Origin of the sequence: Halorhodospira abdelmalekii, from assembly GCF_016583625.1 — a bacterium.
GTDB classification, from domain to species: Bacteria; Pseudomonadota; Gammaproteobacteria; order Nitrococcales; family Halorhodospiraceae; genus Halorhodospira; species Halorhodospira abdelmalekii.
The window spans coordinates 1-57,671 of the sequence record NZ_NRRN01000004.1; the positions used below are offsets into that span (position 1 = coordinate 1).

Consider the following 57,671-nt stretch of genomic DNA (forward strand, 5'->3'; position numbering starts at 1 on the left):
GAAGGGGTGGCGGTTTGAGGCAGCGTGAGAAGGATACACGGCCCTACGCAGAGAGGATTATGACCGTGACAACCAGATTCGAGCGTTTCACACTCAAGGCGCGCGAAGAGCCGCGCACGCGGTTCACGTCCCTGATGGGGCTTCTATGGGAGCCGGAGGGGCTGCGCGAAAGTTTCCGGCGCCAGGCTGGAGGCAAGGCGCCGGGAGTGGATGGGGTTAGGAAAGAGGACTACGCCGAGGGCGTGGAGACACGCCTGGAAGACCTATCGGCGCGGGTACGCCGATTGGGCTATGTGCCTCAGCCGGTGCGGCGCACCTACATTCCGAAGGGGGATGGCCGCATGCGGCCGCTGGGTGTGCCGGCTTTTGAAGATCGGTTGGTGCAGGATCGGCTCAGCCTTATTCTGCAGGCTATTTGGGAGCCGGAGTTTAGGGACTGCTCCTATGGTTTTCGCCCGGGTCGCAGTGCGCACGACGCGCTGCGCCGAGTGGCGGAGGTCATCACTAATGAACGGACGCAATGGGTGGTAGAAGCCGACATCAAGGGCTTCTACGATCACGTCTCCCATGCCCACCTGTTACGTTTCCTGGAGCATCGCATTGGGGATCCGAACCTGTTGAGGATCGTCCAGCGGTTCCTGAAGGCGGGCATCATGGAAGATGGGGTGTTCACGGCGAGCGAGGAAGGGACGCCACAAGGCGGGCTGGTCTCACCTGTGCTCAGCAATATCTACCTGCACTACGTGCTCGATCTGTGGTTCGAGAAGCGTTTTGTGCAGGGTTGTGCTGGCAAGGCTTTTCTGATCCGCTACGCTGATGATTATGTGGCCTGTTTTGAGTACGAGTCCGATGCCCGAGCCTTTCTGGAGGCGATGCGTGAGCGGCTGGCCGAGTTTGACCTGGAGACGGAGCCGAGCAAGACCGCGTTGTTGGCGTTTGGCAGCACCCAGCTGGGGTGCGACCGGACACCACGCAAGGGGTCGCGCACGTTCAGTTTCCTGGGTTTTACTCACTACGTAGGCCGTAGCCGGCGGGGGCGCTTTGTCGTAGGGCGTAAGAGTGACGGCAAGCGTATGGCCAAGAAGCTCAAGGCCCTTAACGTCCGCCTACAGGCACTGCGCACGCAGGGTGGAAGCGCGATGGTGGCGTTTCTTGCCCGGCACTTGCGTGGTCACATTCAGTACTACGGGGTCAGTGGTAACAGCCGCGAGGTATCCACCTACGTGCACTTTGCGCAACGGATGCTCTTCAAGTGGCTGAACCGGCGGAGCCAGAAACGCTCGCTGAACTGGAAGACGTTCGCCGAGTACATCGGCCCGCAGCTACCCACTGCACGTATTGTCCATGATCTCTACCCCGTTCCTTGGTGGAGGACTCAAACTGGGAGCCGGATGGTGTAACGCTCCAAGTCCGGTTCTGCGAGGAGCCGGGAGCCGAGCCGACGCATGGCGGAGATATTGTGGCACCGCCGGGAAACCAGGCGGCAAACAGAGAAAACCAACTTCTGCCTAAACGCCGGTGAGGCCCCGGCTTACTCTCCGATTTATTTTCTATTGGTCCACCTGCCTGCTACTTAGCGGAGGGCAGCGGGAAGCCTCGAAAAAAACCCGCCGTCAGCCTGCTAACCCATTGATTGTGCACGCTGAAACTGGGGTTTTTAGAGGCTCCCAGCGGTCGCCGCCTGGAAGCGCCGGCGTCCTCGCCGGCAAGCATGAGAAGAATGCCGGCGAGGACGCCGGCGCTTCCAGGAAAAGCGCTCGACCATCGCAACGCTTCAGCATGTGTAACAGAGGAGCAGAGGACAGATGTTGCCTTGCCGTTTGTGCCTGGTCGTTTGTGCCTTCGAAAGCGCAACGCCTGTCGGCAGAAAGCGGACGGGCATGCGGGAGCTTGCGGGAGGAGGGGAGCGGGTCGGGCCGTTGGCCGGTTTTGGGCACGCTACCGCCACAACGGTGTCGCCTGGAGGGGCCCGCTGAGCGGCTTGTTCAGATTGTGAGCTGTAGGTTAGCACAGTCGGAGAGGGATCGAAACGGAAACGGCTCTCCAAGCAGTTGCCAATCCGTGCTGGGCGTAGGCCCTGCGCACCATCCGAGACGCTCGAGCCGAAGAGGCGCACATCCGCTGTGGCCCCTGCCACTCGCGTGATGACCCGGCGAACGGCAGCGATCTGCTCTCTGTCCTTGCAGCAGCTGCACGGCCGCATCCTAACAGCTTCCCGCTGAACGGTTTCTGAACGGTTTCCTGCTTTATTCCCGTGTCGGTAAACTGTCCTTGTAGTCGTCATTCATGACATAGTCCTCCCGATAGGAGCCCCACCAGAGGGTGGCATCCTCTTCGGTGTAATATAGCGACACTTCGTCATTCTCGGCGTTCTCGCCAAACCGGAATTCGAGTTTCATGCCTCCACCTTCAACGGCGGTTACTCCACTCAACGGAGCCTCAAAAGTAGACCCAAAATAGTTGTAGTCGCGTGGCTGGACATCGCGGACGGAGATATAACCGCCAAGTTCGGTGGAGCCGACGCGTGCGTCTACTTCACCTTCATGGCCGGGTGGGGGGCGCAAATCTGCCCCCGATTTCCAATCAGCGCGGTGAGTGGGTCTTGAGCCAATCCTTTGTTGCGCGAGAAACCCTGTCCTTCAGGGCGGGGAGGGATTGCGCTCGATTAAGACCCGAGCGGTCTCTACCTCAGCCCGCAGCGCTTCGATTTCTTCCATCAGGCGTTGGTGCTCTGCGCGCTTGCGCTGCAGGAGCCGATAGGCCAGCTGCGCCTTCTCGCTGACTCCGGCTGGGGTGAGCTTGTAGAGGTAGCTGCGCTTGTTCTGAGAGCTGGAGAAGTTCTGCGCCTTCACCCAGCCCCGGTCGATGACAGCGCGCACGGCGTAGTTGGTCTTGCCAACGGAGAAGCCAAGCGCGCTGGCGATCTGGCGCTGGGAGATGTGAGGGTTTTCGGCGATCAGGCGCAGGATCTGCAGGTGGCGTTCTTCGCTATCCATGGTGAGAGAGTGCTCTGGTGCGGGAGGAGGGGGGGGGGGCGGAGCGGCCGGTTTAGGCACGCTACCGCCACGACGGTGTCGCCTGATGAGGCCCGCCGGGCGGTCTGTTCAGCTTGTGAGCTCCAGGCTAACACGGTCGGAGAGGGAGCGTGAAGCATACGCTCTAGCAGGCCCGCGGCGCGCTGCTCTGCAGCCGGGTCGGTGCGGGTCCTTGGGCAGCCTTATCGGGCAGCCCTGAGGCTGCCTGAATAGGGATATATTATCTTGACTATAAAGAGATTTGGGACCTGATAAGGCGGTAGTGTAAACTTTCAGCCGATTTGTGCCAGACCGCCGCTGCCGCAGCCACTGCCGCAAGGCGGGAGCCGGTTGTCGGCATTCCCGACGGAAGAGGGGGCGTTAAGCCTCGCGAGATAGGCCCTTTACCGGGCAGAGCCTAGCGGCCCAGTGGGTGGAAGGCCCGCGATACAGATCAACCCACAGCAACTAAGGAGGACGCGAGCAGGGCCGCGTGATCGTGTTGCGCACGATGCGCCATCCCTCCCTGCCTTGAAGGGCGGGGTTTCTCGCGCAAGATTATGAGTGATCAGCCATCCGCCGGACGTCGGTTCCGGGAGGCCGTTGCGGCGGAGTGTCCGCTCCAGGTCGTCGGTACCATCAATGCATACTCAGCGCTGCTCGCCGAGCGCGCCGGTTTTCAAGCGCTCTACGTCTCCGGGGCCGGGGTGGCCAACGCCTCGTTCGGCCTGCCCGATCTGGGCATCACGCAGCTCGGCGATGTGGCCGAGGATGTCCGCCGGATCACCGACGTTACCGCGCTGCCTGTGCTGGTCGATATCGACACCGGCTTCGGTGGTGCGTTCAATATCGCGCGCACCATTCGCGAGCTCACCCGCGCCGGTGCCGGGGCGGTCCATATCGAGGATCAGGTGCAGGCGAAGCGCTGCGGGCATCGCCCCGGGAAAGAGCTGGTCTCGACGGCAGAGATGGTCGATCGGCTAAAGGCCGCGCTCGATGCCCGCACCGATGAGCAGTTGGTCATCATGGCGCGGACCGATGCACGGGCCTCGGAGGGTCTGGAGGCGGCGATTGAGCGCGCCGAGGCCTACGTCGAGGCGGGCGCCGATATGGTCTTTGCTGAGGCGATGCACACCCTGGAGGATCTGCAGGCCTTTTCGCAGCGGCTGCCGGTGCCGATCTTGGCCAATATCACCGAGTTCGGTCAGACGCCTTACTTCACCGTCGCTGAGTTGCAATCGGCCGGGGTCGGTCTGGTGCTCTATCCGCTGTCGGCCTTCCGCGCCATGAGTCGGGCGGCTGAGACGGTCTACGCTGCGATTCGCCAGGACGGTACGCAGCAGGGCGTGCTCGAGCAGATGCAGCGGCGCGATGAGCTCTACGAGGTGCTCGGCTATCACGACTACGAGCGGAAGCTCGATGAGCTCTTCGGCAATCGCTAGTCGCGATCGCTAGTCGCGCGACCGCCGCCGAGGCTATGCCGGCCGACTGGGCGGCTGGCGGCTGGCCGGTTAGCGGCTGGCCGATGGCGGGTGATACGCCTTTGCCACACTTTCCAAGAGGTTGGTTACGCGGTGCAATAGAGCCGCAAACGGAGGATCGAGACGATGACCGAAAAGAAGATTGGTGGCGCAGGTCTGCGCGGGCAGTCGGCCGGTGAGACGGCGCTCTGCACGGTAGGCCAAGAGGGCACCGGCCTGACCTATCGGGGCTACGATGTGCGCGATTTGGCCGAGAAGTGTCAGTTTGAGGAGGTCGCCTACCTGCTCCTCTATGGCGAGCTGCCCAATCAAGCCCAGCTCGATGCCTATAAGCAGCGGTTGATGGGGTTGCGTGAGCTGCCGGCACCGCTCAAGGCCGTGCTGGAGCAGATCCCGCGCGATGCCCACCCGATGGATGTCATGCGCACCGGCTGCTCGATGCTGGGGACGCTCGAGACCGAACAAGACTTCTCGCAGCAGATGGATGTCGCCGATCGGCTGCTGGCGGTCTTCCCCTCGATCATCACCTACTGGTACCGCTACAGCCACGAAGGCGTGCGGATCGACACGGCGAGCGACAGCGATTCGATCGGCTCGCACTTTTTGCACCTGCTGCGTGGTGAGAAGCCGAACGCGCTGCACGAGAACGTCATGCACGTCTCGCTGATCCTCTACGCCGAGCACGAGTTTAACGCCTCGACCTTCAACGCTCGGGTCTGTGCCTCGACCCTCTCCGATATGCACTCGGCAATCACCGGTGCCATCGGCACGCTGCGCGGTCCGCTGCACGGGGGCGCGAACGAGGCGGCGATGGAGATGATCGAGCAGTGGTCGAGCCCGGAGGAGGCGAAGCGCGAGCTCAAGGCGATGCTCGATCGCAAAGAGAAGGTGATGGGCTTTGGCCACGCCGTCTACCGCGAGGTCGATCCGCGCAACGCCGTGATCAAGGAGTGGTCGCGGAAGTTGGCGCAGGAGGTCGGTGACACCACGCTCTTCCCGGTCTCAGAGGCGGTAGAGCAGCTGATGTGGGATGAGAAGCGGCTCTTTGCCAACGCCGACTTCTTCCACGCCTCGGCCTACCGCTTTATGGGCATTCCGACCAAGCTCTTTACCCCGATCTTCGTCATGTCACGCCACAGCGGTTGGGCGGCTCACGTCATGGAGCAGCGGGCGAAGAACCGGATCATCCGTCCGAGCGCCGACTACACCGGCCATGGGCTGCGTGAAGTGCCGCCGATAGAGACGCGCTGAAACGCGCTGGCGGACGCCCCAGGTGGTCGCTAGCGGTCGCGCAGTGGCGGGCGGCGGCCCAGCGTTGCGCTATGCAGCGCTGCACACAGCGTTGCACGCAGACCTCAACGGTCCAGTTAACAAGCAAGAGAGAGTGGAGCACTTATAACCATGGGAACTGATATTCGTGATGCCAAGCGCCCGGATCCGGATGCCGAGCTGGTCGCTATTGCAGACTACGTGACCGGGCGCAGCATCGATTCGAGCGAGGCGTATGAGACGGCCCGCTACTGCCTGATGGACAGTTTGGCGTGCGCCATGATGGCGCTCGAGTACCCGGCCTGCACCAAGCTGCTCGGTCCGGTCGTCCCCGGCGCGCAGATGGCCGATGGTGTGGTCGTCCCGGGCACGTCGTATCGGCTCGATCCGGTGATGGGCGCATTCAACATCGGTGCCCTGATCCGCTGGCTCGATTTTAACGACACCTGGCTGGCGGCGGAGTGGGGCCACCCCTCCGATAACCTCGGTGCGATTCTGGCTGCGGCCGATTACGAGAGCCGGCGTCGTCTGGCGCTCGGTAAGGCACCGCTGACCATGAAAGAGGTGCTGACGGCGGCGATCAAGGCGCACGAGATCCAGGGTGTGTTGGCCTTGGAGAATAGCTTCAACCGCGTCGGCCTCGACCACGTGCTGCTGGTGCGCCTCGCCTCGACGGCGGTGGCAACCCACCTGCTCGGTGGCTCGCGTGAGGATGTGATCAATGCCGTCTCGAACGCCTGGATCGACGGCGGTGCGCTGCGCACCTATCGCCATGCGCCGAACACCGGATCTCGCAAGAGCTGGGCGGCGGGCGATGCCTCGGCGCGCGGCGTGCGTTTGGCGTTGATGAGCCTGACCGGCGAGATGGGCTACCCATCGGCCCTCAGTGCCAAGGGCTGGGGCTTCCAGGACGTCCTCTTTAAGGGCGAGGCGATTAAGCGCTCGCAAGAGTACGCCAGCTACGTCATGGAGCACGTGCTCTTCAAGATCTCCTTCCCGGCCGAGTTCCACGCACAGACGGCGGTCGAGGCGGCGATGAGCCTGCACGAGCAGGTCGCACCGAAGCTCGATCAGATCGATAAGATCGTGATCGAGACGCAGGAGGCCGGGGTGCGCATCATCGATAAGACCGGGCCGCTCGATAACCCGGCCGATCGTGATCACTGCATCCAGTACATGGTCGCCATCCCCTTGCTCTTTGGGCGTCTGACGGCCGCCGACTACGAGGACGCCATCGCCGCCGACCCGCGCATCGATGCGCTGCGCGACAAGATGCAGGTGACCGAAAACGAAAGCTTCACGAAGGACTATTTCGATCCGCAGAAGCGTTCGATCGGTAACGCAGTGCAGGTCTTCTTCCAAGACGGCACCCAGACCGATCGGATTGCCGTCGAGTATCCGATCGGCCACCGGCGCCGGCGCGACGAAGGGATTCCGGTGCTCAAGCAGAAGTTCCACGCAGCACTTGCCGATCGTTTTGCACCGCGGCAGGCTGGTGCCATTGCTGCAGCTGTGGCCGATCAGCAGACGCTGGAGGCGCTGCCGGTCCATGAGTTTATGGATCTGTGGCGGATGTGATCTGTGATCTGACCTGATTGATCGGATGTGATTTGATCAGGGGCCTCTCCTGTGCCCGTAGCGATCCTGCTCTCCAGGGCGCCCCGGGTGCGGAGAGGCCTTTTTCAGTGCCGAGTGGTACTCGGCACATATTGAACTCCTTCCTCTGACCGATCACCGACTCACTGTGCTCGATTGACCCGAGGCCGTTCTCCGGCGTACTGTCACTGCAGTTCGTGTCAGCGGCGCAACGTCAGCCGGCACGGCACGAAGAAGAGACACAACGGCTGAACGCGACAACAATAAAGCGACAGAGGAGAGCGAGCGATGCAGATCCAGAAGAATCTTGGCGGGGCCGATCGTATGGGTCGTGCCGGCGTGGGTATCGTTCTGATTTGTTTGGTCTTTATCGGGCCGCAAACGGCGTGGGGGTGGCTTGGCCTGATCCCGTTAGCGACGGCGTTTTCCGGCATCTGCCCGGCCTACTTCCCACTCGGACTCAACACCTGTAAGCGCTGATCCGATCTTGGGGAGGGGTGGAAGGGGTAAGTGCGCGCGGGGCAGGGAGATCGGTTTCAGCACCTTGAAACAGTCACAAAGCGGAGCGATGAGCAGCGGTATGGATCAACTCGCGGCAACCTTGGAGCGCATCGACGGCCGTGGCTACAAGGCCTATCGCGACATCGAGGGCCGACACCCCTTCCCCGGCTTTACCCTCGCGATCGATAAGGCGCAGGCCGACCCCTTTGCGGCACCTTCGCGGGCGCGTGTGGTGGTGCCGTGGGAGGTCGCCGATCTGCCGGACTCGGCCGTGAACAATCCGGTACGCCGGCGGGCGACGCGCGACTACCTCGCCCGCGCCTTTCAGCAGGCGGCGGCCTCGGTGCGGGCGCTGCAGATTGATGCCGGGGCACAGACGGTCCTCGATCGCAGCGCTGTGCTCCTGACCGATGCTGGGGTCGAGGTTCGCTTTACCGTGGCGCTGCCGGCGCGCGGGCGCACCATCCTCGGTCGGCAGGCGGCCGAGATCTTATGCCGGCACCTGCCACAGGTCGTTCGGGCGGCGGTGCACGCCGAGTCTCTCGATCTTGCCGAGCTGGAGCGCCACTGCGCAGTGGTCGAGGATCAGGTCGCACTGCGCAAGGCGTTGGAGGACCACGGCCTAGTCGCCTTTGTCGGCGATGGGGCGATCTTACCGCGGCGCTCTGGGGTCGACGAACGTCCCCTTGAGGCGGCGCTGCCGCTGCACGCGCCGGAGTCGCTGCGGGTGACGCTAACGGCACCGAATGCCGGCGCGGTCACCGGGATGGGGATTCGGCAAGGCATTACACTCGTCGTCGGTGGCGGATTCCACGGCAAGTCGACACTCCTCAACGCACTGCAGTTCGGGGTCTACGACCACATCCCGGGGGATGGTCGAGAGCAGGTGGTGACGACGACATCAGCGGTCAAGATTCGCGCCGAGGATGGCCGCGCCGTCCACCAGGTCGATCTGTCGCCGTATATCCGGGAGCTGCCGTTCGGCAAGCGGACCGACGCCTTTACGACCGAGCTCGCCTCGGGCTCGACGAGTCAAGCCGCCGCCCTGCAGGAGTCGCTGGAGGCCGGGGCGCAGGTGCTGTTGGTCGACGAGGACACCTCAGCGACCAACTTCATGATTCGCGATCGGCGGATGCAGGCGCTGGTGGCCCATAGCGCCGAGCCCATCACGCCCTTCGTCGATCGGATCCGTGAGCTGCGCGATCGGCTCGGCATCTCGACGTTGCTCGTCATGGGCGGTTCGGGGGACTACCTTGATGCTGCCGATACGGTCATCCAGATGCACGACTACGCCGCCTACGATGTAACCACGCGCGCCCACGAAGTCGCTGCTCAGTACCACACCGGGCGACAAGCGGAGCACCAGGAGCCGTTGACGTTGCCGGCTGGCCGGCGCCTCAAAGCCGCCAGCCTCTGCCCAGAGAATCGATCCGGGAAGCGCAAGCTGCAAGCGCGCGGCCGTGAGACCCTGCTCTTTGGCCAAGAGACGATCGATCTGCGCGCTGTGGAACAGCTTGTCGATGTTTCGCAGACGCGCGCTATCGGTCTGCTGCTGGCCCACCTGAGTGGGTCCTCGGATGCCCCGCTGACCGATCCACCGGAGCGTCTAGCGGCGCTCCTTGAGCAGCCGTGGTCACAGCTGCTAGCACGTCCCGACGGCGACTTGGCGCGCCCGCGCCACTTTGAGGCGATGGCGGCGCTCAATCGTCTACGCAGTGCTCGTCTGGTTCGTTAATGGATTCCCCCGTGGTTGCCCGTGGTTGCCCGTGGCTGATTGCCGAGCCTGCCACGGCCACCCTTACCTGAATTAGAAAAAACGGTCTATAAAATCATGCGCATACTCATTGTGGGGGCTCACGGCCAGATCGGCCAAAGGCTCGTCGAACGTCTGGCAGCGAGCCGTCACGAAGTGCGAGCGATGGTGCGCGATCCGGAGCAACAACCCGCCTTGGCGGCGCTGGGAGCGAGCGAGACGGTGCTGGCCGATCTCGAACGCGATTGTCGCGAGGCCGTGCGTGGGGTGCATGGGGTGATCTTCACCGCCGGCTCTGGGCCGCATACCGGGCCGGAGAAGACCGACAGCGTCGATCGTCTTGGCGCTCGGCGGTTGGTCGAGCTGGCGGAGGCCACGCCCGGTGTTGAGCGTTTCATTATGGTCTCGGCGATGCGCACCGAGGCCCCGGAGCAGGCCCCAGAGAAGCTGCGCCACTACTTGGATGCCAAGCGCGAAGTCGATGAGCACCTGCGTGCCAGTACCTTGCGCTGGACGATCCTACGTCCGGGACGGCTGCTCAACGATCCGGGCAGTGGACGCATCGAGCTCGGCGAGGGACTCGAGTACGGCACCATCCCCCGTGCCGATGTCGCCTTGCTTCTGGCCGCGTTGATTGAGGCGCCGGGCAGCGAGCGGCGCACCTTGGATGCGGTGAGCGGCACCACGCCGATCAGGCAGGCGGTACAGCAGCTCAGCTAGCGCTCTTCTTTGCTCTCTGCTTTGCTCACTCTTTGCTCTCTGTGAGTTTGGCCTCGGCCCAGTCGAGCACCTCACGAACCCGTGGGGAGGCGAGCTGATACGCCTCGGCGAAGGGTGTCCAGCGGTGCTCGTGGTGCTCCGGGCGGCCCAGTTCGGGGTTGATGCCGAAGACGACGCGGCGCGTCGTGGTGTGTGCTAGGTAGTAGCGGGCGACCTTGCCGTGGGCGTAGGGACCGGTCTCGAAGAAGTCATAGCCCCAGCGAAAGTCGAGTTCGGTGATGCCGGTCTCCTCCTCGACCTCGCGGTGAGCGGCCGTCAACGGCTCCTCGCCCGGTTCCACCTTGCCCTTGGGAAAGTCCCAGTATTGAAAGGCGCGAAGCATCAAGTACAGATGCGCGCCCCCCTCGGTGAAGCGGATTGGAACCACACCAGCCGAGAGGGTGCGCCGCTTGCTGCGCTTACGCCGTGGACGTGGCGGCCGCGCGGCCATGGTAGCCAGGCGAGAGCTCATGGACCGCCTCGACGAAGGCCGCGACGTGCTCCGGCGGGGTTTCGGGTTGAATCCCGTGCCCGAGGTTGAAGATGTGGCCGGGGCCGTGGCCGAACTCTTCTAGGCAACGAGCCACCTCGCGTCGGATGACGTCGGGTTTGGCGTGCAGCATGCAGGGATCGAGGTTGCCTTGCAGTGCCACCCGGTCGCCGATGCGTCGGCGCGCGTCGGCCAGAGAGGTGGTCCAATCGAGACCGACTGCATCGCAGCCACACTCGGCAATCGCCTCAAGCCACTGCCCGCCGCCCTTGGTGAAGACGGTGACCGGTACGCGGCGGCCCTCGGCCTCGCGCGGCAGCGCCTCAATGATCCGGGCCATGTAGGCGAGGGAGAAGTCGCGATAGCGCTCGGGGTCGAGTGTGCCGCCCCAAGTATCGAAGATCATCAGTGCTTGGGCACCCGCCTCGACCTGGCCGGTCAGATAGTCGGCGACGGTGTCGGCGAGCTTCGCCAGCAGGCGATGGGCGGCCTCAGGTTGATCGTAGACCAGGGTCTTGCTGGCCGCGAAGGTCTTGCTCGAACCGCCCTCAATCATGTAGGTGGCAAGCGTCCACGGGCTGCCGGTGAAGCCGATCAACGGCACTTGCCCGGCGAGCTCCTGGCGGCAGGCGCGGACGGCATCCATGACGTACTTGAGTTCGTTGTTGGCGCCCGGTTGCGGCAGTGCGTCGATATCGGCAGCGCTCTGGATGCGCTTGGCGAAGACCGGCCCTTCACCGGTGGCAAAGGAGAGACCCAGCCCCATGGCGTCTGGAACGGTTAAGATGTCGGAGAAGAGGATCGCCGCATCCAGGTCGTAGCGCTCAAGCGGCTGTAAGGTTACGCGCGCGGCCAGCTCAGGGCTGCGGCACAGGTCCATGAAACTGCCGGCTTGGGCGCGTACCTCGCGGTATTCGGCCAAGTAGCGGCCCGCCTGGCGCATCATCCACAGTGGCGTGCGGTCCACCTCCTGGCGCAGGAAGGCCCTGAGAATACGGTCGTTTTTGAGCTCGCGGCTACTCAATGCGTTGACTCCTATGCCGAGTAAGGTAGTCGGGAATGCGTGTTTGCTGCGTGTTTGCTGCGTAGCTAGAGTGATCGCTGATCGCCGGCGTGTCGTGCTGCGCACGGCGTAAGAGTGATCAAGATGACTGTGGCAACTGATCATCTACCGGTAAAATCGGCAGGCTAGTATAGACAGGGTGGTGCGGGTGGCGCAATTTTCTAGAGCCGCTCGCGCCATACAATCATTGTTCATCGATAGGGAGCGGGTATGCCGCACGAGTTACAGGGGTATTGTCTGGAGGATCTGGAGTGCGGTATGGCGGCGGCCTATACGCGTACGGTGACGGAGGCCGATCTGGTCCTCTTCGCCGGCCTCTCCGGGGATAACAACCCGGTGCATATCAACGAGGAGTTCGCCTCGACGACCTTTGCCAAGGGGCGCATCGCCCACGGCATCTTCCTCGGCGGCTTGATTTCGTGTGTGCTTGGAACGCGGCTGCCGGGGCCAGGGGCGATCTATCTCGGGCAAGACTTGCGCTTCCGGGCGCCGGTGCGTATCGGTGACACCGTGCGCGCCGAGGTCACGGTCAAAGAGATCCTGGAGGAGAAGCGCCAGGTTGTTCTCGATACCAGCTGCTATGTTCGCAAGCATGCCGTGGTCACCGGTGAGGCGCGTGTGCTCGTCGGGTCACACGAGGATTGATTGCTCATTGATCGGCGCCATCCAGTGCCGCTGTGCTCCAGCGGCACAGCGAGTCGCTGTGTCAACGCAGCGGCGCAGCGGGATGGCCGGTTAGGCCTCTCCACGGCGCAGCGCCGCGATCACCGGTGCCGTCGGCGGGCGTACACCGCGCCAGACGAAAAAGGCCTCGGCCGCTTGTTCGACGAGCATGCCGAGGCCGTCGCTGGTCGTAGTCGCGCCGTGTGTCCGTGCCCAGCGGATAAAGGGCGTCTCTGTATCGGCGTAGACCAAATCGTAGGCGGTACCACCGGGGGCCAATACGTCGTCGGGGAGTTCGAGGTTTTCGCCCTGCAGGCCGGCGGCGGTGGTATTGACGATCAACTCGAAGCCGCGCTCGGGGATGGCGCTCAGGGGGCAGGGGTGGAGCGTCCCAAAACGCTCGGCAAGCGCCTCGGCACGGGCTGCGGTGCGGTTGGCTAAAAAGAGTGCGGCTGGGTCGGCAGCAAGCAGCGCCGGTAAGACGCCGCGCGCTGCGCCACCGGCTCCGAGGACCAGCACGCGGCGGCCGGCGATCGTGATGCCGAGGTTATCCTGCAAATCGCGCAACAGCCCGACACCGTCGGTGTTATCGCCGAAGCGTTGCCCGTCGCTGTCAAAGCGCAGGGTGTTGACCGCGCCAGCGGCGGCAGCCCGCTCACTGAGCCGATCGGCGAAGGCGTAAGCCTCCTCCTTGAATGGGACGGTGACGTTTAGGCCGTGCCCACCGCCGCAGCAAAAGGCCTCGGCGACGGCGCGGAAGTGTTCGTGGGGCGCCCACAGCCGTCGGTAGGTCATGGCCTCGCCGGTCGCCGCAGCGAAGCGGCGGTGGATCTCCGGGGATTTGCTGTGTTCGATCGGGTTGCCGATGACGGCGTAGCAATCGGTCATGGCCGCGCCTCCTTGATCCGGCATGGCTGCATCGATACGGCCCCTAAGTGGCGGGCCACGGCAGCGTCCAATAGAAGAGGTAGAAAAAGAGTACGGCGAGGATGGCGCCGGCGGGCAGGGTGACGAGCCACGACATAAAGACCGTGCCGACGACGCGCAGGTCGATCGCGGCCAAACCACGGGCCAAACCGACGCCGAGGACTGCACCGACTAAGGTGTGGGTCGTCGAGATCGGCATGCCGATGCTCGATGCGGTGACGACGGTGCCGGCAGTCGCTAGGTTACAGGCGAAGCCGCGACTCGGGGTCAGCTGCGTGATGTTGCGCCCTACCGTGGCGATGACGTGGCGTCCGAGCATAAGCAGCCCGGCCACTATGCCGGCTGCACCCAGCACCAGCAGCCACAACGGAACCGGTGCTTCGGGCTGGAGCTCACCGCTGCTGACGGTGGCCACGACCGCCGCAACGGGGCCGATCGCGTTGGCTACATCGTTGGAGCCGTGAGCAAAGGCCATGGCGCAGGCGGTGATGATCATCAACACGGCAAAGACGCGCTCGACGTTGCGGTACTGATAGCGGCGGTGGCTGCGCGTATCGAGCTTCATACGCTCGATGAACCACTTGCTCGGCAGGGCCAGCGCAAGACCGATGAGGAGCGAGAGCAACACCCCCTCAGACGGTTCGATTTCTAGGCCGACGTAGCGCAGACCGCGCAGCAGTGTGATCAGCGAGATAAAGAAGCCGGTTAAGAAGATGTAGTACGGGATCCAGCGTTTAGCGGCCTCAAGCGGCGAGCGGTGGTCGAGCACCAAGAGCTGCACCGAGCGAAAGAGGGCGAAGCTGACCACGCCGGCAATCAGCGGAGAGGTGATCCAGCTCAGGGCCACGTGGCCGACCGTCGTCCAGTGGATCGCCCCCCAGCCGAGTCCGGCGATCCCAAACCCCACCAGGGCGCCGATGATCGAGTGGGTCGTCGAGACCGGCCAGCCACGCCAGGAGGCGACCAGCAGCCAGACCCCGGCAGCGGCCAGGGCGGCGAGCATGCCGCAGACCAGGAGTTGCTCTGCACCGACCAGTTCGCTGGCATCAATGATGCCGCCGCGGACGGTACTGGCAACGGCGCCGCCGGCGAGTACTGCACCGGCAAACTCGAAGATGGCGGCGACGACGACCGCTTGTCGGATGGTGAGCACGCGCGCACCGACCGACGTTGCCATGGCGTTGGCCACATCGTTGGCGCCGATCCCCCAGGCCATAAAGAGGCCGAGGGCGGCTGCCATCACGATGTAGATGAGCGCGTACTCCATCAGGTTCTAATTCTAATGGGCCAGTAAGATTTGAAAGCGTGCGCCGGTCTGTTGGGCACGGTCGGCGAGGGTGCCGATGGACTCAATGATCTGGTAGAGGAACATGACATCGACGGCGTAGAGGTTGCGTTCAATCTGAAAGAGCTCGGAGCGCAGTTCGACTTGGCGCCGGTCGGTCTCGGCTTCGACATCGTCGAGCTTATTAAGGAGTGTTTCGACGACCTCCAGTTCGGCACCGCGAAACCCGGTCTCGACCAGCTCCTCCAGCTCGCGCACTGCGGCCATGGCCTGCTGGGTCGCGTCAATGGCTTGATCGAGCAGCCCTAGCGTCGGTTCGACGAGCGGCTGAGGCCACTGCATCTGACGTCCGATCATCAGCCCGGCGATGTCTTTGCTCTTATTGGCGATGCGATCTTGTGCTCGCAGCAGCTCTAGGAAGTCGCGGCGATCCCACGGCATGAAGAGATCGGGCGGCAGCTGGGCACGGATCTCTTTCTTCATGCGGTCGGCACGGTGCTCACGGCCAACAATCTGGCGATGGGCATCGCGCATCCGTTGCAACTCGGCGGCCGCCGAGGCGCGGAAGAGCTCCGGTAGGATCTCGACGCACTCAACAACCTCCTCCATGTGGCGCTGTAAGGGCGCCACAGGGGAGGAGCCAAAGATTCGGGCAAAGTAGCTCTTCAGCAAGTCAGTTCTCTTCTTGGAGCCAGGTGGCTGCCGCTTCGGCGTGATAGGTCAGGATGGCATCGGCACCGGCACGACGCAGCGAGACCAACGCCTCGAGGACGCAGGCGCGCTCATCGAGCCAACCGCGTTCGCCGGCCGCTTTGAGCATCGCATACTCGCCGCTGACCTGGTAAGCGAAGGTCGGTACACCGAACTCCTCTTTGATGCGCCGGATGATATCAAGGTAGGGCAGGCCGGGTTTAACCATGAACATATCGGCCCCCTCTTGGAGATCGAGCGCGACCTCGTGCAGCGCCTCATCGCTGTTCGCCGGGTCCATCTGATAGCTGTCCTTGCCGGGGCCGGCTGGGCCGCTGCCGAGATTGCCGGCCGAGCCGACGGCATCGCGGAAGGGGCCGTAGTAGCTTGAGGCGTACTTGGCACTGTAGGAGAGGATACGGACGTTGCGGAAATCGTGCGCCTCCAGGGCGTTGCGAATGGCGCCGATGCGCCCATCCATCATATCCGACGGGGCGACGACGTCGGCGCCGGCCTCAGCGTGCGAGAGTGCCTGCCGGACCAAAACCTCGACGGTCTCATCGTTGAGCACGTAGCCGGTCTCATCGATCAGGCCGTCTTGACCGTGGCTGGTGAAGGGGTCGAGGGCGACATCGGTGATCACCCCGAGTTCAGGGTGCGCCTCTTTGAGGGCGCGCACGGCGCGCTGGGCGATCCCGGTCGGGTTGTAAGCCTCGCGGGCATCGTCGGTCTTGGCCTCGGCGGGAGTGACCGGGAAGATGGCGACCGCCGGAATGCCGAGGCGAACAAGCTGTTCGGCCTTGTCGATCAGTCGATCGATCGAGAGGCGTTCGATGCCGGGCATGGAGGGGACCGGCTCGCTGCGCTCTTCGCCGTCGAGCACGAAGAGCGGCTGGATCAGATCGTCGGCTGAGACCCGAGTCTCGCGCATCAGGCGACGCGAAAAGACGTCCCGGCGCATGCGCCGCGGGCGCCGGGCCGGATAGCCGCCGATGGGGTGGGGATTGGTGTGCCGTGTCACGACTTCCTCCTCTGCTCGCGCTATCAAAGGTTCGCCCGATTATGCCCCGTTGGGCGTGGATGCCCAAGAGGGGGGAGGGCGGAACTCTTAGCCTACCAGCATTGTCGCAGCCGTGAGTGGGGCGTTACGGTCTCCGGAGCGTCATGTGGATCGGTGTCTCACTACAGCAAACCCATGAAGGAGAAAGAATATGCGTAAGATGTCGATCTGGTTCGGTGCGTTTGTGATCACTTCAGCGCTGCTGCTTGCCGGGTGTCCGGGTGAGAACGACTTCGAGGATATGGAGGATCTTGAAGGTTTCGAGCAGCAGGATCCGGGTGAAGGGTTTGACGACGGCTTCGATAACGATTTCGAGGACGATTTCGACGACGACTTTGGCGATGCCTTTGACGACGACTTCGAAGACGACTTTGACGATGAAGAGCTCGGGGACTTTTAACGCCGGTTAGCAGCTAAGCGCTGGCTCTCTGCGCTGTGGCGCCTCCGCGTGGCCTCGTGGAGTGTAGGGGGCGGCGCTGGAGGCGCCTGCACCCTCAAGACCCGCGCTCGGCGGGATCGAGGGTGTAGGCGCAGTCATTGAGCCCTGCCTTCAGGTGCGGCCGCCGCCGAGTTCGCGGCTCTTCTCGACGAGCTCGTGGATGATCGGCGTCACGATCAGCTCCATCGCGAACCCCGTCTTGCCGCCAGGGACGACGATGCTGTTGCGGCGCGACATGAACGAGTTCGGGATCATGCTCAGCAGATAGGGGAAGTCGATCTTGAGCCGTTCCGGGTTGCGGAAGCGGATGACCGTGAACGATTCATCGAGTGTTGGGATATCGCGCGCGATAAAGGGGTTCGAGGTGTCGACCGTCGGTACGCGCTGGAAGTTAATGTCGCTGCGCGAGAACTGCGGAGTGATGTAGTTGACGTAGTCGGGCATGCGCCGCAGGATCGTATCGACGATGGTCTCGGCGGTGTAGCCCCGCTTAGCGCCGTCGCGGTGGATCTTCTGGATCCACTCGAGGTTGACAATCGGTGTGACCCCGACGAGCAGGTCGACGTGCTGCGCGACGTTGTGCTCCTCGGTGACGACGCCACCGTGCAGCCCCTCGTAAAAGAGCAGATCGCTCCCCTGACCAGCCTCTTCCCACGCCGTGAACTCGCCTGGCCCTAGGCCCTCGTAGGGGGCGGCCTCCTCTTCGTTGTGGAGGTAGCGGCGGCGGTTGCAGATGCCGCTTTCGGCGTAGCGCCGGAACGACTCCTCGAGCTCACCGAAGAGGTTGGCCTCTGGGCCGAAGTGACTCAAGTTGCGTCCCTCGGCGACCGCCTTGGCGAGTTGTTCGCGCATCTCTTGACGATTGAAACGGTGGAAGGCGTCGCCTTCGATGATGGCCGGAGCGATCTGCTCACGCCGGAAGATGTGTTCGAATGCGACCTTGACCGTGCTGGTTCCGGCGCCGGAAGAGCCGGTCACCGCGATAATCGGATGCTTCGCAGACATAGATCACCTCGTAAGTTTGCAGTGTGGACGTGGAGACGGTTGGCCGCTCGGCGGGTTGGGTTTGGGGTGGATCAGGCCGCGCGCGCAGCCTCGATCTCGGTGCGCATGCGCTGAATGGCCGCAGCGTAGTCGTCGGCACCGAAGATCGCCGAACCAGCGACAAAGGTATCGGCACCGGCGGCTGCGATCTCGCCGATATTCTCTGCCTTGACCCCGCCGTCGATCTCCAGGCGGATATCGGCGCCGAGTTCGTCGATGAGGCGCCGCGCCTCGCGCAACTTGGCGAGCGCGGAAGGGATGAACTTCTGGGCGGGGAACCCGGGGTTGACCGACATCAGCAGCACCATGTCGACCTTGTCGGCGACGTGGCGCAGGCAGTCGAGCGGGGTGGCCGGATTAAAGACCAGCCCGGCCTTAGCACCGTGTTCGCGGATCAGGCCCAGTGAGCGGTCGATGTGCTCACTCGCCTCCGGGTGGAAGGTGATCCAGTTGGCCCCGGCGGCGGCAAAATCAGGGATCAGCCGGTCGACCGGCTTGACCATCAGGTGGACGTCGATGGGGGCGCGGATGCCGTAATCACGCAGCGCTTGGCAGACCAGCGGGCCGATCGTCAGATTCGGCACGTAGTGATTGTCCATGACGTCGAAGTGGATGATATCGGCACCGGCGTCGAGCACGGCCTGTACCTCCTCGCCCAGGCGGGCAAAATCGGCCGATAGAATCGATGGTGCGATCAGTGCGTCTTTCATAGGTTTAGGTCCTCGCAGGGATGGTTGCGGCACCCCGAAGCCGCGCACAGCCAAGCTGAAAGCTACGAGTGCGGCAGGGGCGACGAAAATTAATGATTGGTGATGATTCGTATAAGAGCCCGGTGTCGCCGGCGGTCGGCGGTTGCCACATCCTGAATGGGCTCGCTCCCGGCGGCCCGCTCTCGGCCTGCTCTCGGCCTGCTCTCGGCCTGCAAGGCGATCGTGCTGATCGCCTGCAGACGCCGAGACGCCCGAGCGAGCCGTTTCGGCACTCAGGCCCTACTAGGCCCTCGTCTCAGGTGGTGGTCGTAGCCAGGCCGGCCGCCCTCTTTGTGGCAGTGAGCTCGCTGGAGGCAGCGAGTGCTGCAGGCCGCTCCGGGGATTGAACGCTTGCGGTTGCAGGCGGCTGTCTGCCGGCCGTCGGCCCCTGGCTCCGCTCGCCGGCCGGTCCAAAGTCCGGCGGCGTGGTCTGCGTTGTCGGAGCGCAGTGCCAATGGGCGTGTGCTTCCTCCACGACGAAGCGGCGAAAAGCCTCAGCCGCGGGCGAGAGTCGTTTGCCGGAGCGGTGCACCAGGTACCAGTGACGTTCCAGCGGGAAGCCCTCAACGTTGAGCACGCAGAGACGGCCCAGCTCCAACTCCAGCGCAACGGTGTGGATAGAGACCACACCGAGGCCAAGGCCGGCTTGCACCGACTGCTTGATCGCCTCGTTGGAGCTCATCTCCAGTCCCCCGTGCAGGCGCAAACCGCGTTGCTCAAGAAAGCGTTCGACGGTGTTGCGGGTTCCGGAGCCGGCCTCGCGCAACACGAAGAGCTCGTCTTGCAGCCGCTCCAGGGGGATCTGCGCACCGGTAGCCAGTGGGTGCTCAGGTGCGGCAATTACCACCAAGGGGTTGGGCATGAAAGTCTCTGCGGCGACATCAAGACCCTCCGGGGGTTCGCCCATGATGGCGAGATCCATCTCATTGTCCTGAATGCGTCGCAGTAACCCCTCGCGGTTGGTCACCTCGAGCTGAAAGGTGATTCCGGGCTGGCGGCGGGTGAAGGTCGCTAGCAGATCAGTAGCGAAGTAGTTCGCCGTTGATGCGACGGTAAGACGCAGGCGGCCGCTGTTTAAGCCGCGCAGGGCTTCGAGCCCATCGCTGAGTTCGCGCAATTCAGCGGCGATGCGCTGGGCGTAGCGTCGCACCTCGCCGCCGGCCTCGGTGAGGAAGATGCGCTTGCCGATCTGCTCAAAGAGCGGTAGACCGACCTGCTGTTCGAGTTGTTTGATCTGCATCGATACCGCGGGCTGGGTGAGGTAGAGCTCCTCTGCAGCGCGTGTGAAGCTCAGGTGTCGGGCAACCGACTCAAAGACTTTCAACTGCCGTAGCGTAATGTTCATCCTCCTGCCTCCTCTCCTCGTCGACCAAGCTATAAGCTAATATTTATAGGTCAAGCAAAAACTATTTCTTTTTCTTTTGTATCTGCAAGGCTATGCTCATCTCGTCGATAGCGCAAGGGGCGATTGGTTGGAGTCGGTTCGCGGACTAGCGGTCCGGCCGCTAAGCCAAATCTCCCCCTACAGACCCCCCAAGCACCCTTTATAGAGTGCATAAAAACGCATTGGTAGCAACGTTTGAGGAGTCGATGATGGCGAGCAGAACCTATAACGCAGGTGTCAAGACGTACCGTGACGAGTACTGGGAGCCGGACTACCAGATCAAGGACAGCGATCTGCGGGCCTGCTTCAAGGTCGTACCGCAGCCCGGTGTCGATCGCGAAGAGGCGGCCGCGGCGGTAGCGGCGGAGTCGTCGACGGCGACCTGGACGTATGTCTGGACCGACCTGATGACCGACATTGAGTACTACAAGGGGCGGGCCTACAAGATCGAAGACGTCCCCGGTGACGATGAGGCCTTCTACGCCTTCATTGCTTATCCGATCGACCTCTTCGAAGAGGGCTCCATCGTTAACGTCTTCACCTCGCTCGTCGGTAACGTCTTTGGCTTTAAGGCGGTGCGGATGCTGCGCCTCGAAGATGTGCACTTCCCGCTGGCCTTCGTCATGACCTGCCAAGGGCCGCCACACGGCATCAAGTCCGAGCGCGATAAGCTCAGCAAGTACGGCCGGCCGCTGCTCGGTGGCACCCTCAAGCCGAAGCTGGGTCTGTCGCCGAAGAACTACGGCCGCGCCTGTTACGAGGCGCTGCGCGGTGGTCTCGACTTCACCAAGGACGATGAGAACGTCAACTCCCAGCCCTTCTTGCGCTGGCGTGAGCGTTTCGACTACATCATGGAGGCGATCGATAAGGCCGAGGCCGAGACCGGCGAGCGCAAGGGCCACTACCTCAACGTCACGGCGGCGACCCCCGAGGAGATGTACAAGCGGGCCGAGTACGCCAAGGAACTCGGCGCGCCGATCATCATGCACGACTACATCACGGCCGGTTTCTGTGCCCACCAGGGGCTGTCGCACTGGTGCCGCGATAACGGCATGTTGCTGCATATTCACCGCGCTATGCACGCCGTTCTCGACCGTAATCCCAAGCACGGCATCCACTTCCGCGTGTTGACCAAGATCTTGCGCCTGATGGGTGGTGATCAGCTCCATACTGGCACGGTCGTTGGCAAGCTTGAGGGCGATCGCGAGGCGACGCTCGGCTGGGTCGATCTGCTGCGCGAGCGCTACATCAAAGAGGACCGCTCGCGCGGGCTCTTCTTCGATCAAGATTTCGGCGCCATGCCGGGCGCCTTTGCGGTCGCCTCCGGTGGTATCCACGTCTGGCACATGCCGGCGCTGCTGTCGATCTTCGGCGACGACGCCGTCTTCCAGTTCGGTGGCGGTACGCTCGGCCACCCGTGGGGCAACGCCGCCGGCGCTTGCGCCAACCGCGTGGCCCTGGAGGCGTGTGTCAAGGCGCGCAACGAGGGGCGGGACCTGGAGAAAGAGGGTAAGGAGATCCTCACCGAGGCCGGCAGCAAGAGCCCCGAGCTCAAAGCGGCGATGGAGACCTGGAAAGAGGTCAAATTCGAGTTCGACACCGTCGATAAGCTCGATACGGCCCACCGTTAATCCCTCGTTTTACAAAGCTTTTCAGGAGATCGACCATGAGCGAAATGCAAGACTACAAGTCGAAGCTCTCGGATCCGAGCAGCCGCCGCTTCGAGACCTTCTCCTACCTGCCGGCCCTCACCGAGGAGGAGATCCGCAAGCAGGTTCAGTACATCGTCGACCAAGGTTGGCAGCCGGCCGTCGAGCACACCGAGCCGGAAAACGCCATGGACCAGTTCTGGTACATGTGGAAGCTGCCGATGTTCGGTGAGACCGACATCGATACGGTGCTCGCCGAGGCGAAGAAGTGTCATGACGCCTATCCCGAGCACCACGTCAAGCTGATCGGTTACGACTGGAAGCGGCAGGTGCAGGGCTTGGCCTTCGTCATCTATCGCGCACCGGAGTAGCGGCCGCGAAGTGATGCGCACGGGCGGGCCGGTCGGTCCGGTCCGCTCGTGCCCCGCTCCGCCAGAGACGCTTCGTGCGCTCCAGGCGCACTCGCCGACGAGCAGTCTTTCTCAAGGCAGCTGACGCCTTGCGAAAGACCGGTAACGAGCAGCGGAGGGTCGTGATGAGCGAGCACAATGTCGAGCAGTATCGGGTGACTGAGGCGCCTTACTACCGGCCAGTCGCCGACGAAGTCGATCTCTACCGAGCCGCCTACGAGGCGCGCATGCCGGTGATGCTCAAAGGGCCGACCGGGTGTGGCAAGTCGCGCTTTGTCGAACACATGGCCTACACCTTGGGGCGGCCGCTGGTGACGGTGGCGTGTAACGAAGATATGACGGCGGCCGATCTGGTCGGGCGCTACTTGCTCGATGCCCAAGGGACGCGCTGGCAGGACGGTCCGCTGACCACCGCAGCCCGTATCGGCGCGATCTGCTACCTCGACGAAGTGGTCGAGGCGCGGCAAGACACGACGGTCGTGATCCACCCCCTCACCGACCATCGGCGCACCCTGCCGTTAGAGAAGAAGGGTGAGCTGGTGCATGCCCACCCCGATTTCCACCTGGTGATCTCCTATAATCCCGGCTACCAATCGCTGATGAAGGATCTAAAGCAGTCGACCAAGCAGCGCTTCGGGGCGCTCGATTTCGACTATCCGGAGGCCGAGATCGAGGGCGAGATCGTCGCCCACGAAGGTGGGGTGGCTGCCGAGATCGCCGAGAAGCTGGTTCAGGTCGCCCATCGGGCGCGCAACTTGAAGGGGCACGGCCTCGATGAGGGCATCTCAACCCGGCTGCTGGTCTATGCGGCGAGCCTGATTGCGAAGGGGATCGATCCGCGGGCAGCCTGCATCATGACGTTGGTGCGGCCGCTGACCGACGACCCCGATATGCGCGAGACGCTCGATCAGGCGGTCGCGACCTACTTCTAACTGGACCCATGGCAAAGGCTGGGCCGTTGAGCGCACACCGGTTGTGCGCCGCGTGGGGGTGAGTGATGACGGTACGACTGGAGGACTACCGCGAGACCCTAGAGGCGTGCGATCCACACATCGCTGAGACGCTGGAGGGGGCCTTTGCGGAGGCCGCGCGCGTCATGTCGCCGCGCGGCCTGCACAACTACCTGGATGGCGCGCGGGCCTTTGCCGATCTGGGGCGTGGCGCCGATGTGGTGCGGACGTGGCTCGAGGCGATGCCGGAGGTGGCCAAGGAGGTCGGTGAGGATGTCGTGCTGGAGGTGCAGACCTCGGCGCTGCGCCTCTCCTCCATGGTCAGTGGTCCGGTGATCGCGCTGCTGCTCGCCGGGATGCCGACGGCGGCGCGCCGCCTTGGTGATCCGCAACTGGTCGTGCAGTACCTCAACCTGATCCATCAACTATCGGGCAAGGCGCCGCGCGGGCTGCGGCCGATGATGGAGAATCTCGACGAGCTCTTCGCCAAGTTGACGCTCGGTGGTTTGCGGCGCTGGGCGCTGTGGGGGGCACAGGCGCATGCGACCGACTTTGCTCAGCAGCGCGCCTACTTTGCGCTTGAGACGGCTGATAGTCAGGCGATGCTGCAGCAGGAGCGCCGCGGCACGCTCTTTGTTGATAACCAGCGCAAACTCAACTTCTACTTACGTGCGCTGTGGGGGCGCGACTTCTTCATGCGTCCGACCTCGGGCGATTTCGAGACGCGCCAAGGCTACCGGCCCTTTATTGAGCGGCGGGTGATCCACCTGCCGGATGCCTACGACGACTGCGGCGATCTGCCGGGTAAGGAGCTCTATCGGGCCAGTGCCGCGCACGCCGCCGCGCACCTGGTCTACACCCGCGAGCCGCTTGCCCCGCACGGCCTGAGCGCCGCGCAGCGGGCGGTGATCGGCATGCTGGAGGATGCCCGCATCGAGCATCTGGCGATGGCGCGTTTTCCCGGGTTGCGCACGCTGTGGCTCGGCTTCCATGAGCAGCGCGCGCGGCAGCGTGCAATGCTGGAGGGCGCGCCGTCGTTGCACCCCTTCGTGCTGTGGCTGGAGCGCTGCGCTCACGCTCTGCTCGACCCGCAGGCCGGCAGCGACAGTTTGTGGGTGCGCCGGGTCTGCGAGCGTTTTGCGGCCGACTATGCCAAAGACGAGGAGGGCCAGGCGTGGGTGCGCGAGCTCGGCGTCACCCTCCATGCGCGCTGGGCCGCTGAGCACGAAGTGCCGAGTGCGCGAGCGCTCGAGGCGTACGGGGTCCCCTACCACGACGACAACCGCTATCTCTTTGCTGAGGACCGCGACGAGTGGCTTGAGGCCGAGTACGTCCCCGAGAGCCACCGGCAGACGCGCAAGTACGTCAGCCTGATGGAGTTCGTCAACGAGGTCGATTGCGAGTTGGCCGGCGACGATGCGCAAGAGATCTGGGTGCTGCCGACCGAGCTCTTCCCCTATGAGGACGAAGGGGTCAGCTACAACGAGATGGAGGGGGTCGAGCCGGTCAGCCCGCCCTACCACTACCCCGAGTGGGACTACCAGATTCAGCTCCACCGCCCCGATTGGACGACGGTCATTGAGCGCCGCCCTAAGCGCGGTGAGGCTGAGCAGATCGACGCGGTGTTGACCGAATATCGCCCGGTTGCGAGCCGGCTGCGCTACCTGATTGATGCCTTGCAGCCGCAGGGGCTGATTCGTCAGCGGCGGCAGGAGGATGGCGATGAGCTCGATATCGACGCGGCGGTGCGCGCCTTGGTCGATGTGCGCTTAGGCATGACCCCGGATACTCGGGTCAATACCCGCTACATCCGCAAGACCCGCGATCTGGCGGTGCTGCTGCTGCTTGATCTCTCTGAGTCGACCAATGAGCAGGTCCCCGGCAGCGAGAAGAGCATCGTGCAGCTGACCCGCGAGGCCTCCGCGTTGCTTGGCTGGGCCATAGACGGCATCGGCGACCCCTTCGCCGTCCACGGTTTCGCCTCCGATGGGCGTCACGATGTTCAATACTTTCGCTTTAAGGACTTTGTACAGCCGTGGGACGAGGAGGCGAAGGGGCGTCTGGCCGGGATGCACGGGCAGTACTCGACGCGCATGGGTGCGGCGATGCGTCACGCTGCAACCCACTTGGCCCGGCGCCCGCAGCGGCGCAAGCTGCTACTGGTCGTTACCGACGGTGAGCCGCACGATGTCGATGTGCGAGATCCGCAGTACTTGCGTCACGATACCAAGAAGGCAGTCGAGGATCTGGCCGCGCGTGGGATCACAACTTACTGTTTGACCTTGGATCGCGAGGCCGATCACTACGTTTCGCGGATCTTCGGCGCCAACAGTTACTCTGTCGTCGATCAAGTCGAGCGATTGCCGGAGCGGCTGCCGGCGCTCTTCGCCCAGTTGACCCGCTGAGCGCGCTGCGGCGCGCCGGGCGGCAGGGGGACGCGGCCGCGTCTTATCTTGACGATCAAAACGATTTGCTTTTGCTTATTGATTGCCGTCCGTAGAGTTGCCAATCGTGACGACGGCGTGTTGACTGTAGCGGCCTAACGATGGCCGCCACGACGGCCGATCCACCGCATTAGACCGAGGGAGGTAGAACATGGCGTCGACCGAGCTGAGCCGGCGGGAGCTGGCCAACGCGATTCGTGCACTCTCCATGGACGCAGTCCAGCAGGCCAACTCCGGCCACCCTGGAGCGCCGATGGGCATGGCCGACATCGCCGAAGTGCTGTGGCGGGACTATCTCTGCCACGCTCCGCAGCAGCCCGACTGGTTCGACCGGGACCGCTTCGTTCTCTCTAATGGCCACGGCTCGATGCTGCTCTATTCGCTGCTGCATCTGAGCGGCTACGACGTCTCACTCAACGACCTGAAAAACTTCCGTCAGCTCCACTCGAAGACGCCTGGTCACCCCGAGTACGGCTATACGCCGGGGGTCGAGACGACGACCGGGCCGCTTGGTCAAGGCTTGGCCAACGCCGTCGGTATGGCGCTGGCGGAGAAGATGCTGGCGGGTCGTTTCAACCGCCCTGGCCACGCCATCATTGATCACCACACCTACGTCTTCGCTGGCGACGGCTGCCTGATGGAGGGGATCTCGCACGAGGCCTGTTCGCTGGCCGGGACGTGGGGGCTGGGCAAGCTGATCGTCTTCTACGACGATAACAACATCTCGATCGACGGCGAGGTCAGCGGCTGGTTTACCGACGAGACGCGCAAGCGCTTCGAGGCCTACGGCTGGCAAGTGATCGGCCCGATCGACGGCCACGACGGCGAGGCGGTGCGGGCAGCGATCGAGGAGGCGCGCGCCGATACCGCGCGGCCGACGCTGATCGACTGCCAAACGACGATCGGTTTCGGTTCGCCGAAGATGGCCGGGACGGCCGGCGTCCACGGGGCGCCACTCGGCGATGAGGAGATTGCGGCGACGCGTGCTGCCCTCGGCTGGAGCCATGCCCCCTTCGAGATTCCCGCCCCCCACTATGAGGCATGGGATGGCCGGGCGGCCGGTGAACAGCGGGTGGCGCAGTGGCAAGAGGCGCTGGCGAGCTACCGGCAGGCCCATCCGGAGCTGGCCGCCGAACTCGAGCGGCGGTTGCAAGGCGAGCTGCCCGAGACGTGGCCGGACGTCGCTCAAGAGGCGCTGGAGAAGTTTGGCAACGCCAAAAAAGACGCGACCCGCAAGAGCTCGCAGGCTGTCCTCGATTTCTTCGGCCCGCACCTGCCCGAGCTGCTCGGCGGATCGGCCGATCTGACTGGCTCCAACAACACCTGGTGGAGTGGTTGTCAGACCTTTACGGCCGCTGCCCCCGATGGCAACTACCTCTTCTACGGGGTGCGCGAGTTCGCCATGACGGCGATCATGAACGGGGTGGCCCTGCACGGCGGCTGGATCCCCTACGGCGGTACCTTCCTGATCTTCTCTGATTACGCCCGCAACGCCGTGCGTATGGCGGCGCTGATGAAGCAGCGCACCATCCTCGTCTATACCCACGACTCGATCGGTCTCGGCGAAGACGGCCCGACCCACCAGCCGATCGAGCATCTTGCCAGCTTGCGCCTGATCCCGAATCTCGATCTCTGGCGCCCTTGCGATGCCCAGGAGACTGCGGCGGCGTGGGCGGCGGCGCTAGAGCGCCGCGACGGGCCGACGGCTCTGGCACTCTCGCGACAAGGGTTGGCGCCGCAAGCGCGCAGTGCCGAGCAAGCCGCTGCGATTGCCCGCGGTGGTTATGTCCTGAGCGATGCCGACGGCGCCCCCGAGTTGGTGATCGTGGCGACCGGCTCTGAGGTCGAGTTGGCACAGGCGGCGCGTGAGCAGCTAACGAGCGCCGGACGCCGGGTGCGGGTCGTCTCGATGCCCTCTCTTGAGCGATTTAAGGCGCAAGATGCCGCCTATCGTGAGGCGGTCCTGCCGGCGGGAGTGCCGCGGTTGATTGTCGAGGCGGCGGCGACCGACCTGTGGCGCGGCCTGGCAGGGGATCGCGGGGCGGTCATGGGCATCGACACCTTCGGTGAGTCGGCACCGGCACCGCAGCTCTACGAGCACTTCGGTTTGACGGCAGAACGGGTCGTTGAGACCGCCCAGCGACTGCTCGGCTGAGCAGCGGTGCGGTCCGGCGGCGGTAGCCGAGTGCCCAACCCCGAATAGCGAAGACCCGAATAGCGAAGAGGAGTCTGGCGTGAAAGCGAAGCGCATGAGCGATCTCGATTTGGCCGGTCAGCGAGTGCTGATCCGCGAAGATCTCAACGTGCCGATCAAAGATGGGCAGGTGACCGACGATACGCGAGTTCGGGCTGCAGCGGAGAGTATCCGGCAGGCGATGGCGGCGCGCGCCCGGGTCTTGGTGATGTCGCACCTGGGGCGCCCGCAGGAGGGGCAGTTCGATCCGGCGGCCTCACTCGCACCGGTGGCTGAGCGGCTCGGCGAGGTGCTTGGCTGTAAGGTGCCGGTTGTTCGCGACTGGCTCGATGGGGTCGATGTACCCGAAGGGGGCGTGGCGCTGTGTGAAAACGTCCGCTTTAACGCCGGTGAGAAGAGTGACGATGAGGCGTTGGCGAAGCGCATGGCCGCCCTGTGCGATGTCTTCGTCATGGACGCCTTTGGCACCGCCCACCGAGCGCAGGCATCGACCCACGGGGTGGCGCGGTTTGCCCCGGTGGCGTGTGCCGGTCCGCTGCTGAGCGCCGAACTCGAAGCGCTCGGTAAGGCGCTTGAACAGCCGCAGCGACCGATGATCGCGATCGTCGGCGGTTCTAAGGTCTCGGGCAAAGTACAGGTCTTGGAGGCGCTGACCGAAAAGGTCGATCAGTTGATCGTCGGTGGTGGTATTGCCAACACCTTTATCGCCGCGGCCGGTCACGAGGTCGGCAGCTCCCTCTATGAGAAAGACTACGTCGAGACCGCCAAACGGCTGATGGCCGAGGCCCAGGCGAAGGGTGGCGAGATTCCCATCCCCGAGGATGTGGTGACGGCGAAGGAGTTCTCCGCAACCGCTGAGGCGCACGTCCGCCCGGTCGATGCGGTGCCGGCCGACGAGATGATCCTCGATGTTGGCCCGCAGACCCGCGCTCGCTACGACGGGATGTTGCGCAACGCCGGGACGATCGTCTGGAACGGTCCGGTCGGGGTCTTCGAGATGGAGCCCTTTGCCGGCGGAACGCGCGCCCTGGCCGAGGCGATCGGTGGCAGTAGCGGCTTTTCGATTGCCGGCGGTGGCGACACGCTGGCGGCCGTTGAGCAGTTTGGCGTCAGTGATCGGATCTCCTACATCTCGACCGGAGGCGGCGCCTTCCTCGAGTTGCTTGAGGGCCGAGAGCTGCCTGGCGTGGCCGTGCTCGAACAGCGGGCTCAGGCGTAGGCGGTACGATAGCGTGATAGCGCAGGGGGGCGAGACGACGATGGTAAAGCCCCGCAGGACGAAGATCCTCGCGACCCTGGGGCCGGCGACCGATCGCCCCGGGGCGCTCGCTAGCCTGCTCTCGGCTGGCGTCGACGTGGTGCGCATCAACCTCTCACACGGGGTGATCGACGACCATCGGCGGCGTGTCGAGGCGGTGCGCGAGTGGTCGGCGGCGCATCGGCGGCGTGTCGGTGTGCTCGTCGATCTGCAGGGACCGAAGATCCGCATCGAGTGCTTTCGGCACTCGCCGGTTGAGTTGCGCGAGGGCGACAGTTTCGTCCTCGATGCAGCGCTGGCCGCCGATGCCGGGACGCGGGAGGCGGTTGGCATTGCCTACACCGGCCTGCCCGACGACGTGGTCCCCGGGGATGAGCTGCTGCTCGACGACGGGCGGCTCGTGTTGAGTGTCGATCGCGTCGTCGGCAGCGCGGTCCATACGACCGTGGTGACCGGTGGTGAGCTCTCCGATCGGAAGGGGATCAACCGCCGCGGCGGTGGATTATCGGCGCCGGCACTGACGGCGAAGGATCGGCGCGACATCGTAGCGGCGGTCGATTTGGAGGCCGACTATCTGGCGGTCTCCTTTCCGCGCGCGGCCGACGACATCCACGAGGCGCGTGAATTGCTGCGGGGGGCTGGCGGCGACGGCATCGGGGTGGTCGCTAAGATCGAACGGGCCGAGGCCGTTGCCGCTGCCGATGAGATCATCGAGGCGGCCGATGCGATCATGGTCGCGCGCGGCGATCTCGGGGTTGAGATCGGCGATGCCGCACTGCCGGAGGTGCAAAAGCGCCTGATCCACCAGGCGCGGCGCGGCAACCGTGCGGTGATTACGGCGACGCAGATGATGGAGTCGATGATCGAGAACCCGATCCCGACCCGGGCCGAGGTCTTCGATGTCGCCAACGCCGTGCTCGACGGCACCGATGCCGTGATGCTCTCGGCCGAGACGGCCGCCGGGCGCTATCCAGAGCGCGCCGTAGCGGCCATGGATCGGGTCTGCCGCGAGGCCGAAAAGAATCGCACCGTGACCGTATCGCACCATCGCCTCGATGAGTGTTTCGGCCGGGTCGATGAGACGATCGCCATGGCGGCGATGTATGCGGCGAACCACTTCGCCATCAAGGCGCTGATCGTCATGACCGAGTCGGGTTCGACGGCCGCCTGGATGTCGCGGATCAGCTCCGGCTTACCGATCTACGTGCTGACCTCCCATCCGCGTACGCGCGGACGGGTGACGCTCTATCGCGGGGTCTACCCGCTCGAACTCGACCCCGAGCAAGAGGATCTCGGTGCGTTGAAGGGGCGGCTGCTCGAGCGCTTAGCGCGCCAAGGCTTGGTCACCCGCGGTGATTACGTCGTGGTGACGCACGGCGACCAGCTCGGGGCCTCAGGGGGGACGAATGCACTGCGGATCATCTGTGTCGACGATTACCTCAATCACGGCGAATAGGCCCAATACGCCCAACACCGGGTCAACGAATAGGCAAGCAACCGAAGACGCTAGCGAACAGTGAAGGAGGCGAGACTATGGCGATGATGACCCTGCGGCAGCTTCTCGATCACGCCGCGGAACACGGCTACGGCATGCCGGCGTTCAATGCCAATAACATGGAGCAGCTGCACGCCATCATGGAGGCGGCGAAGGAGTGTGACAGCCCGGCGATCGTCCAGGCCTCGGCCGGGGCGCGCAAGTACGCCGGCGTTCCCTTCTATCGCCATCTGATGGAGGCGGCGGTCGAGAGCTATCCGGAGGTGCCGTTGGTCGTCCATCTCGATCACGGCGCGAGTCCAGGGATGTGCATGCGCGCCATTCAGACCGGTTTTAGCTCGGTGATGATGGACGGCTCGCTGCGTGAGGACGGTAAGACCCCGGCCGATTACGACTACAACGTCGAGGTGACCCGGCGCACAGTCGAGATGGCACACGCCGGCGGGGTCTCGGTCGAAGGCGAAATCGGCGTGCTCGGTTCGTTGGAGACCGGTGAAGCGGGCAAGGAGGATGGCGTCGGTGCCGAAGGGAAACTCGATAAAGAGAAGCTGCTGACCGACCCGGAAGAGGCGGCGCAGTTTGTGCGCGATACCCACGTCGACGCCCTTGCTATCGCTTGCGGCACCAGCCACGGCGCCTATAAGTTCACGCGTCCGCCGACCGGCGATATCCTCGCGATCAGCCGCATTAAAGAGATCCACAAGCGGCTGCCGGATACCCACTTGGTCATGCACGGCTCCTCGCAGGTGCCGCAGGAGTGGCTGGAGATCATCAACCAGTTCGGCGGCGAGATCCCCGAGACCTACGGCGTGCCGGTCGAGGAGGTGCAGGAGGGGATTCGCAACGGTGTGCGCAAGGTCAATATCGACACCGATCTGCGCTTGGCCTCAACCGGGGCGATCCGTAAGCACCTAGCGGAGAACCCGGCGAACTTCGACCCGCGGAAGTTCCTGCTGGCCTCGACCGCGGCGATGAAGGCGATCTGTAAGGCGCGCTACGAAGCCTTCGGGTCGGCCGGTATGGCCTCGAAGATCAAGCCGGCGTCGCTGACGGTGATGTATGAGCGTTACGAGGCCGGTGAGCTCGACCCCAAGGTCAGCTGAAGCCGTGAAGCCGTAGCCGCGGCGGCTCTCAGGCGCCGCCGCCGGATGCCGTATGCGCACGCAACCGCTGAACGACAGGCCTGCTGACCGGCGCTCACAAGGCGCCGCGGCGGTCTGTGGCGACCCCGCCGCAGCCGCGCCTGGTCGTTCGGCGGCTCTTAGCCAAGAGGTAAGATATGGCCACCCTGCCGCAATTGCGTGATGACCCCGATCCGGAGGAGATCCACGAATGGCTTGAGGCCCTCGATGCGGTGATCGACCGCGAGGGACCGGAACGGGCCCAGTTTATCTTGGAGCAGCTCGTCGAGCGCGGTCGACGGCGCTTCGGACACCTCCCCTTTAAGGCGACCACCGGCTACATCAACACCATCCCGCGCCATCTTGAAGCGCGTCCGCCGGAGTACTGCGACCACCACCTGGAGTGGCGGATCCGCTCACTGGTGCGCTGGAACGCCATCGCCATGGTCGTCAACGCCAATCGCCAAAGCGAGGGGATCGGTGGCCATATCGCCAGTTTTGCCTCGGCCTGTACCCTCTACGAGGTCGGCTTTAACCACTTTTGGCGGGCTCCGAACGCTGAGCAGGACGGCGATCTGGTCTTCTTCCAAGGCCACTCCGCACCGGGGATCTATGCTCGCGCCTTCCTCGAGGGGCGTCTCTCCGCTGAGCAGCTGCACTACTTCCGCCGCGAGATCGACGGTCAAGGGGTGAGCTCCTACCCCCACCCCTGGTTGATGCCCGATTTTTGGCAGTTCCCCACCGTCTCGATGGGGCTCGGACCGATCCAGGCGGTGCAGCAGGCGCGCATGATGAAGTACCTGCACCATCGGGGGATTCGCGACACCTCGCAGCGGAAGGTCTGGTGCTTTATGGGCGATGGCGAGATGGACGAGCCGGAGTCGATGGGGTCGATCGGTCTGGCCGCCCGCGAACAACTCGATAACCTGATCTTCGTCGTCAACTGCAATTTGCAGCGTCTCGACGGTCCGGTGCGCGGCAACGGCAAGATCATCCAGGAGCTCGAAGGCGAGTTCCGCGGTGCCGGCTGGAATGTCATCAAGGTGGTCTGGGGCTCGCGCTGGGAGCCGCTGCTTGAGATGGACCACAGCGGACTGCTGCAGCAACGCATGGAGGAGTGCGTCGACGGCGAGTATCAGGCCTTTAAGGCGCGCGGCGGCGAGTACACGCGCAAGCACTTCTTCGGCCGTTACCCCGAACTGGAAGAGCTCGTCGCCGGGATGTCCGACTACGACATCTATCGGCTCAACCGCGGCGGCCACGATCCGCACAAGGTCTACGCCGCGTATCACGCCGCCTTCCACCACACCGGGCAGCCGACGGTGATCTTGGCGAAGACGGTCAAAGGCTACGGCATGGGCGAGGCCGGTGAGGGGCAGAACATCACCCACCAGCAGAAGAAGATGGGGGAGAACGCCCTGCGCAAATTCCGCGATCACTACGAGATCCCGATCCCGGATGAGCAACTGAAAGAGACGCCCTTCTATAAGCCGGCCGACGACGCCCCGGAGATGCGCTATCTGCAACAGCGCCGTGAGGCGCTCGGCGGCTACTTGCCGGTGCGCCGAGAGCAGGCACGCCCCCTGAAGGTGCCCGAGCTGGCCGCCTTCGATCCGCTGCTGCAGGAGAGTGGCGAGCGGGAGCTGTCGACGACCATGGCGCTGGTGCGGGCGCTGACCATCTTGACCCGCGATAAGCAGATCGGCGCTCACGTGGTGCCGATCATCCCCGATGAGGCGCGCACCTTCGGTATGGAGGGGCTTTTCCGGCAGCTCGGCATCTACTCGAACGTCGGGCAGCTCTACGAGCCGGAAGATGCCGATCAGCTGATGTACTACAAGGAGGCGCAGACCGGTCAGATCCTCGAAGAGGGGCTGGATGAGGCCGGTGCCATGGCCTCCTGGATCGCCGCTGCGACCGCCTACGCCAACCACGGCGTCAACATGATCCCCTTTTACATCTTCTACTCGATGTTCGGGTTCCAGCGCATCGGGGATCTCGCTTGGGCAGCGGGCGATATCCAAGCCCGCGGCTTCTTAGTCGGCGGGACGGCGGGTCGCACCACGCTCAATGGCGAGGGGCTGCAGCACCAAGATGGGCACAGCCACGTCTACGCGGCGACCATCCCCAACTGCATCGCTTACGATCCGGCCTTCGCCTACGAACTGGCAGTGATCGTGCGCTCCGGTATGCAGCGCATGTTCGCTGAGCAGGAAAACGTCTTCTACTACATCACGGTTTACAACGAAAACGCCCCGCAACCAGCGCTTCCCGAAGGGGTCGAGGAGGGCATCGAGCGTGGGATGTACCTCTTCCAGGGTGCCGCCGCTCACAAAAAACGCCCGCGGGTGCAGTTGCTCGGTTCCGGCTCGATCTTCCGCGAGGTGATGGCCGCCGCCGAGCTGCTGGCGGACGATTTTAAGATCGCAGCCGACGTCTGGAGCTGCACCTCCTTTAACGAGTTGGCCCGCGATGCGATGGCGTGCGCACGCCACAATCGACTCCACCCGGAGGCGGCAGACCGCGTTCCCTATATCGTCGAGTGCCTTGAGGGGCACGCCGGTCCGGTGGTGGCTGCGACCGACTACGTGCGGGCCTATCCGGCGCAGGTGCAGCCCTATATCGATCGCCCCTTCTGGGCGCTCGGTACTGATGGTTTCGGTCGTTCGGATACTCGGCAACGGCTGCGCAGCTTCTTCGAGGTCGATCGCTACCACATCGTCGCGGCGGCGCTCTATGCGCTGGCGAGCGAAGGGCAGATCGAGAAGGCGACGGTCAGTGCGGCCATCGAGCGGTACGAATTGGCGGCGGATGCCCCGAACCCTTGGGAGGTGTGATCGTGGCCATCGAGGAGGTGAAGGTTCCCGATATCGGTGATTTCGACGAGGTCGAGATCATCGAGGTCTTGGTCGCTCCGGGCGATCGGATCGAGCCCGAGCAGTCGCTGATCACCCTAGAGTCGGATAAGGCGAGCATGGAGGTCCCGGCAACACTTGCCGGCGTGGTCCAAGAGATCAAGGTGGCGGTCGGTGATCGGGTTTCAGCCGGTTCGCTGATCCTGACCGTGGAGTCGGAAGCCGGTGCCGGCGGTGATAGTAGCGCCGATAGCGGTGCCGCTGTGGAGAGTCGCAGCACGCCCGCAGCGAGTGCAACGGCCGCCGGCAGCGGGGCTGGTTCAGACACGGCGGCAGATGCCGGCGAGGCAGGAGGCGGGGCGACCGCTGTGCGTTCTGCTGCTGCCAGTGGCCCCGACGACTCCAGTAGTTCCGGCGCTCCTAGCGGCAGCTCCGGCGACGGCGCCGCAGCAGCGGAGGCCGGGGCAGCCGCGTCGGCCTCAACCACAGCCTCAAGTACGGCGCAGGGCGCGGTGGCAATTGATCGCGACGCCCACCGCGCCGCTCACGCCTCTCCGGCGGTGCGTCGCTTCGCCCGCGAGCTCGGGGTCGATCTAGGACAGGTCAGTGGCAGTGGGCGTAAGGGGCGAATCCGCAAAGAGGACGTCAAGGCGCACGTCAAACAGGTGCTGCGCGGTGAGGCGGCAGCGGGTGCCGTACCCGGCGCGGCATCTGGCGCTGCCGGCAGTGGGATTCCGCCGCTGCCGCAGGTCGACTTTAGCCAGTTCGGTGAGACCGAGCAGGTGCCACTGACCCGCATTCAGCGGCTCTCCGGGCCGCACCTACACCGCAGTTGGCTGAATGTGCCGCATGTGACCCAGTTCGACGAGGCCGATGCGACCGAGCTGGAGGCGTTTCGCCACGCCATGAAGGGCGAGGCCGAGCAGCGCGGCGTGAAGCTGACGCCGCTGGCCTTTCTGGTCAAAGCGGCGAGTGCCGCGCTCGCCGAGATGCCGCGCTTTAACGCCAGCTTGGCCGCCGATGGCGAGAACTTGATCCTCAAGAAGTATTGCCACATCGGCGTTGCTGTCGATACCCCGGGCGGGCTGGTGGTGCCGGTGCTGCGCGATGTCGATCGGAAAGGTGTCTGGGAGATCGCCGCCGAACTCGGTACGCTATCGAGCAAGGCGCGCGAAGGGAAGCTCGCACCGGGCGATATGCAGGGCGGCTGCTTTACAATCTCCAGCCTCGGCGGCATCGGTGGGACGGCCTTTACCCCGATCGTCAACGCCCCCGAGGTCGCGATCCTGGGTGTGTCGCGCTCGCAGACCAAGCCGGTGTGGAACGGCCAGGAGTTCGTCCCTAGGTTGATGCTGCCGCTCTCGCTCTCCTACGACCACCGGGTCATCGACGGGGCGATGGCGGCGCGCTTTACGACGTATCTAGCACGACTTATCGGCGATCTTCGCCGTCTGGTGCTCTAGGGTAGCTGAAGCGCGGCGGGGGTCGAGCGCTTTTCCCGGGAACGCCGACGCCCCCGTCGGCAGACGTAAGAAACATGCCGGCGAGGACGCCGGCGCTCCCAGGAGCGAAACGGCGCGACGACGCAATAGACGACGAACAGACGAGGGCAGAGCAGCGATGGCACAGCAGCAGACAGCAGCGGAGCACTCAACCGAGGAGTCAGCGGCAGCGACTTACGATGTGGTCGTGCTCGGTGCTGGGCCGGGCGGCTATTCGGCCGCCTTCCGGGCCGCCGATCTGGGGCTGAAAGTGGCGCTGGTGGAGCAGCACCCAGTGCTCGGCGGCGTCTGTTTGAATGTCGGCTGCATCCCCTCGAAGGCGCTACTGCACGCCGTCAAGGTCATCGACGAAGCGGAGCAGATGGCTGCCCACGGGATCGCCTTTGGGAAGCCGAAGATCGACCTTGAACGGCTCAATGGCTGGAAGCGGGGGGTGATCAAACAGCTGACGACCGGTCTGGCCGGCTTGGCTAAGCAGCGAAAGGTGGAGATCGTGCGCGGTGTCGGGCGACTTACGGGGTCGCACCAGCTGCACGTTGAGACGGAGCAGGGCACCCGTGCCGTCGCATTTCGCCACTGCATCTTGGCGACCGGTTCGCGCCCGCTGATCCCGCCGGCCTTAGCCAGCGAAGATGCCCGAGTGATGGATTCGACCGGGGCGCTGCGCCTCGAAGAGATCCCGGGGCACCTGTTGATCGTCGGCGGCGGCATCATCGGCCTGGAGATGGCTGCGGTCTACAGCGGCCTGGGTGCCAAGGTCACTGTGGTCGAGCTATCCGATCGCCTGATGCCGGGGGCCGACCGCGATCTGGTCAAGGTCTTGAGTAAGCGCTTAGAGCAGCGCTGCGAGGCGATCCATCTCGAGACCGAAGTTACAGCCATCCAGAGCAATAAGAAATCGCTGACGGTCAGCTTGCAGGGTGCTAAAGCCCCCGAGAGCGTGCGTTGCGACCGGGTCTTGGTGGCGGTCGGACGTCGGCCCAATAGCGAGGAGATCGGTTTGGAGGCGGCCGGGATCGAGGTGCAGACCGACGGCACGGTCGCGGTCGACGAACAGATGCGCACCGCCGTGCTGCATATTCACGCGATCGGTGATCTGGTCGGTCAGCCGATGTTGGCGCACAAAGCGGTCCACGAGGGTAAGATCGCCGCTGAAGTGATCGCCGGCGAGCGCAGCGCCTGGGATGCTCGCGGGATTCCTTCAGTCGCCTACACCGATCCCGAGGTGGCGTGGATCGGGGTGACCGAGGAAGAGGCAAGGGCCGCTGGGACGGCCTATGAGAAGGGGATGTTCCCGTGGGCGGCCAACGGTCGTGCCCTCTCGCTTGAGGCCGCCGATGGCCTCTCGAAGCTGCTCTTCGATGCCGAGAGTGGCCGCCTCATCGGCGGCGGGATCGTCGGCCCTGGGGCCGGCGACTTGATCGCCGAGGTCGCCTTGGCCCTCGAGATGGGCGCCGATGCGCACGATATCGGGCTCACCGTCCACCCCCATCCGACCCTCTCCGAGACCGTGGCGATGGCCGCCGAGGCGGTCGCCGGTACCTTGACCGATCTGCCGCCGAAAAAGCGCCGTAGTTAGCCCGATACGACCGCGACTCGCCCGTTGGTGGCGCTTTCGTGCTAATCTCCGGGAAGGGAGAGGCAGATGGCCGTCGAGGCGAGGGGGCTACCCTGATGATCGTCCGTAGAGTGATCCTGGCTACTGTGGGGGCGGGAGTCCTGCTCTTCGGCGCAGCGCCGGGGGTTGGGGGTTCGGCCGACGGGTTCGAGGCGTTCCAGCAGCAGCGCCAGGAGGCCTTTGCCGCCTATCAGCGCGACTTTCAAGAGGCCTTTGAGGCCTTTCAGGAGACCTTCGCCGAAGAGTTAGCGGCGTACCGCGAGGAGCTGCGCGGGCGCTGGCATGAGACACTGGTCAGTGACCGCCATCGCTGGGTTGAGTACAGTGAAGCCCGGGATGCCCGGACGATTGTCGATTATCAAGCCAACCGCATCACCGTAGAGGTGCCAGAGGAAGAGGGCACCCGGGGGCTGTTGCGGCGCCTTGATGCCCTGATGATGCGCTCGCTCGATGAGGCCTATGCGCGCGATGAAGTAACCCGGCGCACCGCAGAGCGCGTGGGGATCGAGCTGGAGCACCCGGAGCGGGCCGGTGAGCGGCGGGTGTTGAGCGAGATCACTCCGGACGACCTCGAAGCGATGATGGCGCATGCGCAGCTTGAGCGGCGGACCGAGCCGCGCGATCGGGCGCAACGTCCGGTGCTGAGTCTATCGGTGCCGATGCCCGAGGCGCGCCCGAGTATCAAGGCGCGCGAGTATCAGGCCGACGTGCAGCGTGAGGCGCGGCGCTACGACGTCGACGAGGCCCTGATCCTCGCCATTATGCACAGCGAGAGCAGCTTTAACCCGATGGCGCGCTCGCATATCCCAGCCTACGGTTTAATGCAGATTGTCCCTGAGACCGCTGGTATCGATGTGGCGCAGCGGGTCTACGGCGAACCGCGTCTGCTCTCGCCTGAGTATTTGTACAACCCGCGCAATAATATTCGGTCTGGTACGGTTTACCTCGATATTTTGCAGTCGAACTATCTGGCCGCCATAGAGGACCCAGAGAGCCGTATGTACGCGGTGATCGCCGCCTACAATACGGGCGCCGGTAATGTCGCGCGTGCCTTTGTTGGGCGAAGAGATGTCGCCGCCGCTGTGGCGGTGATCAACGGCATGACACCAGAGCAGGTCTATGCGCGTCTGCGGCGTGATTTGCCTTACTCCGAGACGCGCGATTACTTGGTGAAGGTGGCGAGTCGAACTGAGGCGTATCGCGATTTTTACTGAACAGGCGGGAGGTGCGGTCGGTCGCGTGCCGTCCTGATCGATCAAGGACGCGCAGCTTGAGACCGACGGCAGACTGCGGTGCGTAGTTGATAGGATGGAGACAGGAGCGGTGGTGATGGTGAATACAACAGTGGTGCGGTCTTTGAGCGTGGCGCTGCTTACGGCGACACTGGTGGTGGGCTGCGGTTGGTTTACGCGCGATGACCCCGAGCTTACGGAGGAGGAGCGCATCTCCATGCTGCCGCAGTGGGTGGCCGAACCGCGAGTAGAGAATGGTCTGGCGGCGACCGGGTGTGTGGCTTCTGCTGATAGCTTCAGTCGTGACCAAAGCCGCGCCGATTTGAGCGCGCGGCAGCAGTTGGCCGCGATCATGGGCATCCAGATCCAGTCGATGGCTGAGCAGTATGAGCGGACCACGGAGACCGCCGATGGGTTAACCATCGGGGCGCACTTTGAAGAAGTGACGCGCGGGCTCATCGATGAAGAGTTGCGCGGTTCGCGCCGGGTTCGGAGCGATTACGTCGAGATGCCCAACGGCCGGCTGGAGTTCTGCTCAATGGTCGCCATCGGCCAAGAGGGTGTCGCTGAGCTCCTTGAACGGGTCGCGGCGGCGGCTGGAGCCGATGCAGGTGTCTTCACGCAGGCGGAGTTGCGCGAGCAGTTTATGAGCCAGGAGGCCTTTAACCGGATGGATCGGCAGCTGTCGCGGTGAGCGTGCGGGTCCTTTCGCGGAGGTGCCTGATGACCCCACTGGTGGCAACGATGGGGCTCGTGGTTCGGTTCGGTTAGAATGGGTCGCCGTGCGGCGACCACTCAGCGAGAGGGAGGCCTCTGCCTATGGAGTTGCTTAGCCCCGCAGGCAATCTGACGGCTCTGCGGGCCGCTGTCGATAACGGCGCAGATACGGTCTATATCGGGTTCCGCGACGCGACCAATGCGCGCCACTTTCCGGGGTTGAACTTTACCCCGCAGCAGGCGGCTAAGGGTGTTGAGTACGCGCACGCGCGTGGTGCTCGGGTGGCGGTGGCGATCAACTCCTATGTGCAGGCAGGGGGGTGGGCGCAGTGGCGCGAGGCGGTCGATGGGGCCGCGCGCATCGGCGCCGACGCCGTGATTCTCGCCGATCTGGGGCTGCTGGACTACGCCGCTCAGCATCACCCGGAGTTGGCGCGCCACCTGTCGGTGCAGGCCTCGGCGACCACCCCCGAGGCGCTGAACTTCTATCAGCGGCGCTACGGCGTGACCCGTGCGGTCTTACCGCGCGTGCTCTCGATCCAGCAGGTAGCGGCATTGGCCGAGGAGACCGACGTCGAGTTGGAGGTCTTCGGCTTCGGTTCGCTCTGCGTGATGGCCGAAGGACGGTGTCTGCTCTCTTCGTATGCCACCGGCGAGTCGCCGAACACGGTCGGTGCCTGTTCCCCGGCGTGGGCGGTGCAGTGGCAGGAGACGGAGCGCGGTCGTGAGGTGCATTTGGGCGGGATCTTGATCGATCGCTTTGCGCCCGAGGAGCCGGCCGGCTATCCGACGATCTGTAAGGGGCGCTATGAGGTCGAAGGGCGCATTGAACACGCCTTCGAGTCGCCGACCAGCTTAGAGACCGCCGAGTTGTTGCCGCAGCTGCAGCGCGCCGGGGTGCAGGCGATCAAGATCGAAGGGCGGCAACGCAGTCCGGCCTACGTCGGGACGGTAACTCGCATCTGGCGGCAGTTGCTTGACGACTTGACTGCGGCCGGCGACGAGGCCGGGGCGCACCGGCCCGATCCGGCGCGTATTGCCGAGTTGCGCGAATTTTGCGAAGGAAGCACGACGACGCTCGGTCCGTATGAACGCAAGTGGCAGTAAGTAGTCGAGCTTCGCGGAGGGATGGATGAAGATCAGTATCGGTCCGATCCAGTACTACTGGTCTAAGACGCAAGTCGAGCAGTTTTACGTCTCGCTACGCAACCAAGTCGATACCTTCTATCTCGGCGAGACGGTCTGTGGCCGCCGCCGCGAGATGACCGCCTCCGACTGGATCGGATTGGGCAAGGAGTTGGCCGCCGAGGGGCACGAGGTCGTGCTTTCGACGCTCTGCTTGGTCGAGGCGCGTTCAGAGGCCGCTCAGGTTCGGCGGCTGTGCGAAAATGGCGAGCTGCGGGTCGAGGCTAACGACTTCACTGCCATCAGCTTTCTGGAAGCCGCGGATCTGCCCTTCGTCGCCGGGCCGACGCTCAATGTCTACAGCGGCTCGACACTGCGCACGCTGCAGGGGTTGGGCGCGGTTCGCTGGGTGCCTCCGGTTGAGCTGCCAGGGCGTGCCTTGGCAGAGCTCTTGGGCGAGTACGCCGAGCTGGGCGATGCCCCCGCAATCGAGACCGAGGTCTTCGCCTACGGCCGGTTGCCGCTCGCCTTCTCGGCGCGCTGCTTTACCGCCCGCCACTACCAGCGCCCGAAAGACGATTGCGAATTTGTCTGCCGTCACCACCCCGAGGGGCTGGAGGTAACGACGCGCGCCGGGCAGCACTTTCTGACCATCAACGGTATTCAGGCGCAGTCCTTCGGCTGCGTCAACCTGCTCTCGGCGCTGCCCGAGATGCAGCAAATGGGTGTTGGCCGAGTTCGCCTATCGCCGCGCCCGGAGGGCATGTCAGAGGTGGTTGCGGCGTTTCGTGCAGCGATCCGGGGCGAGCCGTCTGTTGCCCTGACCGAGCCGGCTCCGGAACGACAGTGCGATGGGTACTGGTGGGGTGGTGCTGGCTGTGCGCACTACGCCAAGACGCCCGCGGCGCCGTTGGCGGCGCTACAGGGTGAAGAGGACGCACTGCGCCCGATCGTACACGAAGAGTGACCCCCCCCATGAGACAGACATGAGACAGATAGAGTAAGCCATGGTGTTATCGATTGAGCGGGCCTTGCCGCTGCTGCTGTTGCCGCTGCGTTGGGCGCCAGCGCCGCTGACCGCGACCGTCTTACCGGTTATGCTCCACAACGTACTCGCCGACGCCCTCGAAGATGGTGAGCTTGAGATCCTTGAGGGGCGCATCCTCGGGATCGAAGTCACCGATGCGGGGTTGCGCTACGGCTTCTCGCTCGTCGAGCAGCGGCTTGTGACGAAAGATGCGGCACTAGCCGATGTCTCGATCCGCGGCGATGCGGCGGCCTTTTTGGCACTGGCCGGGGGGGCGGCCGATCCCGATATGCTCTTCTTCCGCCGCCGCCTCTGTGTTGAGGGCGATGTCGCGCTGGGGCTGTCGATCAAGAATCTCTTGGAGAGCTACGAGCCGCGACAGCACCTGCCGGCGCCGCTGCGCCACGCCCTTGAGGCGATGGCCGCGCGGGTTAAGGTCTCTTGAGCGGTATGCCGATGTCGGTTTCTGCAGCGGGCACAGGCTCCGGAGACGCGGACGATGCGGCGAGACCGCCACCGGAAGAGGAGAGGCCGCCCGGAGAGCAGGGAGAGCGGAGAGAAGAAGAGAGCCTCTTGCTTCACTGGGTCGCGCGCGGCGACGGACCACCGGTGGTGCTGCTGCACGGCCTCTACGGCAGCGGCGGCAATCTCAACCGGGTGACCCGCCACTTATCTCGCCGCTACCGTGTACTCGTCCCCGATCTGCGCAACCACGGGCGCTCGCCGCACCATCCGCGCATGGACTACCCAGCCATGGCGGGCGATGTGGTGGCGCTGCTCGCTGCGGCTGGTATCGAGCAAGCGGCTGTCGTCGGCCACTCCATGGGCGGCAAGGTGGCGATGACGCTGGCATTGCAGCAGCCGCAACGGGTCGCCGCGCTGGTCGTCGGCGACATCGCCCCAGTTGCCTATGAACACAGCCACGGCCGACTGCTGGCGGCGCTACAGGAGGTGGCGGTGGCGACGGCGCCGAGCCGCCAGGCGGTCGATGCGGCGCTGGCGGAGAGGATCGCTGATGCGCAGGTGCGGCAGTTTTTGCTGACGAACCTGGTGCCGCGCTCCGGTGCCGATGGTGGCTATACTTGGCGGATTCCGCTAGCCACGTTGGCCGCTGCGGTGCCCGAGATCGAGAGCTTCCCGGCGTGCAGCGGCAGTTACCCTGGGCCGACGCTCTTTCTCTACGGCGATCGCTCGGACTACTTTGTCCCGCAGCGCGACGAGCCGGCGGTGTGCCGCCTCTTTCCGCGTGCGCAGCAGCACGCCTTGGCGGGGGCCGGCCACTGGCTCCACGCCGAGCAGCCGCAAGCCTTTAACGCCGCGCTGAGCGACTTTCTCCAGCGCCACTGGTAAGGCGCAATCGCCGTGATCGCCGTGATCGCCGTGATCGCCGTGCGTGCCCGTGCCTTCTCGCGCGTGATCGCCGTGATCTTCGAAAATTGAACGACTTAACGACTTAGGGTTGAGGATAGCACCCAATGAGTGATGATCTGAAAGAGGCCGCCCTCGACTACCACCGGCGTCCCAAGCCGGGGAAGATCGAGGTCGTAGCGAGCAAACCGTTGGCCAACCAACGCGATTTGGCGCTCGCCTACTCGCCCGGCGTGGCCGCTGCCTGCGAGGCGATCGTCCACGACCCACAAGCTGCCGCCGAGATGACTGCTCGCGGCAATCTGGTGGCGGTGATCACCAACGGCTCAGCGGTGCTCGGTCTGGGTGACATCGGTCCGCTGGCGGCCAAGCCGGTGATGGAAGGCAAAGGCGTACTCTTTAAGAAGTTCGCCGGCATCGACGTCTTCGATATCGAGATCAACGAGCCCGATCCGCAGCGTTTCGTCGATATCGTCGCCGCCCTAGAGCCGACCTTCGGCGGCATCAACCTCGAAGACATCAAGGCCCCGGAGTGTTTCGAGATCGAAGAGACGCTGCGCCGGCGCATGAGCATTCCGGTCTTCCACGACGATCAGCACGGCACTGCCATCATCACCGCAGCGGCGATACGCAACGCCTTGCGCATCGTCGATAAACGGCTCGATCAGGTCAAACTGGTCTGCTCCGGTGCGGGAGCGGCGGCGATCGCCTGTCTCGATCTGCTCGTGGCGATGGGGCTGGAGCGCGAGAACGTCACCGTGGCCGATATCCAGGGCGTCGTCTACAAGGGGCGCAAGGAGAATATGGACCCGCGTAAGGAGGTCTATGCGCGCGAGACGGCGGCGCGGACGCTGCGCGAGGTGATCGACGGGGCCGATATCTTCTTAGGGCTGTCGGCCCCCGGGGTGCTGTCGAAAGAGATGGTGGCGCAGATGGCCGAGCGCCCGATCATCATGGCGTTGGCCAATCCGGTACCGGAGATCCATCCCGACGATGTCCGTGAAGTCTGCCCCGATGCCATTATCGCCACCGGTCGTTCCGACTACCCCAATCAGGTCAATAACGTCCTCTGTTTTCCCTTTATCTTTCGCGGTGCCCTTGATGTCGGCGCAGCGGCGATCAACGAGCCGATGAAGCTGGCTGCCGTCGATGCGATCGCCGGTTTGGCCACCGAGGAGTCCTCCGAGGTGGTGGTCGCGGCCTACGGCGGCAAGTCTTTGAGCTTTGGTCCGGACTATCTGATCCCTAAGCCGTTCGATCCGCGGCTGATTACCCGGATTGCCCCTGCGGTGGCTGAGGCGGCGATGCGCAGCGGGGTGGCGAGTCGCCCGTTGACCGATGTCGACGCCTACCGTCTGCAACTGCAGCAGCACGTCTTCCAGTCCGGCTTGGTCATGAAGCCGATCTTCGAGCGCGCGCGCGCGCGGCCGATGCGGGTCGTCTACACCGACGGTGAGGAGGAGCGGATCCTGCGAGCGGTGCAGTTGGTCGTCGATGAGGGGCTGGTGCGTCCGATCGTGGTGGGGCGGCGCAGCGTTGTCGAGCGGCGCTTGCGCAAGCTGGGGCTGCGCGTCCATCCCGACGAAGACTTTGAGTTGGTCGACCCGCAAGACGATCCGCGCTATCGGCAGTATTGGCAGGTCTACCACGGGCTGATGGCGCGCAGCGGGGTCTCGCCGGCGGCGGCGCGGACGATGGTGCGCACGCGCACGACCGTAATCGGCGCCCTGATGGTCCACCTCGGCGATGCCGACGCCCTAGTCGGCGGCATCGAGGGGCGCTTCCATCGGCAACTGCAGCACGTCGATAACGTCATCGGGCGCCGGCGCGGGGTGCGCAACTTGGCGGCGATGAGCGTCCTGATCATGCCGCGCGGCACCTTCTTCCTCTGCGATACCTACGTCAACTACGACCCGAGCCCGCACGAGGTCGCGGAGATGACGCTGCTCGCAGCCGATGGTGTGCGCCGCTTCGGCATCACACCCAAGGTCGCGCTGCTGTCGCACTCCAACTTCGGCACCTCGGGGGAGGCCTCGGCGGCGAAGATGCGCCAGGCCCTGCCGCTGATCCAGGATCGCGATCCAAGCCTTGAGGTGGAGGGCGAGATGCACGGCGATGCGGCGATCTCCGAGGAGGTGCGGCGGCGCATCTTCCCCGATGCCCAGCTCAGTGGCCAGGCCAACCTGTTGATCATGCCCGGGCTGGATGCAGCGAATATCGCCTTCAATCTCCTCAAGGGGACGTCTGAGAGCGTCTCTGTAGGGCCGATTTTGCTCGGCACTGCGCGCCCGGCGCACATCTTGACGCCGTCGGCGACGGTCCGCGCCATCGTCAACCTCTCGGCCCTTGCGGTGGTCGAGGCGCAGATGGCCGAGCCGCAGACAGTTGAGCCGGAGGCTGACGCCGCGGCGGGGAGGGGCGACTCGGCTGGCTAGCTGGACCCGGCAGGCCCGGCTGGCTAAGGTCAGCCAGGCCGTTCACCGCCAGGCTCTCGGTCAGCTCGGTCAGATCTCAAGAGGGTGACGTAGCGGCGGCTGCAGCGTTGCTCAGGGCGACGAACTCGGCCACGCTGACGGTCTCGGCGCGGCGTCCCGGGTCGATGCCGGTCGCCTCCCAAAGCGGTCCTTCGGTCGCTTCGGGGAGGAGGCTGCGCAGACTGTTGCGCAGGGTCTTGCGCCGCCCGGCGAAGGCCGCGGCAACGATGCGCTCGAAGAGTGGTTCATCGGCCGCCGGGTGGGGCAGCGGCCGGTGCGGGGTGAGGCGCACGAAGCTCGACATCACCTTCGGCACCGGGAAGAAGGCCCCGGCCGGTACATTGAAACAGCGTGTGACCGCGCAACGATACTGCACCATAACCGACAGGCGGCCGCGCGTCTTGCCCCCCGGGGGGGCGACCATGCGGTCGACGACCTCGCGCTGCAGCAGCAGGTGCAGATCGGCAATCAGCTCACAGTTAGCGAGCAGGTGGAAGAGGATCGGGGTCGAGACGTTATACGGCAGGTTGCCGACCACCCGCAGTCGCTCCCCTGCCGGCGGCTGCAGGCTGGCTAGATCGAGCGTTAGGGCGTCGCCCTCGATCAGCCGCAGCGTCGGCGCGAAGCGCTCTGCCAACGCCGCGGCCAAGTCCCGGTCGATCTCGACGGCGTAGAGGGTGGCCACCCGTTCAAGCAGCGGCGCCGTCAAGGCGCCCTCGCCTGGCCCGATCTCGAGCAGGGTCTGATCGGACCGGGGGGCGATGGCGGTGATCATCCGCTCGATCACCGCCGCATCGTGGAGGAAGTTCTGCCCGAAGCGCCGCCGCGGGTGGTGCGTTCTCAAGTCGGCAACTCCAGCCGAGCCCGCGCCTGAGCAACTTGATGGCGCACTTGTGCCGGGGCGGTGCCGCCGATGTGATCGCGGGCGGCGACCGAGCCCTCCAGTGTTAAGACCGCGTAGACATCGTCGCCGATGGCGGTCGAGAAGCGCTGCAACTCCTCAAGCTCCAGGTCGGCCAGATCGCGCTCGCTCGCCGCGGCGTGGCGCACCGCTTGACCGACGATGGCGTGAGCATCGCGGAAGGCGACCCCCTGGCGAACCAAATAATCGGCCAGATCGGTCGCGGTGGCAAAGCCGGCGCGTGCCGCCTCGCGACAGCGCTCCCGCTTAACCGCCATCGCCGGGACCATATCGGCGAAGGCCGTCAACGCATCGCGCGTGGTATCGACCAGATCGAAAAGCGGCTCTTTATCCTCTTGATTGTCGCGGTTGTAGGCCAGTGGCTGCCCCTTCATCAGGGTGATGAGCTGAACCAAGCTGCCCTGCACCCGCGCCGCCTTACCACGGACCAACTCCGCGACGTCGGGGTTTTTCTTCTGCGGCATGATCGAGGAGCCGGTGCAGAAGCGATCTGGCAGATCGATAAAGTCGAACTGCTGCGAGGCCCAGAGAATCAGCTCCTCAGCCATGCGCGAAAGGTGCATCATCAAGGTGCTCGCCGCCGCAGCAAGCTCGATGGCGAAGTCGCGGTCACTGACCGAATCGAGCGAGTTGCGCGTCGGCGCGGTGAAGCCGAGCGCCTGCGCCGTCGCCTCGCGATCGATAGGGAACGAGGTGCCGGCGAGGGCGGCCGCGCCGAGGGGGCAGAAGTTCAACCGGGTGCGGCAGTCGCTCAGGCGGCCGGCGTCGCGTTCCAGCATCTCGTACCACGCCAACAGGTGGTGGCCCATGGTGACGGGCTGGGCGACCTGTAGATGGGTAAAGCCCGGCATGATGGTCTCGGCCTCGCGCTCGGCGAGATCGAGCAGGCCACGCTGAAAGCGCCGCAGCTCGGCGGTGATATCGTCGATCGCCGCGCGCAGAAAGAGCCGGATGTCGGTCGCGATCTGATCGTTGCGTGAGCGCGCGGTGTGGAGCTTTTTGCCGGCCTCGCCGATGCGCTCGGTGAGCCGCTGCTCGATGTTCATGTGGACATCTTCGAGCTGCGGCGACCATGGGAATGTGCCGTTTACGACCTCTTCGCGGATCTCGGCCAGGCCGGTGACGATGGCGTCGCGCTCGTGCGCGCTGAGCACACCACACTCGGCGAGCATGCGGGCGTGCGCGAGGGAGCCCTCAATGTCGTAGAGGGCTAGGCGGGCGTCGAAATCGACCGAGGCGCTAAAGCGCTCGACGAAGGCGTCAGTCGGCTCGCTGAAGCGACCGGTCCAGAGTTGTTGTCCTTTGGGTGTGGCAGATTGGCTCATAAAGTCAGTGCTCGATCTTTCGCAACGGTGTTCGCAACGGTTGGCAGCCTGCGCTGCAGGGGTTCAGAGTGCGAGAGTTTCGAGGCAAGGCGCCTCGGTTGCAAGCCTTGAAAGTGCTTCACGGATCGCCTTGCGGAGTGCACGCCCTCTGCCGTGGGGGAGAGTCACTACGGCGCGGCATTGGTCCGCGTCCGTGCGCCGCTCTTGCAACGGGACCGGGTTTGCGCCGACACTTTGCGTCTGACTCACAAGCCACTGGATGGATCGGAGCCACAATGGCAACAAAACCCCTGCGTATTGCAACCCGTCGTTCTCAACTGGCGCTCTGGCAAGCCGAGCACATAGCTGCCGCACTGCGCGAGCTGCACCCCGGCCTGGAGGTCGAGCTGGTGCCGATGTCGACCCGCGGCGATGAGATCCTTGATCAGCCGCTGGCGCGCATTGGCGGTAAGGGGCTCTTTATGAAGGAGCTTGAAGACGGCATGCTGCGCGGCGATGCCGATCTCGCCGTGCACTCGATGAAGGATATCCCATGGCGCCTCCCCAGCGGCTTTACCCTCGCTGCGGTCTCGGAGCGCGCCGATCCGCGTGATGCTTTCGTCTCCAACAACTACAGCGCCTTAGCGGAGCTGCCCGAGGGGGCCCGGGTGGGCACGGCGAGCCTGCGTCGGCAGTGCCAGATCAAGGATCGTCGCCCCGATCTGCACGTCGAAGTGTTGCGCGGCAACGTCCAGACGCGCCTCGGTAAGCTCGACGACGGCATCTACGATGCCATCATCCTCGCCGCTTCCGGGCTCGATCGCCTGGAGCTGAGTGCCCGCATCGCCGCCCGCTTGACGCCCGAGGAGAGTCTGCCGGCCGTCGGCCAAGGGGCCTTGGGTATCGAGTGTCGCAGCGACGATGAGCGCGTTGTCGAGCTGGTCCGCGGGCTTGAGGATCCGCAGACGCGGATCTGCATCGATGCCGAACGCGCGATGAATGCGCGTCTGGAGGGCAGCTGTCAGGTGCCGATCGGTGGGTACGCCGAATTGACCGGCGATGCCTTGTTGCTGCGCGGTTTGGTCGGAGCGCCCGACGGCAGCCAGGTCATTCGCGGCGAGATTCGCGGGGCGGCGGCTGAGGCCGCTCAGTTGGGCACCCAGCTCGGTGATGACCTGCTGAGTCGTGGGGCCGATCGGATTCTGCGGCAGTTGGCCGAGGAGCAATGAACAGAGGCTCTTTGGAGGGGGTCGGGGTCGTCGTGACGCGGCCCGCTCAGCAGGCTGCGGCGCTGATCGGTGCCCTGGAGCGTGAGGGGGCCGCGGTGCTCCCTTTCCCCGCTCTCGAGATCGTCGCTGGGCCTGAGGATGAGGCGATGCAGCGAGCGGCCGCAGCGGCGGCGCAGGCCGACTGGCTGATCTTCGTCAGTCCCAATGCGGTCGCCCACGGCCTGCCGCGCGTCCGCGCAGCGGGCGGGCCGGCCCCGCAGGCGCGTATCGCTACCGTTGGCCAGGGGACGGCGCAGGCGCTTCGCCGCAGCGGGGTTGGCGAGGTATACTACCCCACCGGCGGGGCGACCAGCGAAGATTTGCTCCGTGAGACGCCGCTTGGCTGCATGGAGCAGACCCGCGGAGCCCGGGTAGTGATTGTGCGGGGGCGTGGCGGTCGCCAGCATCTTGCCGATACACTGCGCAGACAAGGGGCCGAGGTCGAGTTTTTGGAAGTCTATCGGCGCAACTGTCCTGCTACCGAGCCGCGACCGCTGCTTGAGGCCGCTGCGGCGGGGCAGATCCAGGTCGCCCTGATCACCAGTGGCGAAGTGTTGGAGAATTTCCTTAAACTGATCGGCGAACGCGGTCGAGAGTGGTTTAGGCGAGCCAGTGCCGTAGTCATCGGTGAGCGCGTAGCTGCTTTGGCCGCGCCGCACGTAGGCCACGTCGAGGTGACTGCGACTGCAGCCGAAGACGAGCTGATCGCGGCTGCAGCAAGGGCGGCCGCGGCCGTTAAAGAGATCCAGGAGTAGCGACTAATGAACGATGCGAACCGCCCGCAGCATTCGAGCGGTCATCCTGAACATCAGGATCCGCGCTACGCCGGCCATCCATCCAACCCGCAGCACTCCAGTTCGCCGGGCGGCGCGGACGCGGGTAACGCGCCTGGGCAGGCGGCAGCAGCCGGTGCTGCCCAAGCGGGGGTGCAGCCGGGAAGCGGTAGTGCCCAGGGCGGTACCGGTCCAGAAAACACCCCAGAAAACACCCCAGAAACCACCCCAGCCCCGGCGGCCGACGCAGCGCAGACGGCCCCGGCGGGGAGTTCCGGCAGCGCTTCGGGGAGCGCCGGGGCGGCTGCGAGCAGTGCTGCTACGGGGAGTGCTGCTACGGGGGGGAGTGGCAGCGGGAGTAGTGGCAGCGGCGGTTCGGGCGGCGGATCGAGCCGCGGCGGCCCCCGGCAACAACCGCAGCCACGCAGCCGAGCCAATCTGTGGCTTTTCAATCTGCTGCTCGCCGGCGCGGTAGGTGGCATGGGTTGGTACGCCTACAACGAGTTCTACCTCGACGAGTTCGCCGACCTGCAGGAGCGCGTTGCGGCCCTCGATACCGAGACCTTGGCCGAAGAGCTGGCCGCGCAGCAAGAAGAGGTGCTCAGCGAGTGGCAAGAGCGCGCTGCAGCGGTGGAAGAGAAACTGGAGCGGAGCGAGGCGCAGGCTGAGCAGGTCAGCGAGCTGGCCGAGAAGATCGCAGCGCTGGAGGCCTCACTGGCCGATGTCGATGCGCTCGATGAGATCCGTGCTCTGCGTGATGAGTTCGATACCGAGATGCTGGGGCGGATCGAGGAGGCGCTGGCCGAGATCGAGAAACTTGAGGATCTGGAGGGGATCGACAGTCGAGTGGCTACACTCGAGACGCAGCTCGCCGACCTTGAGGAACAGTTGGCGAACTTGGAGATGCCCGAAGGGGGCGTCGATGAGGGAATGTTCGAAGAGCGTTTTGCCGAACTCGAAGCGCGCATTGAGGCCCTTGGCGAACTCGACGATATGGGCGACGATGCAGCGGCGCGTTTCGCCGAACTCGAGGAGAGGCTTGCTGCTTTCGGTGACCTAGAGGGGCAGGTTGCCGAGTTGCAGGCACTCGATGAGCGAGTGACCGAGCTGGCCGAGCGGGTGGACGACAGTACAGCTCTCGAGGAGCGGCTTGATGAAAAGCTCGAGGCACGCATGGGCGAGTTCGAGGAGACGCTGCGGGGGCGTGTGGCCGAACTCGAAGAACAGTTGCAGGGGCGCATCGCTGAGCTGACCGAGCAGATCGGACGACTCGATACCTTGAGCCCAGAGGATGCCGAGGGCTGGATTCGCGCCGAGGCGCGGCACTTGACGCAGATCGCTCAACAACGCCTGCGCTACCACCAGGATAAGAAAGGGGCGCTGGATGCCTTAACGCGCGCCGATGCGCTCTTCACTGAGCTCGGCGGCGCTGCGGTCGAGCAGCGCGAGGCGCTTGCTGCCGCCCTTGATGAGTTGATCGCTTATTCACCGCCCGATCTAGGGCCTCTGCGCGAGCGTCTGCTGCAGCAGATTGAGCGGGTTGATGGGCTTGCGGTGCGTGGCAAGCTAGAGCGGCAGCTGGGCGAGGAGATGCCGCAGATCGACGATGAAGGACAGCGGGGCTACGAGCGGGCGTGGCTGCGCATGCGCGAGGGGCTCGGTTCCCTGATCCAGGTCCACCGCGAGGACGACTTCGAGCCGTTCATTCCCGCCGAGCAGCGCTACTTCATTCGTGAGAATTTGCGTATGCAGCTGGAGAGTGCACTGTACGCACTTGGGCGCGCCGATGAAGGGATGTTCCGACACAGCATCGAGCGGGCGGAGGCTTGGCTCGAACGTTACTTCGATGGTGGCGATAGCGACGTTGCCGAGACCCTGCAGGAGCTGCGGGACATGGTGGACGAGCCGATCAAGCGCGATCCGCCGGATATCGAACCACTCCTTGAGCCAGTGAAGTCGTTCTGATCATGCGCCGTCTATTCATCTATCTACTGATCCTGGCCGCCGCCGTCGTTGCGGCGCTCTTTTTCAACCAACATCACGGGGAGGTGCGAATCCTCCTCGATGATCGGGTGGTCGTAGTCAACCTGCTGTTAACGGTGCTGCTGCTCGTTTTTTCGGTTCTGTTGCTCTACTTCATCGTCTCTGCGACGGCCCGTATGCTCGCGGTGCCGACGCGGTTGCGGGATTGGCAGGGGCGACGACGGCAGGAGAGTGCACGATGTGAGCTGACCGGCGGCCTGCTGCGTTTCGCCGAAGGCGATTTTGACGGTGCCGAGCAGCAGCTGATCCGCAGCGCTCGACGCAGTGACGCGCCTTTGGTCAACTACTTGACCGCCGCCATCGCTGCACAACGGCGCGGCGATCAGGAGGCGCGAGATGAGTACCTGAATGCGGCTGAACGCAGTGGTCTGGGGACGCCGACGGCGGTTCAGCTCCTGCAGGCGCAGCTGCAGATAGAGAGCGGTCAGTGGGAGGAGGCTCAAGCCACCGTAGCTTCGATATTGGAGTTTAACCCGAAGCAGGGGCGCGCTCTTGATCTTATGGTCCAGTGCTGCCGCATGCTGAGCGACTGGGAACGTCTTGAGCCGTTGCTGGGGCGTGTCGAGCGCTACGCCTCGCTGCCGAAGGAGGAGTTGCGGGAGGTACAGGCCTGGATTGCCCGAGAGCGTTTGGCGAACTCGGCGATCGTCGGCCGCGAGGCCCTGGATCGCAACTGGCATGAGCTTAGCCGTGCGGCGCGTCGCGAGCCGGGTGTAATCGGTGCGTATGCCGAGGGCTTAGCCCGCAACGGCGATGTACAGGCCGCCGAGGAGCTGATTCGCAAACAACTACAAAAGGTCTGGGATGACCATTTGTTGAAGCTCTATGCACGTCTGCCTGGGAGCGGCCGGGTCGCTGAGCGTCTGGCGCAGGTCGAGGCGTGGTTGGAGACTCGCTATGACGATGCCCAACTGCTCTATGTGGCCGGAGCTTTGGCCTTGCGCGCGGGCCAGCTCGATAAGGCACGTGAGCACCTGACGAAGGCCGCCGAGCGTGCCGCCGATCCGCAGCATCTGCGGGCGCTGGCGATGGTACAGGAGCAGTCCGGGCAACTCGATGCGGCACGGGCGACCTACCGTGAGGCGATGGATTTGCTCCATACCGAAGACCCGCTGCCCGAATTGCTTGGTCTTCCTGGGCCTGCCGCTGTAGCGGAGTCAGCGGGAGGAGAGGAGCAGTCGCAGGAAGGGAGCACCGGGGAGGCGGACGCGGAGAGCACCACCGGCAGCGCCCAAACCGATCCAGGGCGTTGGGGCGATCAGCAGTCGCGGCGGGGGTCTTGAGGGGGAGGCTTGAGCCAGCCGCTGAGTGAGTGTTGAGCGAGCTCCGGGCGCGGCCCATGCTCCGCGTTCCACGGAATACGGCCTAGCCCTAGTCGCTCCACCCAGTTGCAGTAGCCCAGTAGCCCTAGGTGGTGTCGGGCGGCGGGCAGCGGTGCTGGCGGCGAAGTGCCAACTCTGCGGCTAGGTCGATGGCCGCTTGCAGGCTGCCGGCTTCGGCCTGCCCGCTGCCAGCCAAGGCTAACGCAGTGCCGTGGTCGACCGAGGTGCGGACGATGGGCAGTCCCAGGGTGACATTGACTGCTCGACCGAAGCCGACGTGTTTGAGTACGGGTAGGCCCTGGTCGTGGTACATGGTCAGAACGGCGTCGGTCCCGGCGAGTGCTGCGGGGGTAAAGACGGTATCGGCCGGAACCGGTCCGGTCAGGTTCATGCCCGCTTGCCGCAACCGCTCAAGGATCGGGGTAATCACTTCGATCTCTTCGCGGCCGAGATGACCGTTCTCACCGGCGTGCGGATTAAGGCCGGTGACGACGATGCGCGGAGCCGCAATGGCAAACTTGTCGACTAGGTCGTGATGCAGCGTGGTAACCACGCACTCCAGGCGCTCTGGGGTGAGCGCAGCCGGTACTTCGGCGAGTGGCAGATGGGTGGTGGCGAGCGCTACGCGCAGCCCACCGGCGACAAGCATCATGACCGGAGTGGGGGTGCCGGTTAGCTCGGCGATCAGTTCGGTATGGCCGGAGAAAGCAATACCCGCCTCGTTGATCACCCCCTTGTGCACCGGTGCGGTCACGACGGCGTCGACCGTGTTCTCTAGACAGAGATAGACAGCGCGGCGTAGGCTGGCCGTCACCGCATGGGCATTGCCCGGTTCAAGGCGGCCAGCCTGTACCGGGTGTGGAAATGCGACGGGATCGACGGCCAAGCGCCCGGCCTCGGGGCAACGGCGGGGTTGCGCCGGGTCCCAGGCAGTGATCCGGAGGCGCTGCCGCCCCAGCTCCTCATCCCCTCCCTGATCTTCCCGATCGTGACTTGGCCGCTCTCTTTGTTGCGGAGTGGAGTGGTGGTCGCCGGGTTGGCGCGCGCGCAGGAGCTCCGGGTCGCCGATTGCGATCAGTTCAGCGCGCTGCCTATTCATCGCCACTTCGGCGACGAGCTCGTAGCCGATGCCGGCTGGTTCGCCGCAGGTGACCGCAATACGTAACGGTTCGCTCATCGTCCTGCTCCTTCCAGGCGGTAATCCACGTAGGCCTCTTCGCGCAGCTGCCGCTGCCACTGCTCCAGGGTCTCCATGCTCTTGCGCTCGTAAATCTGCTGCGCGATGCGCTCACGGCGCTGCTCATCGGTGACATCGCGCTCACGTCGCTCTTCGACCCTGACGATATGCCAGCCAAACTGGCTGCGGAATGGTTCGCTGAGTTCACCCGGCTCCAGTCGGTCGAGCTGCGCCTGAAAGGCTGGAACCAGTTGTCCGTGCGTAGTCCAGCCCAGATCGCCGCCGTCGGCGGCACTGCCTGGGTCGTCCGAGTGGAGGCGCGCGAGGTATTCAAAGCTCTCGCCCTCTCGGATGCGGGCTAAAAAGCTCTGTAGGCGCTGCTCGGCATCATGCTCACTGACCCCCTCTTCAGGACGCAGCAAGATATGACGCGCCCGCGTCTCCTCAACGATCTGTGCATCTTCGCGCCGCTTATCGAGCAGTTTGACGATATGGAAGCCGTCGGCGGCTTGAACGACCTCGCTGATCTCGCCGCGTTCCAGCTCGGAGGCGACTTCGGCCAGTGCCCGTGGCAGCTGACCGGGGAGTCTCCAGCCGAGCACACCACCCTCTTCGGCGCTGGCGGCATCGGAAAAGGTCGCGGCGAGTGCGTGAAAGTCACCATCTTCCTGAAGGAGCTGCGCACGGAGCGCGGCGGCGCGCTCTCGAGCCTCCTGCAACTGGGTGCTTGAGGCGCCCTCTGGTGTGCCAATGCGGATGTGGGCCACCCGGTACTCCATGCTGTCTTGAGCGGTCGCGGCCGCAAGAGCCTCCTCAATCTCGCGTGGGCTGACTTCGACCTCCTGCTGCACCATCGCCTGGTGGAGGCGCGTGATCGTGATCTCTTGGCGTAGTTCTTCGCGAAACTCGCTAAAATCCATCCCCTGTTGAGCAAGGGCGATGCGGAGTTGGCCGAGCGTTAAATTGTTCTGAGCGGCGATGCGTTGCACGGCAGCATCGAGCGTAGCGTCATCAACCCGCACCCCGACGCGCTCGGCGTGCGCTAGCTGCAGTCGTTGCATAATCAAGCGCTCTAGCACTTGGGGGCGCAGCTGCTCGCTCGGGGGTAGCGTCTGCCCGCGCTGGAACAGTTCGTGACGGATCGCCTGCAATTCGCGCTCTAGCTCGGAGGCTAGCACGACCTCCTGTTCAGCAACAGCCACGATGCGGTCGAGGCGGTCCGCCGCCCAACTGTGGGGGGGCACGGTGATCGCGCTAAGGGTGATCGCGATAAGAGAGAGCGTGAACGAGAGTCGCAGAGTCAGCAATTTCATGGTTTTCAGCGTTCCAAATGGCTTGGCGGTCTTGGCGGTCTTGGCGGCGGCGCACTAGTGGCTGCACGGTCTGTTTGCCACGTCTATGATGCCATGGGGTTGGCCCCGAGGGCCTAGAATACCGCGTCATCGTAATCGCGTACGATCTCCCCGAGGAAGGCGGCGGTATCGTCGCCCAGTCGACCTAGACCGGTCAGCTCAAACTCGAGCATGAAGGTGTTCTCCAGTTCGTATTCGGCGCCTCGTCGGTAGCGGCGAGCGACTCCACGGACCGCCCAGCAGCACTTGCGAAACTCCAGTCCGCCGACAATTTCCAGGTTTGCCCGGTCGAGGCGCGAGTACTGCCAAGCGCCCACGGCGTTCCAGTTCGGGCCGATGGGGGCTGCTGCGGAAAGCTGGAACATCTCCTGAGTGCGTTCGACAATGGGGCGATCGTCGGCATCGAGGCCGGTTGCCTCCTCACGGATCCGATAGCCCAGGTTGACGACGCTGCCCGGGATGGGCCGCCGTTGCCAGTCAGCAACGAGACTCCATGCCACGGTCTCGTTGTGGCGCGGGTCGTAGCGCTGTTCGAGACGGAGGCGAAACTCATCGTCAATGCGTGCCTCAAGATCGGCAAAGAGGTCAGAGCGGCTGCGTTGCTCTTCTCTTGCAGCAGTGAGTCCCACCTCGCGATCACTAAAGTAATGGATTTGACCGATGCTGGCGCGTAACGGTTCACGGCCTCGATTCAGATCGAGCAAACGGGTAGTGAGAGCGAGCGTGAGTTGGTTTGCATCACCGACCCGGTCGATGCCGGCGAAGCGATTCTCCTGAAAGAGCTGTGCGACGCTATCGGCACGGCGGGTGGTGTCGAAGACCGGGTATTCGTCCTGTGCCTCAAAAGGGGCGCGTACGTAGAACAGGCGCGGTTCGAGGGTCTGTAAGAAGAGGTCATCGCGGAAGGTAAAGGGGCGTTCAAAAAAGAGCCCCCCATCGAGCGTGGCAATCGGTACGCTGCGACTGAGTTCACTCTCAAGCTCTGGCTCAACTCGATCCAGAACGTAGTGGGTGTGATAGAGGCTGACACCCGGCTCGAGAAAATAGCCCGGTCGGTAGTAAGGCCACGAGATCCGCGGTTGCAGGTGGTAGCGACGCCCGGTGGGGCGATCGTTTTGTGCGCCGTCGGGCAGGGCCCAGTGGACCATCTCACCGGTGAGCCGGTACTCCAAGCCGCCAGCGATTCGCCCGGGTGCGTGCTCGTAGTGGAGGCGTGGCCAGCGGCGATAGGGGTCGTTGGCTTGTGGACGGAGGTTTTGCCAGTGCTGGATCTCTGCCTCCAGCCGATGGGGGCCGCGATCCAGTGCGGCGTGTCCACGACTCTCCAACTCGCTGGCACTGGTGCCGATCAGCTCAGTCGAGAAATCGCGCAGGTAATCAACATCGCCGACGCGCGCGACCTCAAGGTCGTAGCGCAGACCGGCGACTGTCGGTACGCGCCCCGAATGGGTCCAGTCGAGTGCCCAGCGCTCACTCTCCGGGTCGCTCTCCCCGGCATCGCGCAGGCGCTTGGCTTGGACCTCATCTTCGGGCATGTACTCTACGATCCACTCGCCGTCGGTGCGTGGGCGCAGGTAACGGAATTGGCTGCCGAGCTGTGTACCGCGGCGCGAATAGTAAGTTGGGTAGAGAGTCCAGTCGTAATTGGGAGCAGGGCGCCAGTAAAACGGCACCGTGATATGAGCACCATCACTTGTCGATTGTCCGAAACGCGGCGGCAGAAAACCGGTGCGCGGGCGATCGTCGATCGGGAACTGCAAATAGGGGGTATAGAGCCACGGAATCCCACCGATCTCAAGCCGAGCGTGGCGTGCTTGCGCCAGCCCGCTGTCGCGATCGAGGGTCAATTCGCCGGCGTGTAGCCACCACAGCTCGGTGTCGGGAGGACAAGAGGAGTAGCGTAG

General features: G+C 64.5%; 46 protein-coding genes and 1 pseudogene (1 of these 47 running past the window's edge). 31 read left to right on the forward strand and 16 right to left on the reverse strand.

What is annotated here, in order from left to right:
* Nucleotides 1-59 precede the first annotated feature (59 nt).
* Nucleotides 60-1,400: a group II intron reverse transcriptase/maturase gene (gene ltrA / locus CKO15_RS01475; RefSeq protein ID WP_207123750.1), complete on the forward strand. Its 1,341-nt coding sequence runs from the start codon at nt 60-62 to the stop codon at nt 1,398-1,400.
* A gap of 846 nt (nt 1,401-2,246) precedes the next feature.
* On the opposite strand, the gene CKO15_RS01480 is transcribed toward ltrA, so the two are convergent.
* A complete protein-coding gene (locus CKO15_RS01480) occupies nt 2,247-2,399 on the reverse strand; it encodes a hypothetical protein (protein WP_200191802.1) in 153 nt (50 codons plus the stop codon).
* 240 nt (nt 2,400-2,639) lie between these two features.
* Nucleotides 2,640-2,996, reverse strand: a complete 357-nt coding sequence (locus CKO15_RS01485) for a MarR family EPS-associated transcriptional regulator (protein WP_200191804.1) — start codon at nt 2,994-2,996, stop codon at nt 2,640-2,642.
* Nucleotides 2,997-3,574: 578 nt separating this feature from the next.
* Here CKO15_RS01485 and prpB point away from each other — a divergent pair.
* The 6 genes from prpB (at nt 3,575) to CKO15_RS01515 (ending at nt 10,334) form a co-directional block, all read left to right on the forward strand.
* Nucleotides 3,575-4,456: a methylisocitrate lyase gene (prpB, locus tag CKO15_RS01490; RefSeq protein ID WP_200191806.1), complete on the forward strand. Its 882-nt coding sequence runs from the start codon at nt 3,575-3,577 to the stop codon at nt 4,454-4,456.
* A 165-nt stretch (nt 4,457-4,621) separates the two neighbouring features.
* The gene (prpC, locus tag CKO15_RS01495) at nt 4,622-5,746 is read left to right on the forward strand and encodes a bifunctional 2-methylcitrate synthase/citrate synthase (protein ID WP_200191809.1); all 1,125 of its coding nucleotides are present in this window, start codon (nt 4,622-4,624) and stop codon (nt 5,744-5,746) included.
* Nucleotides 5,747-5,896: 150 nt separating this feature from the next.
* The gene (locus CKO15_RS01500) at nt 5,897-7,342 is read left to right on the forward strand and encodes a bifunctional 2-methylcitrate dehydratase/aconitate hydratase (protein ID WP_200191811.1); all 1,446 of its coding nucleotides are present in this window, start codon (nt 5,897-5,899) and stop codon (nt 7,340-7,342) included.
* 306 nt (nt 7,343-7,648) lie between these two features.
* The gene (locus CKO15_RS01505) at nt 7,649-7,840 is read left to right on the forward strand and encodes a YgaP family membrane protein (RefSeq protein WP_200191813.1); all 192 of its coding nucleotides are present in this window, start codon (nt 7,649-7,651) and stop codon (nt 7,838-7,840) included.
* A gap of 88 nt (nt 7,841-7,928) precedes the next feature.
* A complete protein-coding gene (locus CKO15_RS01510) occupies nt 7,929-9,596 on the forward strand; it encodes an ABC-ATPase domain-containing protein (protein WP_242464481.1) in 1,668 nt (555 codons plus the stop codon).
* Between the two features lie 96 nt (nt 9,597-9,692).
* Nucleotides 9,693-10,334, forward strand: a complete 642-nt coding sequence (locus tag CKO15_RS01515) for an SDR family oxidoreductase (protein ID WP_200191815.1) — start codon at nt 9,693-9,695, stop codon at nt 10,332-10,334.
* 25 nt (nt 10,335-10,359) lie between these two features.
* Here CKO15_RS01515 and CKO15_RS01520 read toward each other — a convergent pair whose 3' ends face one another.
* Both CKO15_RS01520 and hemE read right to left on the reverse strand, forming a co-directional pair.
* Nucleotides 10,360-10,845, reverse strand: a complete 486-nt coding sequence (locus tag CKO15_RS01520; protein WP_242464482.1) for an NUDIX domain-containing protein — start codon at nt 10,843-10,845, stop codon at nt 10,360-10,362.
* A complete protein-coding gene (hemE, locus tag CKO15_RS01525) occupies nt 10,793-11,887 on the reverse strand; it encodes a uroporphyrinogen decarboxylase (RefSeq protein ID WP_242464483.1) in 1,095 nt (364 codons plus the stop codon). The genes CKO15_RS01520 and hemE overlap by 53 nt, the downstream gene beginning before the upstream one ends.
* Before the next feature lie 249 nt (nt 11,888-12,136).
* Here hemE and CKO15_RS01530 point away from each other — a divergent pair, with 249 nt between their 5' ends.
* Nucleotides 12,137-12,571 (forward strand): MaoC family dehydratase, encoded by a 435-nt coding sequence (locus CKO15_RS01530; protein ID WP_200191819.1) that lies wholly within the window; start codon nt 12,137-12,139, stop codon nt 12,569-12,571.
* Nucleotides 12,572-12,661: 90 nt separating this feature from the next.
* Here CKO15_RS01530 and aroE read toward each other — a convergent pair whose 3' ends face one another.
* Genes aroE through hemB form a run of 4 tightly spaced genes read right to left on the reverse strand, consistent with a single transcriptional unit; the run spans nt 12,662 to nt 16,512 of the window.
* The gene (gene aroE / locus CKO15_RS01535) at nt 12,662-13,477 is read right to left on the reverse strand and encodes a shikimate dehydrogenase (RefSeq protein ID WP_200191821.1); all 816 of its coding nucleotides are present in this window, start codon (nt 13,475-13,477) and stop codon (nt 12,662-12,664) included.
* A gap of 43 nt (nt 13,478-13,520) precedes the next feature.
* Entirely contained in the window at nt 13,521-14,783 is a 1,263-nt protein-coding gene (locus tag CKO15_RS01540; protein WP_200191823.1) for an inorganic phosphate transporter, read from the reverse strand.
* 12 nt (nt 14,784-14,795) lie between these two features.
* A complete protein-coding gene (locus tag CKO15_RS01545; protein ID WP_242464484.1) occupies nt 14,796-15,473 on the reverse strand; it encodes a TIGR00153 family protein in 678 nt (225 codons plus the stop codon).
* Nucleotide 15,474: 1 nt separating this feature from the next.
* Nucleotides 15,475-16,512 (reverse strand): porphobilinogen synthase, encoded by a 1,038-nt coding sequence (gene hemB, locus CKO15_RS01550; RefSeq protein WP_338035973.1) that lies wholly within the window; start codon nt 16,510-16,512, stop codon nt 15,475-15,477.
* Between the two features lie 190 nt (nt 16,513-16,702).
* Here hemB and CKO15_RS01555 point away from each other — a divergent pair, with 190 nt between their 5' ends.
* Complete coding sequence (locus CKO15_RS01555; protein ID WP_200191825.1) at nt 16,703-16,951, forward strand: hypothetical protein; 249 nt, start codon at nt 16,703-16,705, stop codon at nt 16,949-16,951.
* Between the two features lie 150 nt (nt 16,952-17,101).
* On the opposite strand, the gene CKO15_RS01560 is transcribed toward CKO15_RS01555, so the two are convergent.
* The 3 genes from CKO15_RS01560 to CKO15_RS01570 form a co-directional block, all read right to left on the reverse strand.
* Nucleotides 17,102-17,995 carry a phosphoribulokinase gene (locus tag CKO15_RS01560; RefSeq protein ID WP_200191827.1) on the reverse strand — a complete coding sequence of 298 codons (894 nt, stop codon included), beginning with the start codon at nt 17,993-17,995 and terminating at the stop codon, nt 17,102-17,104.
* Nucleotides 17,996-18,066: 71 nt separating this feature from the next.
* The gene (rpe, locus tag CKO15_RS01565; protein ID WP_200191829.1) at nt 18,067-18,744 is read right to left on the reverse strand and encodes a ribulose-phosphate 3-epimerase; all 678 of its coding nucleotides are present in this window, start codon (nt 18,742-18,744) and stop codon (nt 18,067-18,069) included.
* A 295-nt stretch (nt 18,745-19,039) separates the two neighbouring features.
* Nucleotides 19,040-20,128, reverse strand: a complete 1,089-nt coding sequence (locus CKO15_RS01570) for a LysR family transcriptional regulator (protein WP_338035974.1) — start codon at nt 20,126-20,128, stop codon at nt 19,040-19,042.
* A 248-nt stretch (nt 20,129-20,376) separates the two neighbouring features.
* On the opposite strand from CKO15_RS01570, the gene CKO15_RS01575 reads away from it, so the two are divergent.
* From CKO15_RS01575 to CKO15_RS01660, 18 genes and pseudogenes are all read left to right on the forward strand, one after another.
* The gene (locus CKO15_RS01575) at nt 20,377-21,798 is read left to right on the forward strand and encodes a form I ribulose bisphosphate carboxylase large subunit (RefSeq protein ID WP_200191946.1); all 1,422 of its coding nucleotides are present in this window, start codon (nt 20,377-20,379) and stop codon (nt 21,796-21,798) included.
* A gap of 35 nt (nt 21,799-21,833) precedes the next feature.
* Nucleotides 21,834-22,187, forward strand: coding sequence for a ribulose bisphosphate carboxylase small subunit (locus CKO15_RS01580; RefSeq protein WP_200191831.1), 354 nt, complete (start codon nt 21,834-21,836; stop codon nt 22,185-22,187).
* 164 nt (nt 22,188-22,351) lie between these two features.
* Complete coding sequence (locus CKO15_RS01585; RefSeq protein WP_200191833.1) at nt 22,352-23,158, forward strand: CbbQ/NirQ/NorQ/GpvN family protein; 807 nt, start codon at nt 22,352-22,354, stop codon at nt 23,156-23,158.
* Nucleotides 23,159-23,223: 65 nt separating this feature from the next.
* A complete protein-coding gene (locus tag CKO15_RS01590) occupies nt 23,224-25,581 on the forward strand; it encodes a nitric oxide reductase activation protein NorD (RefSeq protein WP_200191835.1) in 2,358 nt (785 codons plus the stop codon).
* A gap of 190 nt (nt 25,582-25,771) precedes the next feature.
* Nucleotides 25,772-27,775: a transketolase gene (gene tkt / locus CKO15_RS01595; protein ID WP_200191837.1), complete on the forward strand. Its 2,004-nt coding sequence runs from the start codon at nt 25,772-25,774 to the stop codon at nt 27,773-27,775.
* A 94-nt stretch (nt 27,776-27,869) separates the two neighbouring features.
* Entirely contained in the window at nt 27,870-29,033 is a 1,164-nt protein-coding gene (locus CKO15_RS01600) for a phosphoglycerate kinase (protein ID WP_207123762.1), read from the forward strand.
* A gap of 40 nt (nt 29,034-29,073) precedes the next feature.
* Complete coding sequence (gene pyk / locus CKO15_RS01605) at nt 29,074-30,528, forward strand: pyruvate kinase (protein WP_200191841.1); 1,455 nt, start codon at nt 29,074-29,076, stop codon at nt 30,526-30,528.
* A 77-nt stretch (nt 30,529-30,605) separates the two neighbouring features.
* Entirely contained in the window at nt 30,606-31,670 is a 1,065-nt protein-coding gene (gene fba, locus CKO15_RS01610) for a class II fructose-bisphosphate aldolase (RefSeq protein WP_200191843.1), read from the forward strand.
* Between the two features lie 176 nt (nt 31,671-31,846).
* Complete coding sequence (aceE, locus tag CKO15_RS01615; protein ID WP_200191845.1) at nt 31,847-34,525, forward strand: pyruvate dehydrogenase (acetyl-transferring), homodimeric type; 2,679 nt, start codon at nt 31,847-31,849, stop codon at nt 34,523-34,525.
* Between the two features lie 2 nt (nt 34,526-34,527).
* Nucleotides 34,528-36,006, forward strand: a complete 1,479-nt coding sequence (locus CKO15_RS01620) for a dihydrolipoyllysine-residue acetyltransferase (protein WP_420842107.1) — start codon at nt 34,528-34,530, stop codon at nt 36,004-36,006.
* Nucleotides 36,007-36,220: 214 nt separating this feature from the next.
* Nucleotides 36,221-37,624, forward strand: a pseudogene (gene lpdA / locus CKO15_RS01625) (dihydrolipoyl dehydrogenase); the annotation flags it as partial.
* A gap of 95 nt (nt 37,625-37,719) precedes the next feature.
* Nucleotides 37,720-38,877, forward strand: a complete 1,158-nt coding sequence (locus tag CKO15_RS01630) for a transglycosylase SLT domain-containing protein (RefSeq protein WP_200191849.1) — start codon at nt 37,720-37,722, stop codon at nt 38,875-38,877.
* 115 nt (nt 38,878-38,992) lie between these two features.
* Nucleotides 38,993-39,589, forward strand: a complete 597-nt coding sequence (locus CKO15_RS01635; RefSeq protein ID WP_200191851.1) for a hypothetical protein — start codon at nt 38,993-38,995, stop codon at nt 39,587-39,589.
* Nucleotides 39,590-39,714: 125 nt separating this feature from the next.
* On the forward strand, nt 39,715-40,719 hold the full coding sequence (gene ubiU, locus CKO15_RS01640; RefSeq protein ID WP_200191853.1) for a ubiquinone anaerobic biosynthesis protein UbiU: 1,005 nt from the start codon (nt 39,715-39,717) through the stop codon (nt 40,717-40,719).
* Between the two features lie 25 nt (nt 40,720-40,744).
* Nucleotides 40,745-41,704, forward strand: a complete 960-nt coding sequence (locus CKO15_RS01645) for a U32 family peptidase (protein WP_200191855.1) — start codon at nt 40,745-40,747, stop codon at nt 41,702-41,704.
* A gap of 40 nt (nt 41,705-41,744) precedes the next feature.
* Complete coding sequence (ubiT, locus tag CKO15_RS01650; protein WP_200191857.1) at nt 41,745-42,209, forward strand: ubiquinone anaerobic biosynthesis accessory factor UbiT; 465 nt, start codon at nt 41,745-41,747, stop codon at nt 42,207-42,209.
* 11 nt (nt 42,210-42,220) lie between these two features.
* Nucleotides 42,221-43,114: an alpha/beta fold hydrolase gene (locus CKO15_RS01655; RefSeq protein ID WP_200191859.1), complete on the forward strand. Its 894-nt coding sequence runs from the start codon at nt 42,221-42,223 to the stop codon at nt 43,112-43,114.
* 125 nt (nt 43,115-43,239) lie between these two features.
* The gene (locus CKO15_RS01660) at nt 43,240-45,567 is read left to right on the forward strand and encodes an NADP-dependent malic enzyme (protein WP_200191861.1); all 2,328 of its coding nucleotides are present in this window, start codon (nt 43,240-43,242) and stop codon (nt 45,565-45,567) included.
* A gap of 76 nt (nt 45,568-45,643) precedes the next feature.
* On the opposite strand, the gene rsmA is transcribed toward CKO15_RS01660, so the two are convergent.
* Nucleotides 45,644-46,450: a 16S rRNA (adenine(1518)-N(6)/adenine(1519)-N(6))-dimethyltransferase RsmA gene (gene rsmA, locus CKO15_RS01665; RefSeq protein ID WP_200191863.1), complete on the reverse strand. Its 807-nt coding sequence runs from the start codon at nt 46,448-46,450 to the stop codon at nt 45,644-45,646.
* Nucleotides 46,447-47,853, reverse strand: coding sequence for an argininosuccinate lyase (gene argH, locus CKO15_RS01670; RefSeq protein WP_200191866.1), 1,407 nt, complete (start codon nt 47,851-47,853; stop codon nt 46,447-46,449). Before argH ends, rsmA begins: the two co-directional genes overlap by 4 nt.
* Nucleotides 47,854-48,128: 275 nt before the next feature.
* Here argH and hemC point away from each other — a divergent pair, with 275 nt between their 5' ends.
* From hemC to CKO15_RS01690, 4 genes are read left to right on the forward strand one after another with little or no spacing between them, the layout of a single operon-like run.
* Nucleotides 48,129-49,061 carry a hydroxymethylbilane synthase gene (gene hemC / locus CKO15_RS01675; protein ID WP_200191868.1) on the forward strand — a complete coding sequence of 311 codons (933 nt, stop codon included), beginning with the start codon at nt 48,129-48,131 and terminating at the stop codon, nt 49,059-49,061.
* Nucleotides 49,058-49,855 (forward strand): uroporphyrinogen-III synthase, encoded by a 798-nt coding sequence (locus CKO15_RS01680; RefSeq protein ID WP_200191871.1) that lies wholly within the window; start codon nt 49,058-49,060, stop codon nt 49,853-49,855. The genes hemC and CKO15_RS01680 overlap by 4 nt, the downstream gene beginning before the upstream one ends.
* Nucleotides 49,856-49,861: 6 nt before the next feature.
* Complete coding sequence (locus CKO15_RS01685) at nt 49,862-51,838, forward strand: uroporphyrinogen-III C-methyltransferase (protein WP_200191873.1); 1,977 nt, start codon at nt 49,862-49,864, stop codon at nt 51,836-51,838.
* Nucleotides 51,839-51,840: 2 nt separating this feature from the next.
* A complete protein-coding gene (locus tag CKO15_RS01690) occupies nt 51,841-53,199 on the forward strand; it encodes a heme biosynthesis protein HemY (protein ID WP_200191875.1) in 1,359 nt (452 codons plus the stop codon).
* A gap of 124 nt (nt 53,200-53,323) precedes the next feature.
* Here the strand turns inward: CKO15_RS01690 and pdxA are convergent, their stop codons facing one another.
* From pdxA to CKO15_RS01705, 3 genes are all read right to left on the reverse strand, one after another.
* Nucleotides 53,324-54,415 (reverse strand): 4-hydroxythreonine-4-phosphate dehydrogenase PdxA, encoded by a 1,092-nt coding sequence (gene pdxA, locus CKO15_RS01695; protein ID WP_200191877.1) that lies wholly within the window; start codon nt 54,413-54,415, stop codon nt 53,324-53,326.
* A complete protein-coding gene (locus CKO15_RS01700; RefSeq protein ID WP_200191879.1) occupies nt 54,412-55,728 on the reverse strand; it encodes a peptidylprolyl isomerase in 1,317 nt (438 codons plus the stop codon). The genes pdxA and CKO15_RS01700 overlap by 4 nt, the downstream gene beginning before the upstream one ends.
* A gap of 113 nt (nt 55,729-55,841) precedes the next feature.
* Nucleotides 55,842-57,671, reverse strand: the 3' portion of a protein-coding gene (locus tag CKO15_RS01705; RefSeq protein ID WP_200191881.1) for an LPS assembly protein LptD. 666 nt of this gene lie beyond the right edge of the window; the window shows 1,830 of its 2,496 coding nt (coding positions 667-2,496); its start codon lies beyond the right edge, outside the window; the stop codon is at nt 55,842-55,844.

Coding starts and splice junctions, on each gene's coding strand:
- ltrA (WP_207123750.1), top strand. CDS start 60: ATGACCGTGACAACCAGATTCGAGCGTTTCACACTCAAGGCGCGCGAA.
- CKO15_RS01505 (WP_200191813.1), top strand. CDS start 7,649: ATGCAGATCCAGAAGAATCTTGGCGGGGCCGATCGTATGGGTCGTGCC.
- CKO15_RS01590 (WP_200191835.1), top strand. CDS start 23,224: ATGACGGTACGACTGGAGGACTACCGCGAGACCCTAGAGGCGTGCGAT.
- tkt (WP_200191837.1), top strand. CDS start 25,772: ATGGCGTCGACCGAGCTGAGCCGGCGGGAGCTGGCCAACGCGATTCGT.
- prpB (WP_200191806.1), top strand. CDS start 3,575: ATGAGTGATCAGCCATCCGCCGGACGTCGGTTCCGGGAGGCCGTTGCG.
- CKO15_RS01680 (WP_200191871.1), top strand. CDS start 49,058: ATGAACAGAGGCTCTTTGGAGGGGGTCGGGGTCGTCGTGACGCGGCCC.
- CKO15_RS01700 (WP_200191879.1), bottom strand. CDS start 55,728: ATGAAATTGCTGACTCTGCGACTCTCGTTCACGCTCTCTCTTATCGCG.
- CKO15_RS01570 (WP_338035974.1), bottom strand. CDS start 20,128: ATGAACATTACGCTACGGCAGTTGAAAGTCTTTGAGTCGGTTGCCCGA.
- aroE (WP_200191821.1), bottom strand. CDS start 13,477: ATGACCGATTGCTACGCCGTCATCGGCAACCCGATCGAACACAGCAAA.
- prpC (WP_200191809.1), top strand. CDS start 4,622: ATGACCGAAAAGAAGATTGGTGGCGCAGGTCTGCGCGGGCAGTCGGCC.
- CKO15_RS01500 (WP_200191811.1), top strand. CDS start 5,897: ATGGGAACTGATATTCGTGATGCCAAGCGCCCGGATCCGGATGCCGAG.
- CKO15_RS01480 (WP_200191802.1), bottom strand. CDS start 2,399: ATGAAACTCGAATTCCGGTTTGGCGAGAACGCCGAGAATGACGAAGTG.
- CKO15_RS01485 (WP_200191804.1), bottom strand. CDS start 2,996: ATGGATAGCGAAGAACGCCACCTGCAGATCCTGCGCCTGATCGCCGAA.
- CKO15_RS01510 (WP_242464481.1), top strand. CDS start 7,929: ATGAGCAGCGGTATGGATCAACTCGCGGCAACCTTGGAGCGCATCGAC.
- CKO15_RS01540 (WP_200191823.1), bottom strand. CDS start 14,783: ATGGAGTACGCGCTCATCTACATCGTGATGGCAGCCGCCCTCGGCCTC.
- aceE (WP_200191845.1), top strand. CDS start 31,847: ATGGCCACCCTGCCGCAATTGCGTGATGACCCCGATCCGGAGGAGATC.
- argH (WP_200191866.1), bottom strand. CDS start 47,853: ATGAGCCAATCTGCCACACCCAAAGGACAACAACTCTGGACCGGTCGC.
- CKO15_RS01575 (WP_200191946.1), top strand. CDS start 20,377: ATGGCGAGCAGAACCTATAACGCAGGTGTCAAGACGTACCGTGACGAG.
- CKO15_RS01580 (WP_200191831.1), top strand. CDS start 21,834: ATGAGCGAAATGCAAGACTACAAGTCGAAGCTCTCGGATCCGAGCAGC.
- CKO15_RS01645 (WP_200191855.1), top strand. CDS start 40,745: ATGAAGATCAGTATCGGTCCGATCCAGTACTACTGGTCTAAGACGCAA.
- CKO15_RS01520 (WP_242464482.1), bottom strand. CDS start 10,845: ATGAGCTCTCGCCTGGCTACCATGGCCGCGCGGCCGCCACGTCCACGG.
- CKO15_RS01635 (WP_200191851.1), top strand. CDS start 38,993: ATGGTGAATACAACAGTGGTGCGGTCTTTGAGCGTGGCGCTGCTTACG.
- CKO15_RS01685 (WP_200191873.1), top strand. CDS start 49,862: ATGAACGATGCGAACCGCCCGCAGCATTCGAGCGGTCATCCTGAACAT.
- CKO15_RS01560 (WP_200191827.1), bottom strand. CDS start 17,995: ATGTCTGCGAAGCATCCGATTATCGCGGTGACCGGCTCTTCCGGCGCC.
- CKO15_RS01660 (WP_200191861.1), top strand. CDS start 43,240: ATGAGTGATGATCTGAAAGAGGCCGCCCTCGACTACCACCGGCGTCCC.
- CKO15_RS01585 (WP_200191833.1), top strand. CDS start 22,352: ATGAGCGAGCACAATGTCGAGCAGTATCGGGTGACTGAGGCGCCTTAC.
- CKO15_RS01515 (WP_200191815.1), top strand. CDS start 9,693: ATGCGCATACTCATTGTGGGGGCTCACGGCCAGATCGGCCAAAGGCTC.
- rpe (WP_200191829.1), bottom strand. CDS start 18,744: ATGAAAGACGCACTGATCGCACCATCGATTCTATCGGCCGATTTTGCC.
- CKO15_RS01600 (WP_207123762.1), top strand. CDS start 27,870: ATGAGCGATCTCGATTTGGCCGGTCAGCGAGTGCTGATCCGCGAAGAT.
- pyk (WP_200191841.1), top strand. CDS start 29,074: ATGGTAAAGCCCCGCAGGACGAAGATCCTCGCGACCCTGGGGCCGGCG.
- hemC (WP_200191868.1), top strand. CDS start 48,129: ATGGCAACAAAACCCCTGCGTATTGCAACCCGTCGTTCTCAACTGGCG.
- pdxA (WP_200191877.1), bottom strand. CDS start 54,415: ATGAGCGAACCGTTACGTATTGCGGTCACCTGCGGCGAACCAGCCGGC.
- CKO15_RS01555 (WP_200191825.1), top strand. CDS start 16,703: ATGCGTAAGATGTCGATCTGGTTCGGTGCGTTTGTGATCACTTCAGCG.
- CKO15_RS01690 (WP_200191875.1), top strand. CDS start 51,841: ATGCGCCGTCTATTCATCTATCTACTGATCCTGGCCGCCGCCGTCGTT.
- CKO15_RS01630 (WP_200191849.1), top strand. CDS start 37,720: ATGATCGTCCGTAGAGTGATCCTGGCTACTGTGGGGGCGGGAGTCCTG.
- CKO15_RS01655 (WP_200191859.1), top strand. CDS start 42,221: ATGTCGGTTTCTGCAGCGGGCACAGGCTCCGGAGACGCGGACGATGCG.
- fba (WP_200191843.1), top strand. CDS start 30,606: ATGGCGATGATGACCCTGCGGCAGCTTCTCGATCACGCCGCGGAACAC.
- ubiT (WP_200191857.1), top strand. CDS start 41,745: ATGGTGTTATCGATTGAGCGGGCCTTGCCGCTGCTGCTGTTGCCGCTG.
- CKO15_RS01530 (WP_200191819.1), top strand. CDS start 12,137: ATGCCGCACGAGTTACAGGGGTATTGTCTGGAGGATCTGGAGTGCGGT.
- ubiU (WP_200191853.1), top strand. CDS start 39,715: ATGGAGTTGCTTAGCCCCGCAGGCAATCTGACGGCTCTGCGGGCCGCT.